The 57,671-nt window shown below is 33.6% G+C and carries 54 protein-coding genes and 1 other RNA gene (1 of these 55 running past the window's edge); 35 read left to right on the top strand and 20 right to left on the bottom strand.

Going from position 1 to position 57,671, the window contains the following annotated elements; all coding sequences use genetic code 11:
• Positions 1–1,480: the 5' portion of a T9SS type A sorting domain-containing protein gene (locus V7719_RS13965; RefSeq protein WP_335730543.1), read on the bottom strand. Its footprint begins 386 nt before the window's first position; 1,480 of the gene's 1,866 nt are visible here — the first part of the coding sequence; its start codon is at positions 1,478–1,480; its stop codon lies beyond the left edge, outside the window.
• 113 nt (positions 1,481–1,593) lie between these two features.
• Here V7719_RS13965 and V7719_RS13960 point away from each other — a divergent pair, with 113 nt between their 5' ends.
• A complete protein-coding gene (locus V7719_RS13960; protein ID WP_335730542.1) occupies positions 1,594–1,785 on the top strand; it encodes a hypothetical protein in 192 nt (63 codons plus the stop codon).
• A complete protein-coding gene (locus V7719_RS13955) occupies positions 1,785–2,336 on the top strand; it encodes a Smr/MutS family protein (protein ID WP_335730541.1) in 552 nt (183 codons plus the stop codon). The genes V7719_RS13960 and V7719_RS13955 overlap by 1 nt, the downstream gene beginning before the upstream one ends.
• A gap of 5 nt (positions 2,337–2,341) precedes the next feature.
• Here the strand turns inward: V7719_RS13955 and V7719_RS13950 are convergent, their stop codons facing one another.
• Positions 2,342–3,268, bottom strand: coding sequence for a hypothetical protein (locus V7719_RS13950; RefSeq protein WP_335730540.1), 927 nt, complete (start codon positions 3,266–3,268; stop codon positions 2,342–2,344).
• A 135-nt stretch (positions 3,269–3,403) separates the two neighbouring features.
• On the opposite strand from V7719_RS13950, the gene V7719_RS13945 reads away from it, so the two are divergent.
• Positions 3,404–4,546, top strand: a complete 1,143-nt coding sequence (locus tag V7719_RS13945; protein WP_335730539.1) for a cysteine desulfurase family protein — start codon at positions 3,404–3,406, stop codon at positions 4,544–4,546.
• Positions 4,547–4,557: 11 nt separating this feature from the next.
• On the opposite strand, the gene V7719_RS13940 is transcribed toward V7719_RS13945, so the two are convergent.
• From V7719_RS13940 to V7719_RS13930, 3 genes are read right to left on the bottom strand one after another with little or no spacing between them, the layout of a single operon-like run.
• Positions 4,558–5,214, bottom strand: coding sequence for a hypothetical protein (locus tag V7719_RS13940; RefSeq protein ID WP_335730538.1), 657 nt, complete (start codon positions 5,212–5,214; stop codon positions 4,558–4,560).
• Positions 5,215–7,692: a TonB-dependent receptor gene (locus V7719_RS13935; RefSeq protein ID WP_335730537.1), complete on the bottom strand. Its 2,478-nt coding sequence runs from the start codon at positions 7,690–7,692 to the stop codon at positions 5,215–5,217.
• A gap of 11 nt (positions 7,693–7,703) precedes the next feature.
• A complete protein-coding gene (locus V7719_RS13930) occupies positions 7,704–9,389 on the bottom strand; it encodes a M23 family metallopeptidase (protein ID WP_335730536.1) in 1,686 nt (561 codons plus the stop codon).
• A 282-nt stretch (positions 9,390–9,671) separates the two neighbouring features.
• On the opposite strand from V7719_RS13930, the gene V7719_RS13925 reads away from it, so the two are divergent.
• The 4 genes from V7719_RS13925 (at position 9,672) to rny (ending at position 12,105) form a co-directional block, all read left to right on the top strand.
• Positions 9,672–9,962, top strand: coding sequence for a hypothetical protein (locus V7719_RS13925; protein ID WP_335730535.1), 291 nt, complete (start codon positions 9,672–9,674; stop codon positions 9,960–9,962).
• A 15-nt stretch (positions 9,963–9,977) separates the two neighbouring features.
• The gene (locus tag V7719_RS13920) at positions 9,978–10,271 is read left to right on the top strand and encodes a cell division protein ZapA (RefSeq protein WP_335730534.1); all 294 of its coding nucleotides are present in this window, start codon (positions 9,978–9,980) and stop codon (positions 10,269–10,271) included.
• A gap of 56 nt (positions 10,272–10,327) precedes the next feature.
• Positions 10,328–10,473, top strand: a non-coding RNA gene (ssrS, locus tag V7719_RS13915) — 6S RNA.
• Between the two features lie 54 nt (positions 10,474–10,527).
• A complete protein-coding gene (rny, locus tag V7719_RS13910) occupies positions 10,528–12,105 on the top strand; it encodes a ribonuclease Y (protein WP_335730533.1) in 1,578 nt (525 codons plus the stop codon).
• A 33-nt stretch (positions 12,106–12,138) separates the two neighbouring features.
• On the opposite strand, the gene V7719_RS13905 is transcribed toward rny, so the two are convergent.
• Positions 12,139–13,317 carry a PAS domain-containing sensor histidine kinase gene (locus tag V7719_RS13905; protein ID WP_335730532.1) on the bottom strand — a complete coding sequence of 393 codons (1,179 nt, stop codon included), beginning with the start codon at positions 13,315–13,317 and terminating at the stop codon, positions 12,139–12,141.
• Positions 13,318–13,372: 55 nt separating this feature from the next.
• The gene (gene xerA / locus V7719_RS13900) at positions 13,373–14,281 is read right to left on the bottom strand and encodes a site-specific tyrosine recombinase/integron integrase (RefSeq protein WP_335730531.1); all 909 of its coding nucleotides are present in this window, start codon (positions 14,279–14,281) and stop codon (positions 13,373–13,375) included.
• A gap of 240 nt (positions 14,282–14,521) precedes the next feature.
• Here xerA and V7719_RS13895 point away from each other — a divergent pair, with 240 nt between their 5' ends.
• From V7719_RS13895 to V7719_RS13880, 4 genes are all read left to right on the top strand, one after another.
• Positions 14,522–15,004: an outer membrane beta-barrel protein gene (locus tag V7719_RS13895; protein ID WP_335730530.1), complete on the top strand. Its 483-nt coding sequence runs from the start codon at positions 14,522–14,524 to the stop codon at positions 15,002–15,004.
• 543 nt (positions 15,005–15,547) lie between these two features.
• A complete protein-coding gene (locus V7719_RS13890) occupies positions 15,548–16,162 on the top strand; it encodes an outer membrane beta-barrel protein (protein ID WP_335730529.1) in 615 nt (204 codons plus the stop codon).
• 77 nt (positions 16,163–16,239) lie between these two features.
• Complete coding sequence (gene aroQ, locus V7719_RS13885) at positions 16,240–16,659, top strand: type II 3-dehydroquinate dehydratase (RefSeq protein WP_335730528.1); 420 nt, start codon at positions 16,240–16,242, stop codon at positions 16,657–16,659.
• Between the two features lie 42 nt (positions 16,660–16,701).
• On the top strand, positions 16,702–17,184 hold the full coding sequence (locus tag V7719_RS13880; RefSeq protein WP_335730527.1) for an outer membrane beta-barrel protein: 483 nt from the start codon (positions 16,702–16,704) through the stop codon (positions 17,182–17,184).
• A 52-nt stretch (positions 17,185–17,236) separates the two neighbouring features.
• On the opposite strand, the gene lpdA is transcribed toward V7719_RS13880, so the two are convergent.
• Positions 17,237–18,613, bottom strand: a complete 1,377-nt coding sequence (gene lpdA / locus V7719_RS13875; protein WP_335730526.1) for a dihydrolipoyl dehydrogenase — start codon at positions 18,611–18,613, stop codon at positions 17,237–17,239.
• Positions 18,614–18,846: 233 nt separating this feature from the next.
• Between lpdA and V7719_RS13870 the strand changes: the two genes are divergently transcribed.
• Positions 18,847–19,773, top strand: coding sequence for a nuclear transport factor 2 family protein (locus tag V7719_RS13870; RefSeq protein WP_335730525.1), 927 nt, complete (start codon positions 18,847–18,849; stop codon positions 19,771–19,773).
• 65 nt (positions 19,774–19,838) lie between these two features.
• On the opposite strand, the gene V7719_RS13865 is transcribed toward V7719_RS13870, so the two are convergent.
• Positions 19,839–20,393 (bottom strand): DUF1572 family protein, encoded by a 555-nt coding sequence (locus V7719_RS13865; RefSeq protein ID WP_335730524.1) that lies wholly within the window; start codon positions 20,391–20,393, stop codon positions 19,839–19,841.
• Positions 20,394–20,495: 102 nt separating this feature from the next.
• Positions 20,496–20,978 carry a peptide-methionine (R)-S-oxide reductase MsrB gene (gene msrB, locus V7719_RS13860; RefSeq protein ID WP_335730523.1) on the bottom strand — a complete coding sequence of 161 codons (483 nt, stop codon included), beginning with the start codon at positions 20,976–20,978 and terminating at the stop codon, positions 20,496–20,498.
• A gap of 162 nt (positions 20,979–21,140) precedes the next feature.
• Between msrB and V7719_RS13855 the strand changes: the two genes are divergently transcribed.
• From V7719_RS13855 to V7719_RS13825, 7 genes are all read left to right on the top strand, one after another.
• Positions 21,141–23,078 (top strand): alpha-1,4-glucan--maltose-1-phosphate maltosyltransferase, encoded by a 1,938-nt coding sequence (locus V7719_RS13855; protein WP_335730522.1) that lies wholly within the window; start codon positions 21,141–21,143, stop codon positions 23,076–23,078.
• Between the two features lies 1 nt (position 23,079).
• Positions 23,080–24,711 carry a maltokinase N-terminal cap-like domain-containing protein gene (locus V7719_RS13850; RefSeq protein ID WP_335730521.1) on the top strand — a complete coding sequence of 544 codons (1,632 nt, stop codon included), beginning with the start codon at positions 23,080–23,082 and terminating at the stop codon, positions 24,709–24,711.
• Positions 24,712–24,714: 3 nt separating this feature from the next.
• A complete protein-coding gene (gene glgB / locus V7719_RS13845; RefSeq protein WP_335730520.1) occupies positions 24,715–26,622 on the top strand; it encodes a 1,4-alpha-glucan branching protein GlgB in 1,908 nt (635 codons plus the stop codon).
• Positions 26,623–26,775: 153 nt separating this feature from the next.
• Positions 26,776–29,184 carry a glycoside hydrolase family 31 protein gene (locus V7719_RS13840; RefSeq protein WP_335730519.1) on the top strand — a complete coding sequence of 803 codons (2,409 nt, stop codon included), beginning with the start codon at positions 26,776–26,778 and terminating at the stop codon, positions 29,182–29,184.
• A gap of 104 nt (positions 29,185–29,288) precedes the next feature.
• Positions 29,289–30,119 carry a M48 family metallopeptidase gene (locus tag V7719_RS13835; protein WP_335730518.1) on the top strand — a complete coding sequence of 277 codons (831 nt, stop codon included), beginning with the start codon at positions 29,289–29,291 and terminating at the stop codon, positions 30,117–30,119.
• A 67-nt stretch (positions 30,120–30,186) separates the two neighbouring features.
• Complete coding sequence (locus tag V7719_RS13830; protein ID WP_335730517.1) at positions 30,187–31,485, top strand: MFS transporter; 1,299 nt, start codon at positions 30,187–30,189, stop codon at positions 31,483–31,485.
• 36 nt (positions 31,486–31,521) lie between these two features.
• Positions 31,522–32,550 (top strand): hypothetical protein, encoded by a 1,029-nt coding sequence (locus V7719_RS13825; protein ID WP_335730516.1) that lies wholly within the window; start codon positions 31,522–31,524, stop codon positions 32,548–32,550.
• 35 nt (positions 32,551–32,585) lie between these two features.
• Here the strand turns inward: V7719_RS13825 and V7719_RS13820 are convergent, their stop codons facing one another.
• Positions 32,586–32,714 carry a hypothetical protein gene (locus tag V7719_RS13820; protein ID WP_335730515.1) on the bottom strand — a complete coding sequence of 43 codons (129 nt, stop codon included), beginning with the start codon at positions 32,712–32,714 and terminating at the stop codon, positions 32,586–32,588.
• A gap of 18 nt (positions 32,715–32,732) precedes the next feature.
• On the opposite strand from V7719_RS13820, the gene V7719_RS13815 reads away from it, so the two are divergent.
• The gene (locus V7719_RS13815) at positions 32,733–33,569 is read left to right on the top strand and encodes a hypothetical protein (protein ID WP_335730514.1); all 837 of its coding nucleotides are present in this window, start codon (positions 32,733–32,735) and stop codon (positions 33,567–33,569) included.
• A gap of 75 nt (positions 33,570–33,644) precedes the next feature.
• Here V7719_RS13815 and V7719_RS13810 read toward each other — a convergent pair whose 3' ends face one another.
• From V7719_RS13810 to V7719_RS13795, 4 genes are read right to left on the bottom strand one after another with little or no spacing between them, the layout of a single operon-like run.
• Entirely contained in the window at positions 33,645–34,367 is a 723-nt protein-coding gene (locus V7719_RS13810) for a head GIN domain-containing protein (RefSeq protein WP_335730513.1), read from the bottom strand.
• 47 nt (positions 34,368–34,414) lie between these two features.
• The gene (locus V7719_RS13805; RefSeq protein WP_335730512.1) at positions 34,415–35,503 is read right to left on the bottom strand and encodes a hypothetical protein; all 1,089 of its coding nucleotides are present in this window, start codon (positions 35,501–35,503) and stop codon (positions 34,415–34,417) included.
• Entirely contained in the window at positions 35,487–36,047 is a 561-nt protein-coding gene (locus V7719_RS13800; RefSeq protein WP_335730511.1) for a hypothetical protein, read from the bottom strand. Before V7719_RS13800 ends, V7719_RS13805 begins: the two co-directional genes overlap by 17 nt.
• Positions 36,048–36,060: 13 nt before the next feature.
• A complete protein-coding gene (locus V7719_RS13795) occupies positions 36,061–36,621 on the bottom strand; it encodes an RNA polymerase sigma factor (RefSeq protein ID WP_335730510.1) in 561 nt (186 codons plus the stop codon).
• 229 nt (positions 36,622–36,850) lie between these two features.
• On the opposite strand from V7719_RS13795, the gene lon reads away from it, so the two are divergent.
• From lon to cmk, 4 genes are all read left to right on the top strand, one after another.
• Positions 36,851–39,304 (top strand): endopeptidase La, encoded by a 2,454-nt coding sequence (gene lon, locus V7719_RS13790; RefSeq protein WP_335730509.1) that lies wholly within the window; start codon positions 36,851–36,853, stop codon positions 39,302–39,304.
• A complete protein-coding gene (locus tag V7719_RS13785) occupies positions 39,288–40,085 on the top strand; it encodes a lytic transglycosylase (RefSeq protein ID WP_335730508.1) in 798 nt (265 codons plus the stop codon). Before lon ends, V7719_RS13785 begins: the two co-directional genes overlap by 17 nt.
• Before the next feature lie 74 nt (positions 40,086–40,159).
• Positions 40,160–41,182 (top strand): type IX secretion system protein PorQ, encoded by a 1,023-nt coding sequence (gene porQ / locus V7719_RS13780; protein WP_335730507.1) that lies wholly within the window; start codon positions 40,160–40,162, stop codon positions 41,180–41,182.
• The gene (gene cmk, locus V7719_RS13775) at positions 41,179–41,874 is read left to right on the top strand and encodes a (d)CMP kinase (RefSeq protein ID WP_335730506.1); all 696 of its coding nucleotides are present in this window, start codon (positions 41,179–41,181) and stop codon (positions 41,872–41,874) included. Before porQ ends, cmk begins: the two co-directional genes overlap by 4 nt.
• Positions 41,875–41,920: 46 nt before the next feature.
• Here the strand turns inward: cmk and V7719_RS13770 are convergent, their stop codons facing one another.
• Positions 41,921–42,298 (bottom strand): LysM peptidoglycan-binding domain-containing protein, encoded by a 378-nt coding sequence (locus tag V7719_RS13770; protein ID WP_335730505.1) that lies wholly within the window; start codon positions 42,296–42,298, stop codon positions 41,921–41,923.
• 283 nt (positions 42,299–42,581) lie between these two features.
• On the opposite strand from V7719_RS13770, the gene rpsA reads away from it, so the two are divergent.
• From rpsA to V7719_RS13745, 5 genes are all read left to right on the top strand, one after another.
• Positions 42,582–44,432 (top strand): 30S ribosomal protein S1, encoded by a 1,851-nt coding sequence (rpsA, locus tag V7719_RS13765; protein ID WP_335730504.1) that lies wholly within the window; start codon positions 42,582–42,584, stop codon positions 44,430–44,432.
• 126 nt (positions 44,433–44,558) lie between these two features.
• Positions 44,559–45,098: a bifunctional pyr operon transcriptional regulator/uracil phosphoribosyltransferase PyrR gene (gene pyrR, locus V7719_RS13760; protein WP_335730503.1), complete on the top strand. Its 540-nt coding sequence runs from the start codon at positions 44,559–44,561 to the stop codon at positions 45,096–45,098.
• A 65-nt stretch (positions 45,099–45,163) separates the two neighbouring features.
• Positions 45,164–46,093 carry an aspartate carbamoyltransferase catalytic subunit gene (locus V7719_RS13755; RefSeq protein WP_335730502.1) on the top strand — a complete coding sequence of 310 codons (930 nt, stop codon included), beginning with the start codon at positions 45,164–45,166 and terminating at the stop codon, positions 46,091–46,093.
• Between the two features lie 4 nt (positions 46,094–46,097).
• Positions 46,098–46,430, top strand: coding sequence for a ribonuclease Z (locus V7719_RS13750; RefSeq protein ID WP_335730501.1), 333 nt, complete (start codon positions 46,098–46,100; stop codon positions 46,428–46,430).
• Between the two features lie 6 nt (positions 46,431–46,436).
• A complete protein-coding gene (locus V7719_RS13745) occupies positions 46,437–47,345 on the top strand; it encodes a ribonuclease Z (protein ID WP_335730500.1) in 909 nt (302 codons plus the stop codon).
• Here V7719_RS13745 and V7719_RS13740 read toward each other — a convergent pair.
• The gene (locus V7719_RS13740; RefSeq protein ID WP_335730499.1) at positions 47,338–47,763 is read right to left on the bottom strand and encodes a hypothetical protein; all 426 of its coding nucleotides are present in this window, start codon (positions 47,761–47,763) and stop codon (positions 47,338–47,340) included. The genes V7719_RS13745 and V7719_RS13740 overlap by 8 nt on opposite strands.
• Before the next feature lie 82 nt (positions 47,764–47,845).
• On the opposite strand from V7719_RS13740, the gene pdxH reads away from it, so the two are divergent.
• The 6 genes from pdxH to V7719_RS13710 all read left to right on the top strand — a co-directional run bounded on the left by pdxH (position 47,846) and on the right by V7719_RS13710 (position 52,510).
• Complete coding sequence (gene pdxH / locus V7719_RS13735; protein WP_335730498.1) at positions 47,846–48,493, top strand: pyridoxamine 5'-phosphate oxidase; 648 nt, start codon at positions 47,846–47,848, stop codon at positions 48,491–48,493.
• A gap of 234 nt (positions 48,494–48,727) precedes the next feature.
• Positions 48,728–49,222, top strand: coding sequence for a CAP domain-containing protein (locus V7719_RS13730; RefSeq protein ID WP_335730497.1), 495 nt, complete (start codon positions 48,728–48,730; stop codon positions 49,220–49,222).
• A 492-nt stretch (positions 49,223–49,714) separates the two neighbouring features.
• Entirely contained in the window at positions 49,715–50,125 is a 411-nt protein-coding gene (locus V7719_RS13725) for a hypothetical protein (protein ID WP_335730496.1), read from the top strand.
• Between the two features lie 83 nt (positions 50,126–50,208).
• Positions 50,209–51,291: a hypothetical protein gene (locus V7719_RS13720; protein WP_335730495.1), complete on the top strand. Its 1,083-nt coding sequence runs from the start codon at positions 50,209–50,211 to the stop codon at positions 51,289–51,291.
• Between the two features lie 13 nt (positions 51,292–51,304).
• Positions 51,305–51,835 carry a DUF6705 family protein gene (locus tag V7719_RS13715; protein ID WP_335730494.1) on the top strand — a complete coding sequence of 177 codons (531 nt, stop codon included), beginning with the start codon at positions 51,305–51,307 and terminating at the stop codon, positions 51,833–51,835.
• A gap of 150 nt (positions 51,836–51,985) precedes the next feature.
• The gene (locus tag V7719_RS13710; protein ID WP_335730493.1) at positions 51,986–52,510 is read left to right on the top strand and encodes a DUF6705 family protein; all 525 of its coding nucleotides are present in this window, start codon (positions 51,986–51,988) and stop codon (positions 52,508–52,510) included.
• Between the two features lie 65 nt (positions 52,511–52,575).
• Here V7719_RS13710 and V7719_RS13705 read toward each other — a convergent pair whose 3' ends face one another.
• The 3 genes from V7719_RS13705 to V7719_RS13695 form a co-directional block, all read right to left on the bottom strand.
• A complete protein-coding gene (locus tag V7719_RS13705; RefSeq protein WP_335730492.1) occupies positions 52,576–54,510 on the bottom strand; it encodes an OmpA family protein in 1,935 nt (644 codons plus the stop codon).
• Between the two features lie 11 nt (positions 54,511–54,521).
• Positions 54,522–55,439: a PorP/SprF family type IX secretion system membrane protein gene (locus V7719_RS13700; RefSeq protein ID WP_335730491.1), complete on the bottom strand. Its 918-nt coding sequence runs from the start codon at positions 55,437–55,439 to the stop codon at positions 54,522–54,524.
• A 12-nt stretch (positions 55,440–55,451) separates the two neighbouring features.
• Positions 55,452–57,671, bottom strand: a 2,220-nt coding sequence (locus V7719_RS13695) for a gliding motility-associated C-terminal domain-containing protein (RefSeq protein WP_335730490.1), incomplete at its 5' end; no start/stop codon positions are given.

Genomic DNA, 57,671 nt, shown 5'->3' with positions numbered 1-57,671 from the left:
ATATAGGTTGTGATTCATCAAAATTTTGAACATCATTAATGCTAAATGTATTAAATTGTAGGTTTGCTATATTTATAATTAAAGGTATAGTTAATGTTTCATCATATTCAAAAGCTTGAATTGCATAAGGTTCACCATCTAAAGTCCAATTGGCATCAGATTCTAAGTCTCCTGCTCCTTTAGCTTCTAATCCATAATCAAAACCGTCTGTTGCAGTATGATGAAAATTCATTAATAACTGACGTGTGTATGATTCAATCCCATTATTATCAAAACCTACATTAATTCTAAAGCGTTTACAATCTTCAGGAACTATATTGTAACCTTCTTCTGTATAATCTGTTTCATTAAATGAACTTGAATTAGTTTCACTAAGCCTAAAAAAACTACTATTAGTTCCAGATTGCTTATAAAAAGATCTTTGTGAGTTATTGAATCTAATGCTGCTGGCAGTAGCTGAGCCTTCCATTATAAATCCTTGACCAACAGGAATATATCTGTAGGATATTTTTGGAAAAGAATTAGTAATTGGTGGTCCACCTGCAATAGTTCCATCTAATAAGTACATGTAAAAAACGGCAGGTGTAAAGGAATCCATAACAGTATCATCAGTTAAATCTGATGGAGTTCCATTAGTATTAGTAGCAAAATTTGTATATAGCGCGTAACCACCTACATAATTTGATAAAACATGCGATGTAGCACCTGGTTGTTGCTCCCAGAACTTTAGTACTCCAGTTGTATTTGATTGGTTTTGCGTATCATGTATAAAGTAATAAGCATCAAGAGCAGACGGATATGGGTTACCTATTAGAGTTTCTCTATTAGGGTTTATTGATACAGACATATTGCCATTATTTGGCCTGCCTCTAAAATCATATTGCTGAGCACCACTTGGGTTTCCTTTCATAGTCCAGCCGTAACCAGATGCTAGATTACTCGTTGATTCATCTATAACGACCCAATCTAGGTAATCATTAGGAGGTGGATTAATACCTATATAAGAGTAAAACCAAAAACTTGCAATCGTAGGCGGAGTACCCGCGATACCATCATAATTAGGTTCGGCTACATAAGTTGCAGCAAGACTGGTAATTGGTGCTAGGGTTTCGCCATAAATATTATTATTAGGTCTAAAACTTGTATTTCCTGCTACACCACTGTTCATTCCTACAGGAGAAGACCAGTAGTTGTACATATAAGTGTTGGAATTTCCTGTTTGATAGACGCTTAGTTGGCCAGTTCCTGAGTTACCAACATTATTCCCTTGTATTAGTTGCGCATCATTTCGTAAATAGATATTACCATTATTTGCTAGATTTACGTCATCAGTAACATATAAAGGTGCAACAGTTGGCCCACTAGTAAACGCAGTGCCATCGACATAAACATAACTACCAGAACCGACAAACAAATCTGATTGAGCGAAACTATATGTTGAAACAAAAATTGTAATAATGAGGGTGTACAAATTTTTCATAGTCAATAGATTAATCTATGAATATAATAATAATCTAGCTAAGATACTTTAGTTTTTTGTTTTTTATCAGTATTTTCGATGATTCATAAACTATTCTCGTTAACATTCTATATATGTCTAGAAAAATCAGTTATATTTTAATTCTAATTGGCGGAATCATAGCCATTTATGCTCAAGCTAGAGAAGATCAAAACCAGTATATTTTAATCACTGGAATTGTAATTTTAATGCTTGGTATTTATAGTATATCGAGAAATATTCCGAGTAAAAAGGATATGGATGATGACAACCAAAATGATTTGTAATGTTGTTTAAAATTGGAGATAAAGTTTCTGTTTTGGATGAGGACATCTCAGGTATTATTACTAAAATTTCAGGTGACGCTATTACTATAGAAACGGAAGACGGTTTCGATATGGACTTTTCAATTTCCGAAGTCATAAAAGAACAACCACTTTCTTCAAAGCTTTTTGCTGGTACTGATTTAACGTCTGTAATTAACGAAAAAGAAAAATCGTATAAACATAAGTCGGTTAAGGTAAAACCAAAAGAGCGCAGTCTCCCTGCAATGGAAGTGGATTTGCATATCCATCAAATCACGACTTCAAACAAGCATATGAGTAATTATGATATGCTCAATCTACAGTTGGATACAGCTAGATATAAGCTAGAGTTTGCGATTAAAAAACGGATTCAAAAAGTCGTGTTTATCCATGGTGTAGGCGAAGGTATTTTGAAGGCAGAACTCGATTTTCTTTTTAGTCGCTATGAGAATGTCAAATTTTATGAGGCTGACTACCAAAAATATGGCTCGGGTGCAACCGAAGTCTATATTTTCCAGAATACTAAATCTTAGTTTTATTAATCGACTAAAGGCAATGTAATTGGTGCAACAGTATAGGTGCCTAAAAATATTTCAGTAGCATTTAGGATGTCGATATTAGCATTTAAAATGGTTACGCTTACTACAACACTTCTAGTATAAGTTGTTACAATAGACATATCCTGAGCAAATTCATCAATGGCAATTTCATCTAAATAACGTGGTGTCGTATTAACGCCGTTTGATTCATCAAAATCGTCTAATAGAGATAAATTGTCATTCTCATCTTCATTTCGGGTTAAAACACCATCATTGTCATCGTCATCATCAAGATAATCTGCAATCCCATCATCATCAGTGTCTTGAGCGTTTGCAAGACCGTCGATAGCATCATAATTTGGATCCTCTACTGAGGTAAGTACATTATCATTGTCATCGTCTTCATCTATATAATTAGCCAAACCATCTCCATCCGTATCAATAGCATCAGGATACGAGCCATCTTCAGCTTGAGTGCCTCTACCTTCAAATTCTGAAGGAATACCATCGCCATCATCATCTTCGTAAGTGGATATAAATACGACATCAGCTCCAGATTCGGCTGCATAGTCATTCGTAATTGTAGTTCCTGGGATGGGAATATCTTGGCAGATTAAATTTTCAGGAGCTCCATTGTAAGTTCTATAATTAAATGCTATTGAGGTTCCATTAATCTCTAATGGAAATGGTGTTCCACTATTATCTAGAGGGTTAAAAATAGCTCGTGAATTATCATTTACTGGAAATACTAAGGTTAAAGACTCACTAGGGTCTGTTTTGGTGTCATAGAGTACATAATTGTCGCTATTGTCATCACCACAACGCTCTAATACTTCATCAAAGTCTAATGATACTTCAAAGACATCTCCATCGTCACAAGAAAAGATTAAGAGCCCGAATAAACATGTATATAGAAAATATCGCATTGTCATAGATTTTGAAACAAAAATAAAAGATTTGATTGTTTAATAAGTTCCTTTAACAAATAATTTTGACAGTATCCAATAGTAGTTTTGAAAACCCTTAGAAAGTTGCATCTTTGCACCACAATTTTGAATGCTATGAAAACCGTTTATTTTGATAATGCAGCAACAACACCAATACGTGAAGAGGTTGTTAATCGTATGAGTGAAGTTATGAGATTAAATTTCGGAAACCCTTCATCAACACATAGTTATGGAAGGCAATCTAAATCTTTAATTGAGTCTTCCAGAAAACGTATTGCTTCACATTTCAATGTGTTAGCTTCTGAAATCGTATTTACTTCTGGAGGTACAGAAGCCGATAATTTGGTATTGAGAAGTGCTGTTAGAGATTTGGGTGTTACCGAAATCATTTCGTCTAAAATTGAGCATCATGCCATTTTACATACCATTGATGAACTTGTTAAAGACTACAATGTTTCGATAAAATATGTAGACATCGACACTAATGGAGCGATTAATATGTCTCATTTAGAGACTTTACTGGAATCGGAAAATAAACAATTGGTCTCTTTAATGCATGTTAATAATGAAATTGGAAACAAGCTCGAATTAAAATCTGTAGCGTTATTGTGTAAGAAACATAATGCCTTGTTTCACAGTGATACTGTACAATCTGTTGGGCATTATAAGTTGGATTTACAAGATATTCCTATTGATTATCTCGCAGCAAGTGCGCACAAATTTCATGGTCCGAAAGGCGTTGGATTTGTCTTTCTTCGGAAGAATAGCGGACTGAGAGCTTCTATCTTTGGAGGTGAGCAGGAGCGAGGTTTACGAGCAGGAACCGAATCGATTCATAATATTGTTGGTTTGGATGAAGCCTTAAACTTGTCCTATCAAAATCTAGAAACTGAAAGTGCTTATATCAAAGATTTAAAATCTTATTTTATCTCAGAATTGAAAACGTTGTCTTCAAAAATCACATGTAATGGTCAGTCTGGAGATCTAGATAATAGTACGTATACCTTGGTTAATGTGTGTTTGCCAATAGCTCCTGAAAAGGCTGGGCTATTACAATTTCAATTGGATTTGAAAGGCATCGCTTGTTCTAAAGGAAGTGCTTGTCAAAGTGGAAGTTCGCAAAACTCCCATGTACTTACTGAAATTCTTGAAGACGATCATTTAAATAGACCTTCAGTGCGTTTTTCGTTTAGTTGTTTTAATACTAAAGAAGAGATAGATTATGTTGTCGAGGTATTGAAGGGGTTTATTGATTAACAATCAACTATTTAAAAGCCTCTGATTTCCTTAGCAATTTTAACTACTGTATTTCCGCCAGATTCTCCAAAAATAGAAATGTAATTTCCAGTTGAATTGTTAATAATCAAAAAGCTGTTACATAGATAATGGTATTCAAAAAAAAGTTTTTCTATAAATTGATTTTTGTCTTGTTGCCAATTGATATAACTAACTCTATTAAATTTTATACTTTCATCTTTTTTGTGAACCCAGAATATTTTGTAATCAAAATAAGTCTTTAATTTTCTTAAATAGCCTTTGCCATATATGTTATTTTTAATTCCGTTAGATCTAAAATGACCATTATTGCAAGTATCTCTTCCTGGGTGGTATAAGATAATGCTGAATTTTTCTTCAGGTGTTTTTGTGTTAGTATTCAAATTTGAAAATAGCTTGGCACGTTGCGATTTATTTAACCTACCGTAATTCTTTCGCTTTACCAACTGTCTGAGGTAGCATGTATCATTCTCAAATGTGATGGAAAAATAGCTTTCGTTTATATGAGCGTTTCTGGATGATTTCTTAATAAATACGTCTTTTGGTATACTATATCCATTAACATCTAAGTAATATACGGGCTTTTCAATAGTTTGACTTAAACATGAAAAGCTTAATAGTAATGAAATGGTAAACAATAACCCTTTCATCTAAAACTTAGCACTTAATCTCACATTAAACACACGTGGTGTCAAGAAATTAGGGACTGCAAATTGACGCTTGCTATATACATCTCTTATCCAAGTATTGGTAATGGAGTTTTGCGCGTTGAACATATTAAAGATTTCAATACCAATAGACAGTTCTTTTAAACCTTGTTTCCATTTCGATGTGTATGTTTTATTTGGATCTACTAAGACATAAGAGATGCCTAAATCTGCACGTTTGTAGTCACGTAATCGTGTTTGGAAATCGTAAGGATCTGCAAAACTTGGCGAACCTCCTGGAACTCCCGTGTTGTACACCAAATTCAGATACATTTTTAGTTCTGGAATGTTTGGTACGTAATCTTGAAATAAGACACCAAACTTCAAGCGTTGGTCTGTTGGTCTTGCGATAAAACCGCGATCGTCAATATTTTCTTCGGTTTTTAAATACCCAAAACTAAACCAGCTTTCGGTTCCTGGAACAAATTCTCCGTTAAGACGTAAATCTAATCCGTAAGCATAAGCTTTCGCATTATTTTTGGCTCTGTAACGAATTCTTACATTCTCTAGAGTATACGGGTTAACATCACTAAGATTCTTGTAATACGCTTCGGAAACGAGCTTAAATGGGCGATCCCAAATTTTAAAACTATACTCGTTACCGATAACAATATGAAATGACTTTTGCGCTTTTACATCAGGTTGAACAACACCGGAAGAATCACGAAGTTCACGATAAAAAGGGGGTTGGTAATAGACACCTCCAGCAATACGGAACAACATATCTTTTTCCCAATCTGGCTTAATCGCAAACTGAGCTCTCGGACTAAAAACTGTTTGAGTGGAAGAGGATAGGCCATCTTGATTTGGTACATTACTATTTACGGTCCAATTATGAACTCTTACACCAGCATTATAGAACACTTCGTTTTTGCCTAACATTGAGCGTTTACTCCATTGCAAGTAAGCCTGTAGTCTGTCAATTTTCACAGCATTGGTTGCTCTTACATTTTGAAAAGCCACCAACGGACCTTCAAAAGGCTCGTAAGGTTGGTTGTTAGGGATTTCAAAAATTGGTGGTCTTACTGAAAACCCAGCACTATCGATTATTTCCCATTCTACTTGACGATCTCTAATGTCTTCATGTGTGTATTTTAGCGACCATTCAAGTGTGCTCTCTTCATCAAGCTTATAGTCACCTTTGTGCTCAACATTAAAAATAACAGCATCCAAATCGTTTCTGGCATGCGTTAATTGAGAACCAATACCTTCAGAAAATTCAACTTCTCCCAAATTCTCATCTCCAATATTACTGTTGACTTCTCCAAGTCTGTATTGCGCTAAAATATCGAAATACTCTTCTTCTGTGGTATGGTATGCCGAAGCAATGAACTTTAAGGTTAAATCTTCTGAAGCAAAGTAATTCGCTTTAAAAGCGCCAAATGTGGTTAGGTATTCATCTTCTTCCTGACCATCATAAAAAACGAGAAGTGCCACAGGTTCGTCTAGGGTTCCAAAATTAGTCTGTCTATTTTTAGGTCTGAAATTATATTTATTCAACGAGATATTTCCGAGAAAATTCAAATGGAATTTATCTGAAAATTTATAAGTCAGGTACGTTTGAGCATCTGCAAAAACAGGTCTTACGTTGGTTTCTGTTTCTAAAGAATTAATCAATAAACTATTATCTCTATAACGCAAACCTATAATACCCGAAAATTTAGAATCCTTGCTTACCGCTTCTGCAGCAACACTTCCGCCAAGTAAACTCGCATCTGCGCGAACGCTAAAACGATTTGGATTGCGATAGGTGATATCTAGAACTGATGATAGTTTATCACCATATTTGGCTTGAAAACCACCAGCAGAGAATTCCACATTTTGAACCAAATCGGTATTGACAAAACTCAAACCTTCCTGTTGCCCTGAGCGGATTAAAAACGGCCGATATACTTCAATTTCATTGACATAAACCAAATTCTCATCAAAGTTTCCGCCACGAACAGAGTATTGTGTACTTAATTCATTTGAGATATTTACACCTGGTAAAGTTTTTAGAATATTTTCAACGCCTGGCTGAGCACCTTTTATGGTTCTTAAAATTTCAGGAGTTATTGTGGTTACACCATCAACCGATTGTCTCGTATTTGTATTAATTACAACTGTAGCGATTTGTTCAACTTTAACACTCATTACAGGGTTAAACTGTATTTCTTGACCATTTTTTAAATTAAAAGTGGCTTCTACTTTTTTATGACCAAGGTGGGTGAAGACGAGCGTAATATCTCTGTTTGCTGGAACTTTAATGATATAGAACCCGTTTTCATTAGTAGTTGTTCCGTCATTACCAGCTATTATGTTAACACCAGTGATTGGTTGTTCAGCGTCGTCTAAAATGACACCTCTTATAGTAGCGTTTTGGGATATTCCGGATAAAGAAAAGCCAATTAAGGCAATGAGTAGTGTGATGTTTAGCTTCAAAAGGTCAATTTTTATTTTCTAAAAAAGGTTGATTCAAATGTAGTACTATTTCCAACATTATCGGTAACAATTATTTTAAGATTGTTTTCAGTATCAGTAATGATGTTATCATCAAAATTGTAAGTTAAGGTATCTTTTTTATAATCATACTCCATAAGAATCCATTTTCCGTTAATTGTTGCTCTATAATTACTAATACCAGATAACTCATCATCAATTTTTACTTTAAGATGATCTAGCTTACTCAACCATTTTCCTTTTTGAAAATTTACAGGCGTTATGATTGGGTTAATCGTATCTCTCGTTAATGCAAAGGTTCCTAGCGATTTAGTTCGAGCTGATAATTTATTACCAATACGTTTTGTGTTTATATAACTCGGTCTTTGGTAATAACCGTATAATTTGGCTATAAAAAATTTGCTTTTATCATCTTCACTAAAGTTGCTGATGTCATAGTTTATTGTAAAACTTTTTGTTAGAGCAACAACATCCCTGTGTAGTTTAAGGGTGTCATTTCTAACATTAAAATCTATATAAAAGTCCTCGTAAAATGAGTCTTTTGGAAAATAAACGGATACATTATCTTTTTCAAGTTCATTAACCTGATCTGCATAAATATAGGTGTTTGGTTTAATTTCAGGAGCTACAAGAATCTCCTTTGCAGGTTTGCCTTTTATAGGAATTGAAAGCCATGACTCGTTGCCTTTAAAATCTCTTAATCTAACCTTATAAACGGAACTTGTGCTATCTTCAACTTTGATATAACCATCAGAATTGATGTCCTTAAGCATGCTTAATGTATTTCCTGATTGGACAAATAACTTCTGAACTCTGGTCCTCTTTTCTTTGTATACCTCGAAGTCAATAAATCGATTGATATGTTTAGATTCGTTAAAACTGAAACGTTTAAAATCCATTTCAAAGTTCTTATTTCCGTTATAGAAGGCTTGAATATTACTAAGCCCATTTTTATTGTTTGCCAAATCCTGCTGATCGTAACTTACAATTCCAAAACCAATATCACCTAAAGCTTCAATAGGCTCTGTGTTGTAATCTCCATTCTTATTAGGAATTAATCTCAGTTCAGATCTCTTTTTTATGTCATTCACATGAGAGTTTCTGTCTTTTGGATAGACATAAACTCCAGAAAGAAATGGCCGTTTAGTGTCTTTAATATCTATACCAAAGAGCATAGGATTTATTGGTCGCTCTTCATTATCACGAATTTCAAAATGTAGATGCGGACCACCAGAGCTCCCTGAGTTTCCGGAGAAAGCCACAATCTCATCTGATGAAATAGGTAATTCATTAGATGAAGGAAATTCCTCTACTTCATAGCTTTCCTTTTCGTACTGACAGTCTTTTATGAACTTCTCGATTCTCGGTGAAAATTTACTTAGATGAGCATAAACGCTTACGTAGCCATTAGGATGTGTGATGTAAAGCGCTTTTCCGTAGCCAAAATGGGAGACTTTAATTCTACTTACATAACCTTCCGCAGCTGCATATATTTTTAATCCTGTACGTTGTTGGGTTTTAATATCCAAACCAGAGTGAAAATGGTTGGAACGTAACTCTGCAAAAGATCCTGATAAGATAAGTGTTACATCTAACGGGCTTCTAAAATAGTCTTGGGGATATGGGGATTGGCCGAAGCTAAATTGAGATATAAAAATTAAGACAAAAAGATATTTCATGTTGAGGGTGTATACGTTAAACTTCTTTAACGTAAAAATATTGATTTTAATTAAGTATAGAAAATATTCTACGTATACATTTTAGATTTATGTAGTGAATATCACCAAAAACGTAAAAATAGCAAACAAATACTTATAAAAAGGAATGGAATTAAATTTATAAATTGTTTAGCACGAGTGATTATGCCTATATATGTCATACTAATTTAAAATTAATAGAAAAACTGTTGCTATTTTTCAGTTAGTATGTTAACTTTGTTACATCAGTATTGAAATTTGTAAATGAGTAAAATTGAAGATGTTGTAGATTCTTTAGAGAATAAAATAAGTAAAGTTTTGCATAGACTTGAAGTTTTAAAGCAAACCAACGCAAAGATTTCTGAAGAATTAACAATACAACAACAGAAAAACCTTCAGCATCAAGATGAAATAAGTTCTTGGGTTGAAAAATATGAATCACTCAAAGTTGCAAATTCATTGCTGGGCAGTGACGAAAATAACAGAGAAACTAAGCTCAAAATAAACACATTAATTAGAGATATTGACCATTGTATTGCGCAATTATCTGAGTAATGTTAATCAAATTTAATGGCAGAACAGCTTAAAATAAAGCTATCTATAGCTAATAGAGTATATCCTTTAACTATTGCACCAAGTCAGGAAGAAGGATTGCGTAAAGCGGCTAAGAAAATTGAAGCCATGATAAGTCAGTTTGAGCAAAACTATTCAGTAAGAGATAAACAAGATGTGCTAGCCATGTGTGCTTTACAATTTGCTTCTCAAGTTGAACAGAAAACAATAGATAAAGCCAGTGTTAGTGAAGAAGTAGAGGAGAAGCTTAATGCTTTGGATCAATTACTTCAAAAACACATAAGTGCATAACGTTCTTTTAAATAAACAATAGGTTACTGCCTACATTAGTTATTATTTTTTGATAAACTCAACGTTAATTCTTTAAAAAGGGTGAGTTGAAGTTGTAAAACCGTGCTGCTAATATTGTATGTGCTGAACTTGTTTCAGTAACACAATATTTGGGCAGATTTTTGATCAGCTTGTTAGCCCTAAACTTGTTTTTAAGGAGTTTATACAAAATCCAAAACTGATGTAGGCTTTTTTTATATATAAACACTAACTAAACATGGATACGAACACAATTTTAATGATTGTTGGAGGCGTAGTACTAGGTATTGTACTAGGATATATTATTGCTAAGGCATTAGAAAAAAACAACTCATCAAAACTTATAAAAGGAGCAAAAAACGAAGCTAATTCGATTTTGAAAATAGCGAAGAGTGAAGGAGAATCTATCAAAAAAGATAAGATACTTCAGGCTAAAGAAAAGTTTATTGAGCTCAAGTCTGAACATGAAAAAGTCATTTTGTCGCGTGACAAGAAAATGGCCGAAGCAGAAAAACGAACTCGAGATAAAGAGTCTCAGATTTCTAACGAATTGGCTAAAAACAAAAAGTCAAATCAATCTTTAGATGATAAAGTCAAGGATTACGATTTCCGTTTAGAATTTTTAGAAAAAAAGAAAGACGAAGTCGAAAAAGCGCATAAGAGTCAAATTAAGCAGTTGGAAGTTATTTCTGGACTAGCTGCAGAAGACGCCAAGGCACAGTTAGTAGAATCACTTAAAGGTGAGGCTAAAACAGATGCGATGAGCTACATTCAAGATACTTTAGAAGAAGCAAAGTTAACGGCACAACAGGATGCTAAGAAGATTATCATTAATACGATTCAACGTATAGGTACTGAGGAAGCTATAGATAACTGTGTCTCTGTATTTAATATAGAATCAGATGACGTTAAGGGTAGAATAATTGGACGAGAAGGTCGAAATATTCGGGCCATTGAAGCTGCTACAGGTGTAGAGATTATTGTTGATGATACTCCAGAAGCTATTATTTTATCATGCTTTGATTCTGTGAGAAGAGAAATTGCTCGATTGTCATTACACAAATTAGTTACAGATGGAAGGATTCATCCAGCTCGTATTGAAGAAATCGTAAAGAAAACACAAAAGCAAATCGAACAAGAAATTGCCGAAGTGGGTAAACGGACTGTTATCGATTTAGGAATTCATGGGTTACATCCAGAGCTTATTAAAATGATTGGACGTATGAAATACCGTTCGTCTTACGGCCAAAACTTATTGCAGCATTCACGTGAAGTTGCTAAACTTTGTGGTGTTATGGCAGCCGAATTAGGTTTAAATCCTAAACTTGCAAAACGCGCAGGATTGTTACATGATATTGGAAAAGTGCCATCTTCTGAAGCTGATATGGAAACACCTCACGCTATTCTGGGTATGCAGTGGGCAGAAAAACATGGCGAAAAGGCTGAAGTTTGTAATGCTATAGGTGCTCACCATGATGAAATAGAAATGACCACATTATTGGCACCTATTGTTCAAGTGTGTGATGCCATTTCAGGAGCAAGACCAGGAGCAAGACGTCAAGTTTTAGATTCTTACATTCAACGTCTTAAAGACCTTGAGGAAGTGGCTTTCGGATTTAGTGGTGTTAATAAAGCTTATGCGATTCAAGCCGGACGTGAATTACGTGTTATGGTAGAAAGTGAAAAGGTTTCAGATGAACAAGCTGCAAACTTATCGTTTGAAATTTCTCAAAAAATTCAAACAGATATGACCTATCCAGGACAAGTTAAAGTGACTGTAATTAGAGAAACGAGAGCAGTTAATATTGCGAAGTAATTTTCGATGAAATACTATATAAAAGCACTCTAACTAGAGTGCTTTTTGCTTTTTAAATGTGAGTATAAACGTAGTACCTTCATTGAGATTACTCTCCACATCAATAGTCCCTCCAAGCGCTTCAACTTGAGTTTTTGTAATATATAATCCAATACCTCTAGAATCTTCTCTATCGGTACCATGAAAGGTTTGATACATTTCAAATAGTTGATGTTTAAACTTATCGATGTCTATCCCAATCCCATTATCGGAAACTAAAATTTTAAGTTCCTTACTTGTATGAATCGATTGCAAAATCACTTTAGAATTGCGTTCGTTAGATTTATACTTTATGCCGTTAGAAATTAAATTATGCAAAATACTCTCTATATAAGATCTATTTGCCACTAAAAAATCATCTTTTCTTATCGAGTTGTATAGGGCAATTTCATTATTTGCAATGTCAATTTCAAGACTATCGATGATTTTTTCTGCACAATCAAAAATATTTACACGTTCATTAAGCTCTTGAGTATTAGATTTTGACTTTATACTGATAATGTCATCTAAATCAACAATTGTAGTTGTTAATGCTTCGGAAATCGTATTTAAGTGCTCTATAAGCTCTACTTTTTCCTCTTCCGAATTTGTGTCATCATAAAACTCTAGTATATTTTTGAAATTACCAATATGAGTTTTTAAATTATGTGAAACTATGTGCGTAAAATTATGAAGCCTTTGGTTCTGGCTTGTAATTAACTGAAGGTACTTTTCCGATTGTTCATCTTTCTTTTTTCTGTAAGTGACGTCCGTATGAGTTCCAATAATTCTTGTTGGCTTACCATTTTTATCTCTCTCTACAACTTTTCCTTTATCTAGAACCCATTTATAGTTTCCATCTTTGCATAATACGCGATGTTCATTTCTGTAAGTGTCTAAATGTCCGTTTAGGTGTGCATTGAAATCTTTAAAATAGGTTTCTAAATCTTCTGGGTGAACTCTTTGATTCCATTCCATTGCCGAATTAGTTAGTTCATGGTCTTGGTATCCGAGTATTTCTTTGGATACCTTAGAATAAAATACCTGATCTGTTCTCGAGTTGTAATCCCAAAGGCCAACTTCAGAGTTTTCTAAAGCAATTTCCCATTTAAATTCGTCAAGTGATTTTTCGTTTTTTGATGTATTGTGCGAATTCGATGTAAAGCCTAAAATTTTTTTCCACCACAATTTCATAAAGAGTATTTACAATTAAGACCCCCTTTATTTTAAAATGTCACGAAAAATGCAACTATTTTCTGGGATGATGTTTTAGAAGTACTTCTTTAAGGTGGGAGCGATCTACATGCATGTAAATTTCTGTTGTTGTAATGCTTTCATGGCCAAGCATAAGCTGAATGGCTCTCAAATCTGCTCCGTTTTCCAAAAGATGTGTAGCAAACGAGTGTCTAAAGGTGTGGGGAGAAATAACCTTGTTAAGGTTAATGGCTTTTGCCAAATTTTTAATAATGGTAAAAATCATGGCTCTGGTTAATTGTTTCCCTCTGTTGTTTAAAAACAAGGTGTCTTTATATTCTGGATGAATGTTGATTTTTACTCTTTCTTCTTTCCAGAAATTGATATATTCCTGAGTGTTGGGTCCAATAGGGACAAAACGTTGTTTGTTTCCTTTTCCTGTAACTTTTAGAAAACCTTCATCAAAAAACAGATCTGATAGTTTTAAATTAATAAGTTCACTTACTCGAAGTCCACAACTATAAAGTGTTTCTAGAATAGCCCTGTTGCGTTCACCAATTCGTATAGCATTAAACTCTTTGCCTAAATCTATGGCCGAAATAAGTGAATCTATCTCATCTATAGAAAGTGTATCTGGCAACTTTCTACCAATTTTAGGAGATTCTATATGATCTAAAGGATTTGTCTTTCTATAATCCTCAAATACCAGATACGCGAAAAAACTTCGTAAACCAGAGATGAGACGTGATTGAGACCTAGGATTTAACTGTTTTGAAGCATCATATATAAACGACTGAACGGTTTCATAATCAATTTGAATAGGGGAAATGGATATGTTGTTGGCTTCTAGATAATTGATAAGCTTTTCAACATCCAATTCATAATTCGTTATAGAGTTGGCAGACAAACCTCGTTCAATTTTAAGGTAGTATTTGTAATCATTTAGCGCATTTTGCCATTTCATAGCCAGAAGTTGGTACTTAATAAGTAAAAATACTATAAATATTTGGCTTAAAACCTATTTATATCCTACGACATGTGTCCTGTTCTTTTATATAATTGTTAATAACTATAGTTTGTATAATACTTATTTATAAAGACTTATAGATTAATGTTTATAAAATTGTTAATAACATCATAGATAATATTCACAATGATAAAAAAAAGTTTTTAATTTCAAGTAATCAATTTTAAAACTTTTATTATGAAAAAATTAATGTTATTTGCTGCAATTGCAGTTTTTGGATTAACAAGTGTGACTGCACAAGGTCAATTTAGAGCTGGTATTTCTGGCGGTCTTCCAATTGGTGATGCCGGCGATTTAGCTACTTTTTCCATTGCTATAGATTTAGGGTATTTATTTGAAATATCTGATGATTTAGAAGCAGGACCAGTAACTGGTTATTCACATTCAGTTGGCGACAGTGATGTAATTGATGAAGATTTTGGATGGATTCCTGTTGGAGGAGGCATTCGTTTTCATGCATCTGAAGATTTTACATTAGGAGCCGATGTAGGTTATGCCATTGGCGTAAGTCCTAGTGAAATTGAGAGTGGCTTTTATTATGCACCTAGAGTTCAATATGGTGTAAGTGATAAAATAGATATTGTGCTCTCTTTTAGAGGCATTAGCTTAGATGGCATTACATGGAATACAGTAAACTTAGGAGTTGATATCGGATTATAATATTTAACAAACTCTATATATTAAAGGAAGTCTTTATGGCTTCCTTTTTTTGTTTCCTGTTTTTTTAATGACAGATTCATAATTTTAAAATAGCCTTTAATAGGGATGTTCTCTTTTTTTAATATACTGTCATCGTTCTCTTTATAACATTTATATCCCTCAAATATTGCTGCCTTTTTGTTCTCGTTCAAATTTATAATCTGATTACGATATTTTACACACTTAATTGTAAGTAAAATCTTATTATCGCCTACTAAATTTAGCTTAATAAATTATTTGTAATTATTGCTGTACCAGTATTTGGAGTTTTTAATCTCAATACAAAGTTTGGTTTTATATTCAATAATTTATAAAAGAATCAACACTCAACTAGATATGACTATTACGTTATCGTCACTTTTTTTTTAAATAATCAGCTTAAATGTAATTTTATTCGATGAATTACATTAATTTATATGAAATTTCTTATTTTAAATAAAAAAATAGATTTATGTTTGCCGACCAATTTAAAATTATAAATCAATTTATTTAAATTTTATTATTATGAAAAAATTATTACTTATGGCTGCAGTTGCAGTTTTTGGATTATCAAATGTAAATGCGCAAGATGAAAAAACCACCGGAGGTTTTACCAAAGGAGATGTTTACGTATCAGGTACAGTTGGATACAACAATACTAAATTTGGTGACATTAAAACAGATCAACTTACTTTTGCTCCAACTGCGGGATTCTTTATCACTGAAAATATTTCTCTAGAGGCAACTTTACTTGTTGGATCTGGTGAAGCTACTATAGACCTTGATGGAGATTCAGTTGGTGTTGATAATTCTACTTTCGGTGGAGGATTAGGTGCGACTTATTTTTTTACGCCTGCTAGTCAATTTTCTTTCATTGTAGGTGCTGGTGTATCTTATACTAACAGTAAAATAGAATTTAATGCTGGTGATTCTGCAGAATTAAAAACCAACACTTTTGTTGTTGCTGTTGCTCCAGGTCTTAACTATTTCGTATCTGCTTGTTTCGCATTAAGAGCTTCTGTTGGAGCTTTATCTTATACTAGTGCTAAATTAGATGTTGACGGTGCTGAATCGATTAATTCTTTTGGATTAAACCTAAACTTATCTGATGTCAACTTTGGTGTGACTTATAAATTCTAATTTTATATTTATAATATATTAAAAACCGAAGCCAAGTGCTTCGGTTTTTTTATGCCAAATTTTAATATCTTTACTTCATGAAAAAGCTCATCATTATCAATGGACCTAACATCAACTTATTGGGTAAGCGTGAAACTAGTATCTACGGAACTATAACATTCTCAGATTTTTTTGAGACGCTAGTCCATAAGCATCCTAATGTAACGTTAGAACAGTATCAATCTAATATTGAGGGCGAGCTTATAGATAAAATTCAAGAGGTAGGGTATAGTTATGATGGGATTATTCTTAATGCTGCAGCTTATACACATACATCGGTAGGAATTGGAGATGCCATAAAAGCCATTGAAACACCAGTCATAGAAGTTCATATTTCAAACACGTTTTCAAGAGAAGAGTTTAGACACCAGTCTTACATTTCTCCTAATGCAAAAGGAGTTATATTGGGCTTCGGATTGAAAAGCTACGAGTTGGCTTTACAGAGTTTCTTGGATTGATACCAAATTTAAAACACGTCTTTTTGACATCATTTTTATATCATGAAAACAACGCTATATAGTATTGCTTTTTCTTTGTTTTTAAGTTTCAACTTAAATGCACAATCTCATGTTGATTTCGGAATTAAAGGCGGCGTAAACCTTACTTTTTTTAAGATTGTCGAAGCCAATTTTGGTCCGAATGTGGAAACAGAAGTCGGTTATTATGGTGGCGTATTTGTCGATTTTTATGTTGATGAATCGTTTTCTTTCCAACCAGAAGTACTTTATATCGATCTTGGGGATTTTAAATTTTTAAATGCACCTCTTTATGCCAAGTATCAGATGGCCAATAATTTTGATATTATGCTTGGTCCTAGTTTGAACTACTTTTTTGATTTTTTTAATAATAAGTTCAAAGTTAGAGGAGATGTAAGTATGGCATACCATATTACTAATGCCCTTGATGCACACATAAAATATACCTTAGGTTTTCAGGAGATTTCACCTAACGGGCTCTTTTTTGGTATAGGCTATAGGTTATAAAAAAAGACGATTCATTTCTGAATCGCCTCTGATTTATATGTTCAATTGTTTTTTATAAATGAATCACTTCATCGTAAGCATCTGCCACAGCTTCCATAACGGCTTCACTCATTGTTGGATGCGGATGGATTGCTTTTAAGACTTCATGACCAGTGGTTTCAAGCTTACGACCTAAAACGGCTTCAGCAATCATATCAGTTACTCCAGCACCAATCATATGGCAACCTAACCATTCGCCATATTTAGCGCCAAAGATCACTTTTACGAACCCGTCTTTATTTCCACTAGCACTTGCTTTTCCAGAAGCTGAGAATGGGAATTTTCCAACTTTAATATCGATACCTTGATCCTTAGCTTGCTTTTCGGTTAAACCAACACTTGCAATTTCAGGAGAACAATAAGTACAACCAGGAACATTTCCGTAGTCTAACGCTTCAACATGTTGTCCAGCAATTTTCTCTACACATAAAATACCTTCAGCAGAGGCAACGTGAGCCAAAGCTTGTCCAGGAGTGACATCTCCAATAGCATAATATCCAGGAATATTAGTTTGATAGTAATCATTGACTAATATTTTATCTCGATCTACAGCAATACCAACATCTTCTAATCCAATGTTTTCAATATTAGATTTAATTCCAACAGCAGATAACACCAAATCAGCTTCTAAAACCACTTCACCTTTTTTAGTTTTTACAGTAGCTTTCACGCCTTTTCCAGACGTATCAACATGAGTCACTTCCGAAGAAGTCATAATTTTAATGCCACTTTTCTTAAACGAACGTTCTAATTGTTTAGACACATCTTCATCTTCAACAGGAACAATAGTTGGTAAATATTCTACGATTGTAACTTCAGTACCCATAGAGTTATAGAAATAAGCAAACTCAACACCAATGGCTCCAGAACCTACAACTATCAATTTCTTTGGTTGCTTTTCTAAAGTCATGGCTTCTCTATAACCAATCACTTTTTTACCATCTTGAGGTAAACTAGGTAACTCGCGAGAACGCGCTCCAGTCGCAATAATGATATGATCTGCGCTATATTCTTTTCCGTCTACTTCAACTTTCTTTCCAGTTTTAAGTGTTCCGAAACCATTAATAACATCAATTTTATTCTTCTTCATCAAAAACTGAACTCCTTTACTCATGCCATCAGCAACACCACGACTACGTTTTACAACAGCATCAAAATCATGACCTGCGTCTTTTACGGTCAGTCCGTAATCTTCTGCATGTTTTAAATATTCAAAAACTTGAGCAGATTTAAGTAATGCTTTAGTTGGGATACAACCCCAATTTAGGCAAACGCCACCTAAGCTTTCTCTTTCTACAATAGCAGTTTTTAAACCTAATTGAGAGGCTCTAATTGCTGTTACGTAGCCTCCAGGACCACTACCAAGTACTATAATATCGTATTTACTCATTGTATATTTTTTTGACATTTTTTGAAGTCACAAATTTACGAAACCAAATTTGAATAATGAATTTACAATCTTAAAAAATTAAGTTGGGTTAGTTTTGATAATAATTGTAAAAAAACCCACAGTAATTATAGGAGCTAGAAGATAATTCATCGCTAAAAATCATTCGTAAAGTGCTGTTTATCAAATAATTTATGTTAAATTAAAGGACTATTAACCAACTAATTCTATTAAAAATGAAAACAAAACTAATTATTGTCACGTTGCTTTTGACAAGCATTATGTATTCCCAAACAAAAAAAAATGGGACTGTTTACAGTGAGCATCCAGCTATTGATGCCGTAGAATCTATGATGAAGGCCTTTTATGCTGGAGACGCAGATAAAGTAGCAACTTATTTAGCCGATGATTTTAAATCTTATCAAGGTACAAGTATCAATAAAAATGCTGAAGGAAGAGATAGAGAATGGTTTTTAGGTGGTCCAAAATGGATAAATGAAAATTGGTCTTATATAAGCCATACAAGATCTCCTAATGCGTATCCAGATGCTATTGAGTATAAGCAGGATGATGAATTGTGGGTGCAAACTTGGGATCACTTCAAGGCTATTGACAATAAAACTGGTGTAAAATATGATATGCCAATACATCGTCTTTATAAAATGACAAGTGATAACAAAATTGAAACTATGCTAATTTATGATAACGATTTACCATGGGCAGAAAGAAGAAGAAGTTTTGTTCCAAGAACAAATGGTACCATCTATAAAAATCATGATTATATTAACACAGTACGATTAATGATGGGAGCTTTAGAGCATAGTGATGTAGATAAAGCGTTTAGCTATTTTACTGAAGATGCGACCTTTACGGATTTAGATATGAAGCGTGACGAATCTCGTACTCTAGCAGAAGAAAAGGAGATGTTTAAAGGTTTGACTACAGGTTGGACTATTAATAGTATTGATGTAAGAGGGTATCCCGATTATTTGGAATATGAGGTAGGTAATAGCAAAGTTGTTCAATCGTGGTGGGATATAAGGATGACCAGAAAATCGGATAATAAAAAAGTGATTTTACCACTTCTATTGATTCACGATTTTAACGATGAAGGGAAAATAACCCAAGAAACGGGTTATTATACGACAAAATCAATGGAATAAAATTGTAAGACTAATTTATGATAAAATGCCTATAATTTTTTATGGGCATTTTTTTATAAGAAAGGTTATAGATCATCCGTAAAATGTCTACGACCTTTTTCTTTATTGAATTTTTCTTGATTATAAGTCACTGATTTTCCTTTGGGAACAGATAAAGATACCCAACCATTTCCTTTTATAAGTTTACCTAAAAATACCAGTTGTCCAATGTGATAGCCGTAGTGTGCGATTTGTCGATTTATAGCTTCAGTTACTGTGTGACCCTGATTTCTAATATAAATGATGCGCTCTAAATCTTCCGAAGTTAATGGTCTAATAGCCTCAAATAAACAGTCCCAACCTTTATCCCAATACTGTTGTATGCCTTCTTTATTATGAAATGTATCTTCAAATTCACTATCGCGATGTCGCCATTCTTTTTCACCATCTTCAGTTAAAAAATTGGTCCACCGACTTAACATATTACCAACAATATGCTTTATAATAATAGCAATAGAGTTGGAGTCTTCCGAAAATTCTTTTTGCAATTCTTTTATAGTTAATTGACTGATGGTTTTATCACCAAGTGATTTGTAGTATTCAAATTGTTTGATGACACTAGGTAAATATGAGTTCTCCATTGTACTTGATTTAGTCAACTAAAAATAGCGATACAAAACCTCAAATACTATGATTTGCCATAGTTAGATTTTATATCGCTATTTGTCTAATTTTATCGTTTATTATTTTTCAGGAACAAACGTTAAAGCAACACCATTAATACAATGACGCTTACCTGTCGTTTGTCGCGGTCCATCATTAAAAACATGTCCAAGATGACCACCACAGGTTGCGCAATGTTCTTCGTCTCTGCTATAACCTAGCTTATTATCTGATCCAAAAGCGACATTACCTTCAATTTCTCTATCAAAACTTGGCCATCCTGTACCCGAATCAAATTTATGCTCGCTTTTAAATAAAGCGGTGTTGCAACCTGCACAATGAAATGTGCCTTTTCTGGATTCTTTATTTAACGAACTCGTAAAGGAGCGTTCTGTTCCAGCTTCTCGCAAAACGTAAAATTGTTCGGCAGTTAATTGTTTCTTCCATTCAGTTTGGGTTTTAGTCACCGGATATACTTTTTTTACTTCAGCTTCTTTTTTTTGTGCTGAAGAATTGCAACTAAAAAATAAAGCAATTGTAAGTATTGTTATGATCTTTTTCATACTATAAAAATAAGGTTTATTTCTGTTTTTTATGTCGGAATAGAAATCTATAACTTACGCAAACGATGTAAATTCACTTATCAGTGTATATTCTTATTATATTAATGAAATTGGCATCTAATTTTATTAATTTCACAATCTAATATACAATTTGCTAACAAAATGCAGAATCAAAACCGTGTAGTTATTGATGCAGTTTCACCTCAAATTAACTGTGGAGAATTTTTTATTAAACGTATTGTAAACGAAATTGTAAATATTGATGCTCATGTACTTGTAGATGGTCACGATGTGATAGCAGCTTCGGTTTTATTTAAGCATGAGAAAGAGCTTAAATGGAGTGAAGCTAGAATGCATCTTGTTGAAAATGATGAATGGAAAGCATCTTTTACTGTTGAAAAACAAGGATTCTATTCTTATAAAGTTCAAGGTTGGGTAGATTATGCATTAAACTGGCAACATGGTATTGAGCGTAAAATTGATGATAACCAACATGTGAAATCAGAGCTTTTGGAGGGCGTCTCGCTCTTAAAACCTTTGCTAAATAAAGCAACTAAAGAAGAAAAGGCATTTCTAGAGAATTGTATGGATAGGTTTAAAGATGAATCAAAATATGATGCTGCCGTTAGTGATGCAAAGAGTGAAGAACTACATCATATTTTTGTCAAATATCCTGAAAAGCATTTAGCCAACGAAACGAAAGAATTTCAGGTTTATGTAGATAGAAAGGAAGCTAGGTTTAGTACCTGGTATGAATTCTTTCCTCGTTCTGCTTCCGAAGTTGAAGGGCAACATGGAACATTCAAAGACTGTGAGCGCTTATTGCCTAGAGTTGCTCAAATGGGATTTGACACCTTATATTTCCCGCCTATTCATCCCATTGGAGAAGTGAACCGAAAAGGAAAAAATAATACAACTGAAGCTAAAGATGGCGATGTTGGTTCGGCTTGGGGAATTGGTTCTAAACATGGAGGACATAAAGATATACATCCAGAATTGGGTTCATTGAAAGACTTCAAAAATCTTATTAAAAAAGCAAAAGATCTCAATATTGAAATCGCAATGGATTATGCATTGCAAGCGGCTCCTGATCATCCTTGGGTAACGTCAAATCCAGATTGGTTTAAATGGCGACCAGACGGAACTGTTCAGTATGCTGAAAACCCACCAAAAAAATACCAAGATATTCTACCAATTTATTGGGAAAGCAAAGACTATAAAAACCTTTGGCAAGAATGCTTAGAGGCTATGTTATTTTGGATAGACTGTGGAGTTCATGTATTTCGAGTAGATAATCCGCATACAAAACCCTACTATTTCTGGAATTGGCTCATTTCCGAAGTGAAACAAAAACATCCTGATGTGCTGTTTTTGGCAGAAGCTTTTACAAAACCGAAAGTGATGCAACGTTTAGCAAAAGAAGGATATACCCAATCTTATACCTACTTTACGTGGAGAGACAATAAGCACGAACTCATAGAATATATGAACGAGTTGACGCAAACCGAGATGCGTGAATATATGCAACCTAATTTCTGGCCTAATACACCAGATATTAATCCGTTTCATCTTCAAGGTGCAAACGAATCTAAGTATCTTCAAAGGTATGCACTAGCTGCAACTTTGAGTTCTAGTATTGGAATCTACGGACCAGTATTCGAGCAAATGATGAGCGATGCTATTCCTGGTAAGGAAGAATATTATATGTCTGAGAAGTTTCAGTTAAAACATTACGATTGGTTTAAGGAGAATAAATTAACCTTGCTAATTTCAAAAATAAATGCGCTTCGTCATCAAAATGAAGCGTTGCAGCAAACCAATAATATTAAGTTTTGCTATGTTGAAAATGATAATTTGTTGGCATTCTATAAATGGAATGAAGACCGAACAAATGAGTTGCTAATTATTATCAGCCTTGATCAATATTATGCGCAACAAGGTAATGTGCAATTACCACTAGAAAATATGGGTATTCATCATGGACAACAATTTAGCGTTGAGGATTTAATTACAGGAAGTAGTTATAATTGGAATAGTGAATGGAATTTTGTGGAGTTGCATCCAACGCTTCCTTTTCATATATTTAAGATAAATAAGTAAAATGGCTAAAAAAAACACCAAACCAACAACATTGCAGCCGCCCTATAATTTTAATAATTCGTGGGAAGAGCTTCTTGAAAACAAAGAGTTCATCAAGGTGTTCTTATCAGATGTATTAGAAGATTATATTCTTAAACAGCGTTGGTATGGTGGAAAAGCGAGTAAACTTAAGTACATCGAACTTGCTGAGTATTTTAGAATCCAACAGCATGGAGAAGTATATTACGGATTAATTCTCGAAGTTAATTTTACCGAAGCTTTTTATCAACATTATTTTTTACCTATCGCTTTTGTTTCTGATGAAAATTTTGCTCAAGACGATAGAATTTTACCAATAAGTATTCAAAATCAAGAAGGCTTTATTATAGATGCAATAAACCTTGAAGCTTTTAGAAAAGTTGTTTTTGAACGGATTCTTACCGCTTTACCAAAAGATAAAACACGCGTACGCTATCACAAAAGTGAACTCTTTAAGGATTGTCAATACGAGTCGTCTCGATATATGGGAATGGAGCAAAGCAATACATCAATTGTTTACAATGAAAAGTATGTGTTGAAATTTTTCAGACGTATCTATGCCGATCGCAATCCTGATTATGAAATGAGTCGTTTCTTATCTGAAAAAAAAGACTTCAAAAACACACCAGCTTATTTAGGAAGTATTCAAATTAAAGATCACGATAACACCAATATTACTATTGGTTTAATGCAGCAAATGGTCGAAAATCAAGGTGATGCCTGGGCGTATATGCTCACCGAGTTTCATAAGGTATTTTCTAATCTTGAATATAAGAAGATAAACATATCTAATCTTCCTAGAACTGAAGAATTTGGCCGTTTACAAATCACCGATGTACCACCAGAAATTATTGATTGGGTTGGCCTCAATGTATTTACCAAGATTCAAAAATTGGCTCAGCGTACAGCTGAAATGCATATTGCTTTAGGAAGTGAGTTTGAAGACACAGCATTTACACCAACACATTTTAATGGCGATTATACGGTTTGGCTCAAAAACAGATTGCTTTATCAATTTCAAAATAGATTAAATACGATTGAAAATAGCTTGCATAAGTTAGACGGATTGGCTTTAGAATTAGCCAATGAATTCCTTGATAAAAAGAACGTTATTAGAAAACGCTTTGTCGATTTTGATTGGACCAAATTAAAAGGGGAACGCATTCGTGTTCATGGCGATTATCATTTGGGTCAAGTATTAGTTAAAGATGATGACTTTTACATTTTAGATTTTGAAGGGGAGCCAGAAAGCACGATTCGTGACCGAAAAGTAAAACAACCACCTTTGAAAGATGTTGCAGGATTATTTAGATCATTCCACTATGCCATTTATGCAACGATTTTCAATAATATTGAGTCGTATAAGCATGAGCAACATGAGCTTTTCGAAGCTGGGGAAGTTTTATATCAATATCTAAAAGGGGTCTTTTTAGGCACTTATATAGTTGAAATACAAGACGCAAATTTAAATATAGGATATCATCAAGAGCGTATTTTTTTACTGAAATACGCCATGCTAGAAAAAGCAGTCTACGAATTAGGCTACGAACTAAATTCTCGTCCAAAATGGGCAGTGATTCCGTTAAAAGGAATTTCAAATATTATTAATAATTAATTTATGGCAGAAGTAATTGCACACAGTCTTTTTACGGATTTTGATATTGACCTTTTTAAATCTGGAAAGCATTATAAGCTTTATGAAAAAATGGGTTCTCATATCATGACCTTAGATGGTGTAGAAGGAACATATTTTGCTGTTTGGGCGCCAAGTGCAAAAACGGTTTCAGTGATTGGTGAATTTAATTACTGGATTGAAGGAGAGCACAAACTTAGTGTGCGTTGGGACGAAAGTGGAATCTGGGAAGGTTTTATTCCTGGAGTGGCTAAAGGCAGTACCTATAAGTACAAAATACAGAGTCATAATAATGATATAAAAACGGAAAAAGCAGATCCATATGCGCGTCGTTGCGAGCATCCACCAAAGACAGCATCCATTGTTTGGGATGAACCTTACAAATGGAACGACAGTAAATGGATGAAAAAGCGTAAAAAACATAATGCTTTAAATGCTCCATATTCGGTGTATGAAGTACATTTAGGGTCTTGGAAACGTAAACTCAAAGACAATCGTTTTTTAACATATGAAGAATTAGCTACAGATTTAGTTAATTATGTAAAAGACATGAACTTTACACACGTAGAGCTCATGCCAATCATGGAGTTTCCATACGATCCAAGTTGGGGTTATCAGCTCACAGGTTATTTTGCACCAACATCTCGATTTGGAAATCCGGAAGAATTTAAATTATTAGTAGATAAGCTACATCAAAATGATATCGGACTTATCTTAGATTGGGTTCCGTCTCATTTTCCAGAAGATGCTCACGGACTTGGATTCTTTGATGGCTCAAGTTTATATGAACATCCAGACAAGCGAAAAGGCTATCATCCAGATTGGAAGAGTCTTATTTTTAACTACGGAAGGAATGAAGTCAAGTCTTTCTTAATTAGTAATGCTATTTTCTGGTTAGAGCAATATCATGCAGACGGATTGCGCGTTGATGCTGTTGCGTCGATGTTGTTTTTAGATTACAGTAGAGACGAAGGTGAATGGGAACCAAATATGTTTGGCGGACGAGAAAACCTAGAAGCGATGTCCTTTCTTAGAGAAATGAATGAGGCTGTTTACAGTATGTTCCCAGATGTACAAACAATAGCCGAAGAATCTACATCATTTCCAATGGTATCTAAACCAACATTTTTAGGTGGCTTAGGTTTTGGTATGAAATGGATGATGGGTTGGATGCATGATACCTTACAGTATTTTGCTAAAGAACCCATTTATAGAAAACACCATCAAAACGATTTGACGTTTTCAATGACTTATGCCTTTACTGAGAATTTCATGTTGCCATTAAGTCATGACGAAGTCGTCTATGGTAAACATTCTATTTTAGGTAGAATGCCAGGGGATGAGTGGCAACGTTTTGCAAACTTACGTTTGCTATATAGCTATATGTTTACGCATCCTGGAACCAATTTCTTGTTTCAAGGTTGTGAGTTTGGTCAAAGTGAAGAATGGAATTTTCAGCAAAGTCTAGATTGGCATTTATTAGAAAATGATACACATAAAGGTGTTCAACAACTACTGAAAGATTTAAACCAATTATACAAAACTGAACCAGCGTTGCATGAAAAACAATTTTCTGCAGAAGGTTTTGAGTGGATAGATTATAACGATTCTGAAAATTCTGTGCTGGTTTATATCAGAAAAGGTGAGAAGCCTAAAGATGATTTAGTCATTGCGTGTAATATGACTCCAGTTCCTAAGGAAAATTACCGTATTGGACTTCCGAAGGACGGGAAATTGAAAGAAGTATTTAATAGTAACAAGAAAAAATATTTTGGAAGTGGTGATTTTAAAAACAAGCCATTAACTTCAAAGAAAAAAGCTTGGCAATTTAGAGATGATTCTGTAGAAATTACGGTTCCGCCTTTAGGAATGGTTGCTTTTAAATATATATAAAGTCTTAAAAAATCTAATTCTTTTTTTCGATATTTGAAATATTAATTCCCGAAATCGTTGTAGTTGATAATTCGTTATAATTACTAATTACATTACTTTTTTACGTCCTCTTTTTTCCGTTTTTTTACGTGCATACTACAAATAATTAGTTTTATGATTGTAAATACAGAATTAGAAAATAAAGGGAATGTTTTCCCATCCAAAATAGTAGACTTTAAAAAGGATGTCGATACACTTTATTTTACTACCGATAATGAGGTGATTTTACAGTTAACTGTTGTAAGAGATAGTGTCTTGCGCTTTAGATATACCACAACTGGAAAGTTTGATAACGATTTTTCTTATGCCATTACCAAATACGCAAGTAGAGGTTATAATAAATTAGAGATCGAAGATTTAAAGACGCATTATATAATCACAACGTCAAAGCTTATTTGTCATATTTCAAGAGAGAACTTAGGGGTGAAAATCTATGATGCTATTGATAATGTTTTAATTAGCGAAGATGAAAGTGGTTTTCACTGGGAAGAAAGTTATCAGTATGGCGGAAACATCGTTAAAATGAGTAAAATCTCTAACGATGGAGAAAGTTACTACGGTCTTGGAGACAAACCTAGCCACTTGAACTTGAAAGGTAAACGATTTGAAAATTGGGTGACCGATTCTTATGCCTACGGAAAAGATACAGATCCTATCTATAAGTCTATACCATTTTATACAGGAATACATCACAAAAAGGCATATGGCGTTTTCTTTGACAACTCTTTTCGCTCATTCTTTGATTTTGCACATGAACGTCGTAATGTAACGAGTTTTTGGGCTCAAGGAGGAGAGATGAATTACTACTTTATTTATGGTCCCAAAATGACCGAAGTTGTAGAAAGTTATACAGACTTGACTGGAAAGCCACATGTATTACCACCACTTTGGGCTTTAGGGTTTCACCAATGTAAATGGAGTTATTATCCTGAGAAAAAAGTTAAAGAAATCACCTCAAAATTTAGAGATTTAAAAATACCATGTGATGCTATCTATTTGGATATCGACTATATGGAAGGGTTTAGATGTTTTACTTGGAATAAAGAGTATTTTCCCGATCCTAAGCGAATGGTTAAAGAATTGGCGGACGATGGTTTTAAAACGGTTGCCATCATTGATCCAGGAATTAAAATAGATAAAGACTATTCGGTTTTTAAAGAAGCACTAGAAAAAGACTATTTCTGCAAGAGAGCAGATGGTCCATATATGAAAGGAAAAGTTTGGCCTGGTGAATGTTATTTCCCAGATTATACAAATCCAGAAGTTAGGGATTGGTGGTCAGGATTATTCAAAGAATTGATTGAAGATATTGGTGTTAAGGGGGTTTGGAATGATATGAACGAACCCGCAGTAATGGAAGTGCCTAATAAAACATTTCCAGATGATGTACGTCATGATTATGATGGTAATCCTTGTAGTCATAGAAAAGCGCATAATGTCTACGGAATGCAAATGGCAAGAGCTACCTACCAAGGCCTTAAAAAGTTTGCTTATCCGAAACGACCATTTGTAATTACGAGATCTGCATATTCAGGTACACAACGTTATTCATCTACATGGACAGGTGATAATGTTGCTACATGGGAGCATTTATGGATTGCTAACGTCCAAGCACAACGGATGGCTATGTCAGGATTTAGTTTTGCAGGAAGTGATATTGGCGGATTTGCAGAACAACCGCAAGGCGAACTATTTACACGTTGGATTCAATTAGGAATCTTTCATCCGTTTTTTAGAGTACATTCTTCTGGAGATCATGGAGACCAAGAGCCGTGGGCATTTGGGAAAGATATTACAGATATCGTAAGAAAGTTTATTGAAATTAGATATCAACTATTGCCTTATTTGTATACCGCCTTTTGGAGGTATGTGGAAGATGGAACACCATTATTAAAATCTCTTGTCCTTTACGATCAAGAGGATGTACAAACACATTATAGAACAGATGAATTTGTCTTTGGTAATCAAATCCTAGCGTGTCCAATCCTAGAACAGAATGCTAAAGGAAGACGTATGTATATTCCTAAAGGAAACTGGTATGGTTTCTGGTCAGATGAAATTGTAAAAGGTGGACGAGAATTGTGGGTAGATGCAGATTTAGACAGTATGCCAATCTTTATAAAAGAAGGCGCAATCATTCCTAAATATCCAATACAGCAATATGTAGGCGAGAAAAAAATAGAGACTGTTGTTCTAGATGTCTATTATAAAAAAGGAAAAGAAAAATCTGAATTGTTTGATGATGCTCATGATGGTTACGATTACACCAAAGGACGTTACAGTTTAAGAACATTTAAACTAACTGGTAAATCTAACGAACTAATCATTCAGCAACATAAAGAAGGAAAGTTCAATGCAGAGTATGATACATTTGAATTGAGAATTCATGGATTACCTTTTACTATTTCTGAAATCCAAGTAGATAACGTTATTATTCCATTAGAGCATATTGAAACCAATGGTATTTCTACAATGACAATCAATAAAGAATTTTCAGAATTGCATTTAATAGGAACAGTGTAACTGGAATTAATTTTGTTATATATGTGACATAATTAGAATAGATTGTGTCAAAGTTAAAAGAATCATTTTGTAAATTTAGCTTACACAATTTAAAACCATTGATTATGAATATTAAAAATAAAATAGTAGCCATTGGTGCTCTTGCACTTTTTTTATCATGTGCTACAAATCCCTTTACAGGAAAGAAGACTTTGGCATTAGTGTCAAACTCACAATTATTTCCTACTGCATTTGCTCAATATGACCAGTTTTTAACTGAAAATAATGTCATTACAGGTACTGCAGATTCAGAAATGATCAAACGAGTAGGACAGCGTATTGCTGTAGCTGCTGAACGTTGGTTGGATGCTAATGGTCACCAAGGATACTTGAAAGATTATAAGTGGGAATACAATTTGGTTAATGATAAAACAGTTAATGCTTGGTGTATGCCTGGAGGTAAGATTGTTTTTTACACAGGAATTTTACCAATTGCTCAAAACGAAACAGGTGTCGCAGCAATTATGGGACACGAAGTTGCACACGCCTTGGCTAATCATGGTCAGCAACGTATGAGTGCTGGTATGCTGCAACAAATAGGAGCAGTTGCAGGAAATGTAGCTATTAAAGATGAGCAAACACGAGGGATTTTTAATCAAGCATACGGAATTGGAAGTAATGTAGGTGTTATGCTACCTTTTAGCAGAAGTCATGAAACACAGTCGGATGAGATTGGTCTTTATTTGATGGCTATTGCTGGCTATAACCCTGACGAGGCTTCAGAATTATGGAAACGTATGAAAGCGAATAGTGGAGGAGAAGCACCACCAGAATTCTTAAGTACACATCCTTCTAACGATACCAGAATTAATAATTTACAACAATGGGCTCCTAAAGCAAAAGCTGAAGCCAATAAGTTTGGTGTTGATTCATTTAGACCTTTAGGTAACTTTTAATTGTAAAGATTAAAAATTATAGTACTTTAGACGCTGCCCAATCAAGGGCAGCTTTTTTTTTAAAACTATGGCACACCTAGAAAAAGGTAGTAAAAAACTCATCAATGCTTGGGCATTTTATGATTGGGCGAATTCTGTTTACACCTTGACGATTGCATCTTCAATATTTCCTATATTTTATTCTGCGCTGTTTATTGACCAATTAGAAAGAACAGTTCCTGCCTTCGGAATGGTCTTTAAAAGCACAGCTTTAATTACATATGTTACAGCATTCACATTTTTAGTGGTTTCATTTACATCGCCAATCCTCTCAGGTATTGCAGATTATGTTGGAAACAAAAAGAATTTTATGAAATTCTTTTGCTATATAGGTGGAGCTGGTTGTATTGGTTTGTACTGGTTTAGTCTTGATAATATACATCTTAGTCTTCTGTTTTATTTTATGGGCTTGATTGGCTATTGGGGAAGTTTGGTATTCTATAATTCATATTTGCCAGATATTGCGTTTCCAGAACAGCAAGATAGTATAAGTGCTAAAGGGTTTTCAATGGGTTATATTGGTAGTGTTTTATTACTATTATTAAACCTCTTTATGGTGATGAGCCAAGAAACAGGCGAAGAGAAACTACAAATGATGCGTTATTCATTTGTGACTGTTGGTATTTGGTGGATTGTATTTAGTCAATATACATTTTATGTGCTTCCTAAGGGAGTTTCTAACGGACACAAAGTCACTAAAGCTGTTGTCTTTAATGGATTGAAAGAGTTAAAATTGGTATGGCATCAATTGAAACAGAATTTACGACTAAAACGTTACCTCACGGCATTTTTTGTGTTTAGTATGGCAGTCCAAACGATTATGCTGGTAGCCGTTTATTTTGGTGAAGAAGAAATAAGTTGGAGTGATGATGATGCAAAAACTCAAGGGTTAATAGTAAGTATTTTAGTGATTCAACTGGTTGCAATATTAGGAGCGGTATTAACGTCTCGTGCATCTTCTAAATTTGGAAATATTAAAACACTCATTGTCGTTAACTTTATATGGATGTTGCTTTGTGTTTATGCCTATTTCATGAAAACACCAATTCAATTCTATATTGCTGCAACATGTGTAGGATTGGTAATGGGAGGAATTCAGTCATTAGCTAGATCTACCTATTCTAAGTTTTTGCCAGATACAGAAGACACCACATCTTACTTTAGCTTTTTTGATGTTGCTGAAAAAATCGGAATTGTTATAGGCATGGTCATTTTTGCTACTATAGATCAAATTACCGGCAGTATGAGAAATGCAATATTGTTTCTTTTTATTTTCTTTTTGGTTGGCATCGTTTTATTATATCGAGTTCCTAAGGAAAATAAATAAATTAGTATGTTTGTACAAACCCAATATCAATTTATTATGAAAAAAATATTTACACTTTTAATGTGTACTGCCGTTTTAACTTTTGTGTCATGTGAAGATGAACCTTTAGAAGGTGATTTTTTAACAGGAGGAACCACTTGTGAAGAAGCTATATTAAATACAACACAAGCTGCCTTGAGTTTTTTAGGCGTTAATGACGATAATTACACACAATTATGTACCGCATATCGAAATGCATTAGAAGCACAAATACAAGCATGTGGTGATGAAGATGGAACTTTACAGGCAGCTGTAACTGCATTAGGAGATTGTAGTAACAATGTTGCAAATGATTGTGATACTGCTACCGAAGCAGTTGAAGTAGCTCAAGCAGCTTTTGCTGATGCTACTGCTGATAATTATACAATTTTATGTAATGCTTACAAAACAACACTTGAAAATCAAATCCTACAATGTGGTGATGATGATGGAAGTATTCAATCGACTATTGATGATTTAGGTGATTGTGTATTTGTGAATACACCACTTTATGAAATAGGAGATATTGGTCCAGCTGGAGGGTTTGTATTCTATGTAGCTCCAAATGGAGGAGGAATGGAAGTAGCACCGATTTCAACTCAATTTCAAACCCAATGGGGTTGTTATAGCACAGATATTAATGGAACTCAAAGTGCATTTGGAACAGGGATTAATAATTCTGAATTAATTTTGCAATATCATATGGATATTGATTTTTATAATAACCCAGAGCAATGTCAAGCTGTAGATCCTATATCAGGAATTCTTGTACAAAGTACTGGAGATGTAGCTGCTAAGCATTGTGACGATTTTGTGTTTAATGGATTCAATGATTGGTATCTTCCTTCAGTTGATGAATTGCACCTTGCATATACAAATTTATTTGCAGCAGGATTAGGAGATTTCGATACTGTATTTTTAGCGAGTTCTACACAAGAACCTGAAGATCATTGGAAATTTTTAATTGTAGATTTCGATGATAATGGTGCTATTTGGGGAGATCCTAAAAGTGATTTGGTATACTACAGAGCAATTAGATCATTTTAATAAGTACATTTTATTTTGATTGATAAAATTACGTTTTAGTTTTCTATACTTTCAGATCCTGTTACTCTTGCTTTAAATGTTCCGTTGCAAACAACTTCAGCATCTCCCGAACCCGTTACAGATACATCTGTATTTGGCGATTTTAAATTAGTATGTTTGTACAAACCCAATTCCAATTTGTTATGAAAAAAATATTTACACTTTTAATGTGTACAGTAGTCTTAGCCTTTGTCTCATGTGATGATGAACCTTTAGAGGGTGATTTCGTTACAGGCGGAACGACTTGTGAAGAAGCTACAATAAATACGGCACAAGCTGCCTTGAATTTTTTAGGCGTTAATGATGATAATTTCGGACAAATATGTGCTGCATACCGAAATGCTTTAGAAGCGCAAATACAAGCATGTGGTGATGAAGATGGTACTTTGCAAGCTGCTGTTGATGCGCTTGGAGATTGTAGTAATAATGTGCTTGATGATTGTGATTCAGCTACTGAAGCTGTTAATATTGCTCAAACAGCTTTTGAAAATGCTTCTGCAGATGATTACACAAATTTATGTAATGCTTACAAAGCAACTCTTGAAAACCAAATACTACAATGTGGAGATGACGATGGAAGTATTCAATCTGCTATAGATGATTTGGGTGATTGTACTCAAGCGACTCCAGAAGTTGAAATTAGTTTAACTGCTGGGACTTTGCCAATAGAATTTGATATTGTTGAGGTTGTTGTCAATGGTGATTTATTAGTAGTGACTGGACAAACTTCAGCTGCTAATGATTATATGATTTATTTTGAGATTGACCAAGGTCAAACAGGCGTTGATGTGATTAATAGCTCGTATGCGCTTACACTTACGTCAGTATTTTTTCCTTCAACCCAAGGTTTTGATGACTTCACTTCTAATATAACAGTGAACACAGATGGAACTTTAACAGGAACATTTGGAGGTGTTGTAACTAATGCTGATGGAGGCGATTTAAATTTGTCTGGTGGTTCGATTAATATTACCTATTAGAAGAAATAAAATATAATAGAAAAGCCACTAACAAATAGTTAGTGGCTTTTTTTATTTTGATCGATGAAATTACCTTTAGTTTTCTATACTTCCAGAGCCTGATACTTTAGTATCTTTTTTTTCTGGATTCCCTCTATATTCTATATCTCCAGAACCTGTAACTCTAGCTTTTAAATCTCCTGTACAAAGGACTTCAGCATCACCTGATCCCGTAATAGATACATCTGTATTTGTTGATTTTAAATCAAATCCGTGGAAATCTCCCGAACCAGTAACTCCAGCTCTTAAATTGCTTGTAGATCCTTTCAAAGTTAAATCTCCAGATCCTGTTACTTTACCAGATACATTTTTGGTTTGAACATCTAAGATAATATCACCAGAACCAGATAAAGAGACTTCTAGGTCGTTAGATGTGATTCTATCTTTGTTCCATAAGTCACCAGATCCAGCTAAAGCAACTTTATCAATGTCTTTAAATGGAATAGTCACTTTTATGGTTTTATTATGACTAGGATCTAAATTTTTACCTTTTTCAGTTTTAATAATTAGTTTTCCGTTTTTTACTTCGGTAACAACATGTTGTAATAGGTTTGATTCACCTTCTAATGTGATTTTACCTTCAGTTCCTGCTACAAGAACGTAGTCAAAACTTCCTGCACAGCTAATAGCATCATAATCTGAAGTTGTTCTAGATTCTGTTGTCATTTTTCCATTACCTTTTACTTTCTTTTTTTCCCATTGTGCTTGAGAGAATGTGAAACTTAGTAAAGCTGCGATTAATAGTATTGTATTTTTCATTTTTTTAGTTTTATAATTTTGGTTTGTTGTTTTATTATTTTGTTGTTTTAGTTTCTTTTAAATGTGACGCTACCATATTCTGATTTTATTTTAATTAGGTTTCCGCTGTTAGAATTCCCATGGTAACCTTGATAATACTTATCTGTTGATTCGACGCGTTTTTTTGTGAATTCAAACTCATCGGCATTACGTAAAGACGCATATTCTAAATCGATATCAAAATTGAAGTTATAGCTAGGATCGTAACCTATAGTGATGCCGTTGTAGTCAGATTCAATTTCTATATTGCCAGCATTTGCTGCCATTTTTTCAATTTTAATTGATCCATAATCAGCTTTTACACTAACATTTTTATAGATGGTTCCCAATCTTAAAGTCAAATTATCACCATTACCCGTCACATTGTTTGCGTTGTTTATTTTTAGTGATCCGTAATCACAATTGTAGTTAATGTCTTCGGTAATTTCAATTTCAGATTTTGTATAATCTGCATTAATATCTAGGGTTTTTGCTTTTCCAATGGTGTATCCACTATAATCAGCGTTTATTTTTCCGCTTTTTATGTATTCAAAGTAACAGTTATTACTGTAATCAAATGAAAGTGAGTTATTATCAGCCATCAACTCTTTAGTTGTTATTTGTCCGTAATCACAATTAATCTTTGCACGTCCTTCTAATTTATCTAAATCAATACTTCCGTAGTTATTATTTAAATCGACATTATTGGTAATTGGTATTTTAATAATGTAAAGGATTTCCATATTTACATTATTTTTTTTTCCCCAACTCCACCAAGATTTGGATTTGTTTTTATTGAAAAGGGTCTTTGCAGAAACCATAGAAGACGATGCATTAAATTCTACGCTGATATCATCTAGTTTTTTCTGAACTTTTTCAAGGTCATCTCCACTAGTTTTAATCTTTATTTCGAATGTAATGGTAGAACCTTCATAAGTAGTAATATTGATTTCTCCATAGCTGTTGTCAACTTTTAAAGTCGCATCAGCACTCACACTAAACTCTTTCTTAATGGTTTTTTCTTTAGTGTGTTTTCCGTTCCATTTGTCATTTGTATTTGCCAAGGATATTGCAGGGATTAATACAAAAGCAAATAATAGTTTATATAATGTTTTCATTTTGGTTTAGTTTAAAATTTTTGACTTCTTCAATATGTTCTAAAACGGTTTTTAGTACGTCAATTCGGTTTTGAAAGTTGGTAATCATAGCGTAGATAACACGCTTATCATTTCCGCTTTCGTTTAAATCTATTTTTAATGTTTCGTATTCTTTTTCTAAAACTGATAATTGCCGCATAGCATGGTATATCATGTCTTCAGTTTCTGGAGTACGTTCTGTTTCAAGAGTTGCTAATTCTTGTTCAATTGCCGTTGTAAAAAAGGATTGTGTTTGAGATAATTCTGGAGATACACTCGCTAAATCCATTAATTCTGGCTCTTGTTGTTGCATTATAGTAAATACACTAAAGCATAATACAATTGATGCAGCTACCGCTAAAAACGGTTTCCAATAATTGGTTTTTTTAGGTTGACTGTTAACAACAGGATGATTTTGTTGTTTAAGTTTTTCTAAAAATCTATTCTTATGCCCAAGATTTGGCATTTCGGTATCGAAATCACCTTCTAAGGTTTTGAATAAGTTGTCTATAGTATTTTTATTCATAATACTTGTTTATTTAATATTCTGCTAATGGCTGTAGTTTTTGTCTCAAACTATCTTTAGCGCGAGAGATCATGGTTCTACAATTTCCTGATGAAATATTCATAATCTCACAAATTTCATCATAATCATAACCGTCAATTAGATGGAGTGTTAATCCCATTCTGTAATTATCTTTAAGCGACTTCATAGTCTCCAGAACTTGTTTCGCTTTAAGATTATTAAACTCGTAATCTTCGGTTATTCCAGAGCTGTCTTCAACTTTATACATCACATCATCTAAAGGTACATCTTGATATTTACTGCTTTTTTTGTAATGATGTATGCTGTTATTTATGACAATTCGTTTTAACCATGAACCAAATGTTTTAATCTCTTTAAGACTATCCAACTTTGTGAAAGCGGTTAAAAATGAATCTTGCAGGATGTCTTCAGCCTCAAAACTGTCTTTTACAATTCTGTGTGCTATGTTATACATCGCTTTGTAATATCTATTGTAGACTTCCATTTGCGCTTGCTGGTTGCCTGATTTACAAAGCCGCAATAACTGCTCTATATTTTGGTTGGTTAGTGTCAAAAAACAAATGCTTTATTATAGAGATGACGTGTATTTCTATTTGTTACACTTTTAGTAAAAAAAAATTTCATTCTGAAGAAGGGTAATGGCATAACTATTGAATTTAGATAAAGATATATAATTGCTTTAACATTGTAAGTTGTTGATTTTCAGAATTAAAAGCAATTATTCAAATTAATATAAATCTATAGTTTTGTCATTTTAATGACAGAATGACCAAAAAAATAATATGGCGAAGTCTAAATTTTTAAAGCTTGACAGTTTGTCATTTCAGGATTTTGATGAAAATTCAGAATTAATTCCTTTAATGACTCCTGAAGATGAAGCAGAAATAAATAACGAAGTGTTACCAGAATCCCTGCCAATTTTACCCTTGCGTAATACGGTATTGTTTCCAGGTGTTGTCATTCCGATTACTGCAGGACGTGATAAATCGATTAAACTTATCAAAGATGCAAATAACGGAAGCAAAGTTATTGGAGTCGTGTCTCAAAAGGATGAGCAAGTTGAAGATCCTACAGCGAAAGATATTTTCATGAAGGGAACTGTAGCACGTATTTTAAAAGTGCTCAAAATGCCTGATGGCAATACAACAATTATTATTCAAGGTAAGAAACGTTTTGAAATTCAAGATGTAGTTTCTGAAGAGCCTTATTTAACCGCTACGGTCAAGGATGTTCCTGAAGCTAAACCAGCAAATGATAATGAAGAGTTTTCCGCAATTATTGAATCAATTAAGGATTTATCTTTACAGATTATAAAGGATAGTCCAAGCATTCCAACCGAAGCATCTTTCGCTATAAAAAACATTGAAAGTAATTCGTTCTTGGTGAATTTTGTGTCTTCTAATATGAATCTTTCCGTAAGAGAAAAACAAGACTTACTAGAGATTAATGATTTAAAAGATCGTGCGCTTGCTACTTTAAAATTGATGAATGTCGAACTTCAGAAATTAGAGTTGAAGAATGATATTCAGTCTAAAGTGCAAAGTGACATGAATCAGCAACAGCGTGAGTATTTCTTGCACCAACAAATGAAAACCATCCAGGAAGAACTTGGAGGCGGTGTTTCTTCTGGTGAAGAGATTGAAGAAATGCGACTACGTTCGAAGTCTAAAAAATGGAATGAAACCGTAGCTGAACATTTTCATAAGGAATTATCAAAAATGCAACGAATGAATCCACAAGTTGCTGAGTATTCGATACAACGTAATTATTTAGACTTGTTTCTAGATTTACCTTGGGATGAGTTTAGTAAAGATAAATTTGATTTAAAGCGTGCGATGAAAATTTTAGATCGGGATCACTATGGATTAGACGATGTAAAAAAACGTATCATTGAATACCTTGCAGTTTTAAAAATACGTAACGATATGAAATCGCCAATTCTTTGTTTGTATGGACCTCCAGGTGTTGGTAAAACATCATTAGGTAAGTCGATAGCAGAAGCGTTGGGTAGAGAATATGTACGTATGTCCTTAGGTGGTTTACGAGATGAAGCTGAAATTCGCGGACATCGTAAAACCTACATTGGAGCCATGCCTGGACGTATTATTCAAAGTTTGAAAAAGGCAGGAACTTCCAATCCTGTATTTGTACTTGATGAAATTGATAAATTATCAAATTCAAATCAAGGGGATCCATCTTCAGCATTATTGGAAGTATTAGATCCAGAACAGAATAGCGAGTTTCATGATAACTTCTTAGAAATGGGATTTGATTTATCCAAAGTGATGTTTATTGCCACTTCTAATAGTTTAAATACCATTCAGCCAGCATTGTTAGATCGTATGGAACTTATAAATGTGACTGGTTACACAATCGAAGAGAAGGTTGAGATTGGTAAGCGTCATTTATTGCCTAAGCAATTAAAAGAGCATGGATTAACTGATAAACATCTTAAAATAGCGAAACCACAACTTGAGAAAATTGTTGAAGGTTACACTAGAGAATCTGGTGTACGTGGTTTAGAAAAGCAAATCGCAAAAATGGTACGTCATGCAGCCAAAAACATTGCGATGGAAGAGACGTATAATCTTAAAGTGACTAACGAAGATGTCATAGAGGTTTTAGGAGCTCCAAGATTAGAACGCGATAAATACGAAAATAATAATGTCGCAGGTGTTGTAACAGGTTTAGCTTGGACGAGAGTAGGAGGTGATATTTTATTTATCGAATCTATATTATCTAAAGGAAAAGGAAACTTATCCATAACAGGGAACTTGGGTAAAGTAATGAAAGAATCTGCTACAATCGCTATGGAATATATCAAAGCTAATGCAGATGAATTTGGAATTGACCCAGACGTTTTTGGTAAATATAACGTTCATATTCACGTACCAGAAGGTGCTACTCCAAAAGATGGACCAAGTGCAGGTGTGACTATGTTAACTTCTTTAGTATCTTTGTTTACACAACGTAAGGTCAAAAATAGTTTGGCTATGACTGGGGAGATTACTTTAAGAGGTAAAGTATTACCAGTTGGAGGAATAAAAGAAAAGATACTTGCAGCTAAACGAGCGAGAATTAAAGAGATTTTACTTTGTGAAGATAATAGACGAGACATCGATGAAATAAAACCGGAGTATTTAAAAGGGTTGACGTTTCATTATGTGAAAGACATGAGTGATGTCTTAAAACTTGCGTTAACGAATCAGAAAGTAAAAAATGCTAAAAAACTTTAAATTAATAGCTACAGTTTTGGTGTTAACAGCTTTAAGTTATGAAGCTGTTGCACAAACTGAAAAAGATGTTGTTTTAGACGGAAAACCAGCAAAACTGAATGTAAAAACAGGAGAAGTTAAATTAGTCGAACTCAAAACTATTAAAGGGAAAAAAATAGAAAAAGATACGGCTAAAGCAAAAACAATAATACAGGCTAGTCTTTTAGCTAATAGCTATAAGACTAGTAAAGGTGATAGCACAAAAATAATTGTTACTAATAGACCTGATACACTTAGCAGGAATTATAGAAAAGTAATAGATACTTCAGATCACGTTAAGATTGCCAAGTTATTAGTGACTTCAGATAATATGACTGCTATTGATTCAACAGAAGAAAAAAAGGCTGTAGAACTAGTGAAAATGACAACTTCAGACAAAGTCGAAAAAGCGACTACATTTGTCTATGATACGTCTTCAGCCGCAGTGGAAGAGGAAAACAGTACAGATTATCACAAGGTAGAAAAAGGAGAAACTTTATATTACCTGTCTAAGCTATACAATGTTACTTTGACTGATTTAAAAAAAGCTAATAATTTAGAAACTACACTTATCAAAATTGGTCAATATTTATATATTAGAAATTTTGACAAGTTAGATACTACAGATGTTTGGATTGTTTCAAAAGGGGATACTCTATATAGTATTGCAAAACGAAATAATACCACAGTAGCGACTATCAAATCATTAAATGGTTTGCATAGCAATTTGATTAAACCAGGTCAAAAACTTCAATTAAAATAGAATTCAGACATTTCAAAAAAATAAAATAGACATACATTCGTTTTAAGATAGATTTAGTTAATTTGCAAACTTATATGCTAAAGAAAATTACCACGATATTTTGTCTATTTATGACAAGCACTTTTTTTGCCCAAGTAGGAGGTGAATCGACATACCAATTTCTAAATTTAGTAGCATCACCTCGTCAAGCAGCACTTGGTGGCAAAGTAATTACCAATTACGATTATGACGTTACAGGTGGCCTATTTAATCCTGCGACGATTAACCCGGAAATGGATAACCAATTGTCATTAAACTATTCTAGTTATTTAGGAGGAATTAGCTACGGAACAGCAGCTTATGCTTATACTTGGGACAGACATGTTCAAACCTTGCATATTGGAATGACTTACATCAACTACGGAACATTTGATGGTTACGATCTTAATGGTGTATCTACTGGAACATTTACAGGAAATGAAGCAGCTTTGTCTGCTGGATATGCGTATCAAATTCCGTTTTCTGATTTTTATGTTGGTGCTAACTTGAAATTAATTACCTCAAAATTGGAGCAATACAACTCAATTGGAGTTGCTGCAGATTTTGGTGCCATGTATATTAATGAACGGTTAGATTTTCATGCTGCATTAACGGTTAGAAATATAGGAACACAAATCACAACTTATGCTGGTTTAAATGAAAAACTACCTTTAGATGTTACTTTAGGATTGTCACAAACTTTAGAAAATATGCCTTTGCGCTGGCATTTAACTTTTGAGAATTTACAAGCTTGGCCAATTGGGTTTTCAAATCCATCTCGAGCTACCACAGATTTAGATGGGAATCAAACTCAAGAAAAAGTAGGTTTTTTAAACGAAGTCTTGCGTCATACAATTATAGGTGCAGAATTATTTCCAGAAAGAGGTTTCAATATTAGGATGGCTTATAACTTTAGAAGAGCAGAAGAATTGCGTATTTTAGATCAACGAAATTTTTCTGGATTATCATTTGGTTTAGGCGTTAAGCTTAATAAAATGAGATTCAGTTATACGCACGCAAGATTTACGGGAGCAGGTAATGCTAATTTCTTTGGTGTACAAATAGATTTAAGAAAATGACAAAAATTACGATAGCCATTGACGGATTTTCTTCTACAGGAAAAAGTACTGTTGCCAAACAGTTGGCAAGAGCTTTAGGCTACGTCTATGTCGATTCTGGAGCAATGTATCGCGCAGTGACGTTGTATACGATGCGAAACGGATTTATAGAAACCGATTGTTTTGATGCTGAAGCGCTTATTTCTCAATTAGACGATATTAAAATCAGTTTTAAGTTTAATGAAGACTTAGGTTTTGCTGAAGTCTATCTCAATGGAGAAAATATTGAAAGAGATATTCGAACTCTACAAGTATCGCAATTTGTGAGTCAGGTAGCAACTATTTCTAAAGTTAGAGAGCAGTTAGTAAAGCAACAGAAAAACTTCGGAAAAGATAAAGGTGTGGTCATGGATGGACGCGATATTGGAACTGTTGTTTTTCCCGATGCCGAATTAAAGTTGTTTATGACAGCCTCCGCAGAAAAGAGAGCAAAACGACGATATGAGGAACTCATTGAAAGAGGAGATGATGTGTCTTATGAAGACGTTTTGAAAAATGTTCAAACCAGAGACCATATCGATTCTACAAGAGAAGACTCCCCTTTGAAAATGGCAGAAGATGCGATTAAAGTTGATAATTCTAATATGACATTAGATGAACAATTTGAATTTATTTTTAAGCTTTCCGAAGAGAAAATCAAAAACACTCCATAAAAAAAGCGACACTAGGTCGCTTTTTAGTTTTTATAATCTTGTCAATTTATAAGTTTGGTATAATTAATTCTTGATTAGGATGAATAATGTCTGGATTTTTTAAGATATCAGAATTCGCTGCAAAAATAGCTTGATATTTCGAAGCGTTGCCGTAATATTGCTTAGCTATTTTTCCTAAAGTTTCTCCGCTTTTTACTGTATGTCTGTGATAAACAGATTCATCTGCCACTTTAATATTGGCCATAATATCTGCTGGGTTATCACCACCTGCTGCTTTAATGCTGTCCCATATTAAATCTTTTTCGTATTGAGTTTTTGCAGTTCCTGTTACTTTTAATACGCCATTTTCTTCTTTTACATCACCATTTTCGATGTTCAATGATTGTCCTAAGTCTAATACGCTTTGGTATTTTGATCTCACCATAATATTTGTTTTTAATTAGTATTAATACTATTGTAAATATACCAAATTATGTGCCAAAAATTAAAACAGAACATAGTGATTTTTTTACATATTTAAATTCTGAAATTCAATAGGTTAGACAATACCGTTTTTATTTTGTTTTATAGTATATAAAGTGTATTTTTGCACTCCTTTTAGCGAGATATAGAAAGATGAGAGGAACAAATTATAACAATCAATAACACTTCTGTGTGTTATCGCTTAATTCTTTCAAACGTACAGAATACAAATTTTAATTCAGAACATGTCTGAAAAAGAAACAAAAAAAGCCGAAGTAGAAACTACCGAAGCTGTAATTGAAACAACAGAAACTACAGTTGTTGAAACTCCGAAAGTGGAGGAAGTAAATCCAGAACAATTCTTAAAAGATTTCAATTGGCACAATTACGAAGAAGGAATTGATCCTGTCGATGAAAAACAATTAGAAGAGTTTGAAAAATTAGTATCTGAAAATTTTGTAGATACCTTAGATGACGAAGTTGTAGAAGGTACAGTTATTCATTTATCAGATCGTGATGTTATTATTGACATTAATGCTAAGTCTGAAGGTGTAATCTCTCTTAATGAGTTCCGTTACAATCCAGATTTAAAAGTTGGTGATAAAGTAGAAGTATTAATTGATGTTCGTGAAGACGCAACTGGTCAATTGGTATTATCTCACAGAAAAGCTCGTGTAATCAAAGCATGGGATCGTGTAAACAGCGCACATGACACTGGTGAAATCGTAAACGGTTTTGTAAAATGCAGAACTAAAGGAGGTATGATCGTTGATGTATTTGGTATTGAAGCATTCTTACCAGGTTCTCAAATCGATGTGAAGCCAATTAGAGATTATGATCAGTATGTAAATAAAACAATGGAATTCAAAGTTGTGAAAATCAACCACGAATTTAAAAACATTGTAGTTTCTCATAAAGCGCTTATTGAAGCAGATATTGAGGAGCAGAAAAAAGAAATCATTAGTCAATTAGAAAAAGGTCAAGTATTAGAAGGTATCGTTAAGAACATTACTTCTTACGGTGTGTTTATTGATCTTGGTGGCGTTGACGGATTAGTTCATATCACAGATTTATCTTGGTCAAGAATTAATCATCCAAATGAAATCGTAGAATTAGACCAGAAATTAAACGTGGTAATCTTAGACTTTGATGAAGATAAGTCTAGAATCCAATTAGGTCTTAAGCAATTGAGTAAACATCCTTGGGAAGCTTTAGGTGAAACTGTAAAAGTTGGTGATAAAGTAAAAGGAAAAGTTGTTGTTATTGCTGATTACGGTGCATTCGTAGAAGTAGAAGAAGGTGTAGAAGGGTTAGTTCACGTAAGTGAAATGTCTTGGTCAACACATTTACGTTCTGCTCAAGATTTTGTAAAAGTTGGAGATGAAATCGATGCTGTGATTTTAACACTTGATAGAGAAGATCGTAAAATGTCTCTTGGTATTAAGCAATTAACACCAGATCCATGGACAGATATTACTACTAAGTATCCTGTAGGTTCTAAACATTCAGGTATCGTACGTAACTTTACAAACTTTGGTGTTTTTGTTGAATTAGAAGAAGGTATCGACGGATTAATTTATATCTCTGATTTATCTTGGACTAAGAAAATCAAACATCCTAGTGAGTTTACTAACGTAGGTGATACATTAGAGGTTGTTGTATTAGAATTAGATGTTGAAGGACGTAAATTATCTTTAGGTCATAAACAAACAACGGTTAACCCTTGGGATAAGTATGAAACTGAGTTCGCTTTAGGAACAGTACATACTGCAGAGATTGCTGAAATCGTAGACAAAGGTGCTACAATAGACTTTAACGAAGATATCGTTGCTTTTGTACCATCACGTCACTTAGAAAAAGAAGACGGAAACAAGCTTAAGAAAGGTGAATCTACTGAGTTTAAAATCATTGAATTTAACAAAGAATTTAAACGTGTAGTCGCTTCTCATACTGCAATCTTCAAAGAAGAAGAAATGGCAAATGTAAAAGCAGCTGTTAAGAAGCAAACTGCTCAAGCAGCAGAAGCAAAACCAACCTTAGGTGATGCTAACGAAGCTTTACAAGCGCTTAAAGATAAATTAGACGGGAAGAAATAATTCCTTGAAATTTTGAATATTAAAAAGCCTCTCAGAAATGAGAGGCTTTTTTTATTGATTTATAAAACCATTGCAAACCCTAATTTTTTAGCTTAACTTTGTTCACCAAACACGTTTGGAACCCATATGAGTCAAAAAGTTTTACTTAATGCTAAAGAGGTAAACATCATTCTTCATCGATTGGCTTGTCAACTTATTGAAAATCACAACGACTTTTCTAATACTGTTATTATCGGATTGCAACCTAGAGGTAAATTCCTAGCTAATCGTTTGGCAACAATGCTTAAAGACGATTACAAGATTAAGAATATTCAGTTAGGTCATCTCGATATTACATTCTTTAGAGACGATTTTAGAAGAGGCGAGAAGATTCTAGAAGCGAATACCACAGAAATTGATTTTATAGTAGAAAATAAAAACATTGTTTTTGTAGATGATGTCCTATATACAGGACGAAGTATTAGAGCGGCATTAACAGCTATACAATCGTTTGGCAGACCAAATGAAATAGAATTACTAACGTTAATTGATCGACGTTTTAGTAGACATTTACCAATTCAGCCTAATTATAGAGGTCGACAGGTAGATGCCATAAATGAAGAAAAAGTAAAAGTAAATTGGTTAGAAAACGAAGGCGAAGACTCAGTTTATCTAGTGAATAGTTAAAAGTGAATAATTAAAAATTGCATCTGAGTAGTGAATACTGAGACCGCAAATTGAATACTAAAAAAATGAGCGAATTAAGTGTTAATCACTTATTAGGAATTAAATATCTAAACAAAAAGGATATTCAATTAATTTTTGAAACTGCAGATCATTTCAAAGAAGTGATTAATAGACCTATAAAAAAAGTGCCATCGCTTAGAGATATTACTATTGCTAACTTATTTTTCGAAAACTCAACACGTACAAAATTATCTTTTGAATTGGCAGAAAAACGTCTCTCTGCAGATGTCATCAACTTTTCAGCATCTCAATCTTCTGTAAAAAAGGGAGAAACACTAATAGATACAGTGAACAATATCCTATCTATGAAAGTTGATATGGTGGTGATGCGTCATCCAAACCCTGGGGCTGGTGTGTTTTTATCACGGCATGTAGATGCAAGTATTATCAATGCAGGTGATGGTGCTCATGAGCATCCTACACAAGCTTTATTAGATAGTTACTCCATTAGAGAACGCTTAGGAGAAGTTAAAGGGAAAAACGTAGTTATTGTTGGAGATGTGTTGCATAGTAGAGTAGCGTTGTCTAATATATATGCACTACAGTTACAAGGTGCTAATGTGATGGTTTGCGGACCAAAAACATTACTTCCGAAGTATATAAAAGATTTAGGTGTAAAAGTTGAAACTGATTTACGTAAAGCGCTTAACTGGTGTGATGTAGCGAATATGTTGCGCGTACAAAATGAACGTATGGATATAAGTTATTTTCCATCTACACGAGAATACACACAACAATATGGAGTCAATAAATTGCTTTTAAATTCTTTAGATAAGGAAATTACCATTATGCATCCTGGACCTATCAATCGCGGTGTAGAAATCACAAGTGATGTTGCCGATTCTGATCAGGCCATTATTTTAGATCAGGTTCAAAATGGCGTGGCTATAAGAATGGCAGTAATTTACTTATTGGCATCCAAAATAAAACATTAAGATTATGATTTTTGATAAAGACGGAAATACATCTATTATAACCCAAGAGAAAGTATCAATTATAGAATTAGTAAAAAAAATTGATGTTTTATACGAGCGATTTAGAAATGATAATATTATGGTATGCCTAACGACTCTTGATAAAGTCACTTTACCACATATCGTTGAGTTTTTACAATTGTCTAATAAACATAGAAGAGCAAAACATTCGTTTGTCATCGTAACAGATAAAACTAACCTTGATGAAACTCCAGATGAAATTGTTGTCGTACCTACCATGCAAGAAGCTTACGATATTATTGAGATGGAGGAGATAGAACGTGATTTAGGGTTTTAATTGACTATGAAGTTAACTATTCTAGGCTGTTACAGCGCAACACCACAAGTACATACAAATCCAACGGCTCAAATTCTTGAGATAAATAACCATACGTTTTTAATCGATTGTGGAGAAGGTACCCAAGTTGAGTTACGTAGAAATAAAGTGAAGTTTAGTAGAATAAAACACATCTTTATTTCTCATTTACATGGTGATCATTGTTTTGGTTTAGCAGGATTAATTTCGACATTTCGATTGCTAACTCGTGAAGCCGATTTACACATTTATGCACCTAAAGGCTTAAAAGAAGTGATTACACTTCAAATGAAATTATCAGCATCTTGGACAAATTATAAATTGATTTTTCATGAGCTAACAGCTTCAACTTCGGAAATGATATATGAAGATGATAAAGTAGAAGTTTATACGATTCCTTTAGATCATCGAATTTATACGAACGGATTTCTTTTCAAGGAAAAATCAGGAGATCGTAAATTGGATATGAATGCTGTCCTGAATGCTGATATTGATGTCGCCTATTATCGAAAGTTAAAACAAGGTGCTGATGTTCCTGATAATAACGGAGGAATTGTCAAAAATGAATCAGTGACTCGAAATCCAAAACCACCAAAAAGCTACGCGTTTTGTAGTGATACAGCATATAACGAAGCGATTATACCAATCATTAAGAATGTAGATGCACTATACCATGAGTCGACATTTATTGAAAAAAATAAAGCATTGGCTTTGCATTCAAAACACTCTACAGCCAAACAAGCTGCTACTATTGCAAAAAAAGCTAATGTAGGTCAGTTAATTCTTGGACATTATTCGACGAGATACGATGATTTAAGTGCTTTTAAAACTGAAGCACAGGCCATATTTTCGAATGTCGAACTGGCTCAAGATGGGAAAGAATTTAATTTCAATTAGTTTCCTTTTTAAACTCTTCTAACGCTATCATCCATTCAATAGCTTCTTCTAAACTACGACATCTTTTGAGGCTCTTTTTAAAGAAATGTTTTTCTAATGAAGAATTGAGATAACCGAAATCGCTATAAGTCACAACAGCACTTGCAACTAAAAAGTCATATTCATTATTAAAATCAAGCCATAATTGAGGTTCGAAAGAGTAGGAGTTGATTCGATTTGCAATATAACCTATTCTGATATCGTTACTTATTTCTTCAGAAAATTTGTTAATCAATTCACTAACCATGGTAAAATCAACATGAATACCTTCGTTTAATTCTGAGATAGCAAAATGTTTAGTGATGTATAAGTTTCCGAAGGTGAAACCGACTTTTTTATATTCTAAAAGTTTAGAATATTTACTGTTTTCAAATTTCATTAGAAGGGATTATTCCTTAAATTTATAAGAAATAAATGAAGCTAAGAAAGAAAAGTAATAATAAATCCTTTAAATAGTTATAATGAATACAGACTTAGGTGATTATAGAGAGTCATATGAAAAGCAAGAATTACTCGAAAATAATGTGAGTGATAACCCGATGGAGGTATTCCAAAAATGGTTTCTTGAAGTCGATGAGAATTTTGATGTTGGAGAAACCAATGCTATGACATTGAGTACTTTGGGATTAGATGGTTTTCCAAAAGGTAGAGTAGTGCTATTAAAAAAATATACTTACGAAGGTTTTATTTTTTATACCAACTATGAAAGCGAAAAGGGTAGAGCCATTGCTAATAACCCAAATGTATGCCTTTCCTTTTTTTGGCCTGCAGCCGAACGTCAAATCATTATAAAGGGAAAAGTTGAAAAGATTGCTGAGAATTTAAGTGATGGTTATTTTGAATCTAGACCAAGAGGAAGCCAACTTGGAGCATTGGTGTCTCATCAAAGTGAACCTATAGAAAATCGAGATGTTATTGAACAACGCCTGGAAAGCTTAGAAAAAGAATTTGAGGGAAAGGAAATTCCTCGACCAGAATTTTGGGGCGGATTTATAGTCAAGCCTGTAGAAATTGAATTTTGGCAAGGTCGTCCTAACCGATTACACGATAGATTACGTTATCAATTGGATGAGGAATTCAATTGGAATTTAGATCGTTTATCACCTTAAACTCCTTTAATCTTATTTCTTCAAGTCTTAAAAACTTATAATTTGTACGAATATTCTTAATTTATATTGTATTTAATCGATAACATGCATGTTTTATCGTTTAAATAACCAATAATGTATATATTTACGATGTAATACACAATTGTTTAATACTGCCCTGTTTTAAACAATTGATTTTATAAAAAATGATTTAGAACCCCAATTCTGAATTACCAAATCTAAATAACCTACATTATGAAACCTACCAAGTTATTGCCTATTATGGCTTTAGTTGCTTTATTAACGTTTTCTTGTTCTACTGAAAACTTTCCAGATGAGACAATTGATAGTATGTCATTACCTGTCCCTCCAGCAGCAAAAACAATCGAAATAGAAATTTTAGAGTTGATTAACGCTCATAGAATTAATGAAGGTTTAACGCCTTTAAATAACCATAACATTATTAAATCTGTAGCTTATACGCACACCGATTATATGGTAGAAGTTAATAATGTATCTCACGATAATTTTTTCCAACGTAAAAACAGTCTAATAGACAATGCAGATGCAACTAAAGTTTCAGAAAATGTAGCTTATGCGTTTAATTCTGCTGAATCTGTTGTTAATGCCTGGATAAATAGTGATGGACACAGACAAAATATTGAAGGTGATTATACCGACTTTGATATCTCTGCAGAACAAAATGAAGAAGGAAAATGGTATTATACAAACATCTTTATAAAAAGATAAACGTTTAAAAATTGATTAATAGCAAATCGTTATTTTTAGAGCCACAGTTTTACTGTGGCTTTTTTCATGATTTATAATGGGTAAATAATGAAATGGGAACTTTTTTATGTACACTATACATTAATGACGTGATGAAGTTTTTAGTTTTTCTCTGATATGATCTTAATTGAAATCTCTTGCCTTCGCATAGCATCAGCACGGTCATAATTTTAATTCTCATAAAACGCAAAAACCTTTTTGAATTCCATAAAATATAATCAAAAATTGATGCAATTGGCTATAAACCAATGTGGACTATAATAAGCAAAATATTCAATTACGTAGCACAATAATTAAATACTCAAAAAGCAAGAAAATTACTTTGTTAAAGTAGTATTATTCTTATATTTGAATATTCTATTTTAATTTTTTTAAAGACTAATTCGCATGCTGTTATCCTTCTATATTATAGTTGGTGTAATCCGTTTTAATCTTAAATTAATTAAATAAAGAATGAAGAAAAATTTCAAAAGATTCCCAAAACTTCTAATCCTATTCCTAGTCATTTGTTTTAGTGGATGTCAAAAAGATGATGTCATCGAACCCAGTAAAGTTCCTATACTAAATGAATTGTCAGTTTTTAAAATTGAAAAATCAATAAACCCAGACATTATAAAAAACAAAGGGCTTTCAGCGAAGTTAGTAACCTTAACTTCTAATATCAATTCAAACGACTCTGTTCTTAATAGATCGGTGTCATTTTCTGAATACGGCTTTACTGTAGATACTGAAGTGGCCAATTACATTGAGTTTGGCAATTACCATTCCTATACTTTTCCCTTAGAAAGAGATATTGATAATGGTCTTATGGAAAATTTATTATTAAGTTTAGAAGATGACGGGAGTTATGAAGCTTTTTTGTAAGCTATGACATTAGCGTTGAAGAAAAACAGCGAATTCAAAACAATGAAGAAGTAGACTTAAGCGATAAAGTTAGTTATACAATTTTGGAGGACAATGATTTGGGAAATAGTCTCCTTTCAAGAATAGGAGGAGTTGGTGATGGCGGTTGTTACGATTTTGTAGATGTTGTTCCAAGGTGTCGGTATTTAGGGAGACATACGGCTGAAGATATAGAAACAGGGTCTAATGGAGGATTTGATTGTGCCCAAAAATATGAAGGTATACCAGAACCATATAGAGTACTATATCTCACAGAATGTGGTCAAGGCGGTTTTGGAATAACACCAAATAACGATCCTAGTCCCTATGATGATTACGGAAATCCTATAGGTCAAGGTGGTGGTGGAAACACTATTCCTATTCTTGTAGATAATCCTGTTACAATACCAATTGTTCCTAGAGCCATACTTAGTCCAGCAGATATAATAGAATGTACGAAGGTAACAGATTTTATAAATGATCCAGCAAACGATGATTTTAAACAAGAGCTTATAGATCTGGCAAGCGAAGCAAATTTGAGCTTAGATTTTGAAAAAGGGATTGCAAAATACGAAAACACAGTAGGTGTCTCAAATTTTCAAGGAACCAATGCTAGTCCAAAAGTTGAGATTACGATTGGAGTTAATAAGTTCAAAGCAATGGGACATAATCATCCAGATACATCTATACCAAGTCTCCCCACTTTTTCTCCTGGCGATTTAATAGGAGTAGCTAAGGCAATAAGATTAAATAAATTAGACACAACATCTTTTGTTCTATTTGTGGCGACCAAACAAGGAACCCAATATGCTATCACAATTAATGACCCTGTTAAGTTTTTGGATTTCTTTTTTTTTGCAACATTTAATAGTGTAACTGATGTTGGTGATTTTGCTGAGTATCAAAGATATAATAACTCCAAAGATGTTTTTACACCTCTTTTTGATGAATATTTTAATCCAAAAGAGACTCCGAAAATAACACCAACAACACCTAATGAAGACGCAGTTAGGGAGTTTTTAAATTTCATGAACGCAGCAGATGCCGGTTTTACTTTATTTGAAACCGATGAAAGTTTTAACACATATACTAAAGTAGATTTAAATAATAATGGCGTAGTTGTTAGACTACCACCTTGTCAAAATTAAAACAAAAAATATTATGAAAACAACATTTTATACACTACTACTCATAGTCCTATTCTCTTGTAAATCACAACAAGTTTATGGTCAGCATGATTTAAATAATTTAACCCCATTTGTTGGTACTTGGGAAAATACAAATGGCAACCAAATTTTTAGGGTCACTTTTTATATTGATAATTTATATATAAAAGGAGACTATCAACTTGTAGAAGTTGATAATGGATCTGAAACGCTACTATATAGATCTAACTTTGACTTTGATATAAATGGTACAACTTATAATAACGGTTATGCCATTTTTGGCGGATCTGATAATGGTATATTAATGGGGGCACAAATAGAAGATAATACCATAGGCTATGAGAATGGTGAACGAAATAAAAAAGATGGTATATTAGGATTTACCATACAGCCAATACCGCCATTATGTCTAAACTGTATCATAACAGCAGAATGGAAAGTTAAAACACGAGGAGGTAATCTAATTGATGGGGATCCACTAATTTTTAATATCCCAACCGATATTATACTGACCAAAGTAAATTAGGAATACAGTGAGAATTATAAAAAAGCTTTGGGTAACATCAAAGCTTTTTTTTTGTTAAAACTCAGTTGCTATCTCAAATGTAGTGTTTACTCATTTTGGATTGTAATGCTATACTATTAGCTATAGTTTTGGCTAAAGAAATTAAACATAATGAAAACAACATTTTATACACTACTACTCATAGTCCTATTCTCTTGTAAATCACAACAAGTTTATGGTCAGCATGATTTAAATAATTTAACCCCTTTTGTAGGTACATGGGAAAATACAAATGGGAATCAAACTTTTAGAGTCACTTTTTATATTGATAATTTATATGTAAAAGGGGATTATCAACTTGTAGAAGTTAATAATGGATCAGAAACACTACTATATAAATCCAATTTTGATATACCAGGGACAACTTATAATAATGGTTATGCTATTTTTGGTGGATCTAAAAATGGTACAGTATTGGGAGCTCACATAGAAGACAATACCATAGGTTATGAAAATGGAGAACGAAAAAATAAATTTGGAGATTTAAGATTAACAATACTGCCAGTGCAGCCGCTGTGTTTAAACTGTACCATAACAGCAGAATGGAAAATTAAAAGATCTAATGGTGTTCGAATGAGTAACGAACCATTAAATTATAATATCCCAACAGATATGATATTGACCAAAGTAAATTGAGGGTGTATAAAAAAAGCAGACCTTAATTAGGTCTGCTTTAAACAAATTTAGTTTAGAGGGTAATATTATTCTTTTAAGATGTAGAAGTACGAACGTCTATTTAATTGGTGCTCTTTTGGGGTACATTTCACACCATTAGAACATTTATTAAGTAATTGGTATTCTCCAAATCCAATAGCGCTTTCTATACGTTCTCGAGCAATTCCTCTTGAAATAATATATTCCATTGTAGATTTTGCTCTTCTATCAGATAATTTCTCATTGTATTTATCGCGACCACGACTATCTGTATGCGATTCAATTTTAATCACCATTGTAGGATGCGCTCTCATAACATCTACGATATTCTCAAGTTCGTATTGTGCATCTGTTCTAATATTCGATTTATCAAAATCAAAGAAAATTGGGTTGATGACAATCTGATTATCATTAATTAATGACTCTAAGTATAGATCTGCCTCAGTAACTTTTTCATGTTCACTGTCTGTAACGACTTGTTTTTGATCGTCTTTATAGTCTTCTTTATTACCAATAACCGTATAGTTGTTTTTACAATCGGCTGTAAACAGATAGCTACCATCTGCGCCAGTTTCAACTTCGACAATAACTTTACCAACATCGTTTATCAACTTCACAGTAACACCAGCTAAAATTTCGTTGGTATTTTTATCTCTTGTAATTCCTTTTATCGTTTGAATACAAATTGAAGCATCAAAACTATAAATATCATCACTACCTTGACCATCTGGTCGGTTTGAAGAGAAATATCCAGTATGTTCATTTTCAGCTTTGGCAGTATTTTTGAAATATGCAAAATCGTCGTAACCACTATTATATGGAGCGCCTAGATTTTCTGGTTCTGAAGTCTCATCTTTTAGAATATTAGATTTAAATATATCTAAGAACCCTAAGTTAAGATGTCCATCAGAAGAAAAGTAAAACGTACTGTCTTTTGCGATAAACGGAAACATTTCGCGACCTTCAGTGTTCACTTTTTCACCTAAATTTCTAGGTTCAGAATAGTCGTTTTCTCCATTAATATCTACAACATAAATATCAGTATGTCCAATACCGCCTTCACGATCAGATACAAAATATAATTGTTTGTTGTCTGCACTCAAGGCTGGGTGACCAGTTGAGAACACTTCGTCATTAAATGGCAATTCTAAAATATTGTCCCATTGTTCACCAACTAATGTCGCTTTGTATAATTTAAGATGTGTTGTTCCTTTTTCATCATACTTCACTTTTTTAGTACTCTTACCAACATTATCTCTTGTGAAATACATGGTATTTCCATCAGTGGTAATCGCTACTGAAGCTTCGTGAAAATCGGTGTTTATTTTTTCCGCAGAAATAAAACCAGGTGCACCATAAGTAACGGTATCTTCTTTTTTCTCAACGTTTACCTGATAGATATCCAAGAAAGGTTCCTCGTTCCAACTATAGCGTTTCTTTTCGTCTGTATTTCTAGCCGATGCAAAATATAGCTGACCATCATGTATATAAGATCCAAAATCTGAATACTTAGAGTTAAATGGCAAATTCTGAAGTTTGACAATGCTATTCTTTTCTGAACTTGCTAGTTCATCGTACTTTGCAATATTTTCAGGATTATAACCTTTAATACGTGTATCGTTATTCTGGATTTCCATGAATTTTTTCATCCAAGACTCTGCGTCTTCATATTGTCCCAAACTACGTAACGACTGAATATGTTTGTATATATACTCAGGATTCATATCATCTTGACCATACTTTTCAAGTGCTTTTTTATACCAAAATGCAGCTTTATCGGATTTAGAATTGTTATAGTAACAATCACCAAGACGAGTTAATACATGCAGACTTGTGTCTCCTTTTTTGAGAACTTCTTCATAAAGTTCTGTGGCTTTTACATACCCGAAGTTGCTAAAAAACTTATCAGCAAGCTTTTCTTGGGCAATCATAATTGTGCTACTAAGCGCCAATATTAAGATTAAAAACTTTGATTTCATCATTGATTTGGTTTTTAGAAGTATCTAGGTGATTTAATACGCTTGCTTTTAAATATTTCGAACATTAATAGAACTTCATGAGTTCCACTAGTATAGGCTCTTAAGTCAGAAATAGGATACTCGTAAGCATACCCAACTCGTAACTGTTTCGATATTTGAAAATCGGCCAAACCACCAATGGCAGATGCACGTTCGTTAATTCTATAACTAGCACCTACCCAAAACTTTTCATAGAATAAAAAGTTCGCAGTAAGGTCAAAAGATAACGGTGCACCACTTGTCGCTTTTAAAAGCGCGGCAGGCTTTAGCTTTGTGTTTTCACTTAAGTCGAATACATAGCCACCAGTAAAGTAATAACTAATCCTTTCTAGCGATTGAAACTCTGCATCACCAGTGTAATCAGTATTTAATATTCTAGGAGCAGAAAGTCCTAAATACCATTTTTGACTATGCCAGTACACACCTGTACCTATGTTTGGTTTCCATCGGTCTTCAAAACCGAAAATTACTGGATCATGAGCTTGGGATTGCTGAAAATCTGCATCCAAACTATAACTTGTAAATCCAGCTTTTACACCGAAGGCTAACTTACTATTTTCACCTGTTGGAATCGTATATGAAAAATCTCCATATAGGTATGAAAAGTTTTGATATCCTAGTTCGTCGTTTATAAACGAGATACCAAGACCAACTCTTTCATTTCTCATTGGTGCATGTATAGATAGTGTTTGAGTTTGCGGACCTCCTTCGAGACCAACCCACTGACTTCTATGTAACCCTACAACACTTAATGTTTCTCTACTTCCTGCATAAGCTGGATTTATTGAAATCGTATTGTACATATACTGAGTAAACTGCGGAAGCTGCTGTGCAACACCCATCCAGCTACTGAATAGTATAAACGCTATTATGTTAAACTTGACTAATTTCATATAGGTTAAGATTTATTTTGTTGAAACATAGATTGGTCCTGTAATTGGTTTTAATTCTAATTCACCAGTACTATCTATTAGTTTAATTACGTAATAATAAGTTCCTGTTGGCACAAAGTTTGAATTTCCTATGGAAGCATTAGATGCTGTACCATTCCAATCATTTTGATAATTAGGATTGTCATAAATTTTTGCTCCCCAACGGTTAAAGATTTGTAATTCGAGAACAAAACCACAGTCTTCAACTCCACTAATTACAAAGAATTCATTAATCCCATCAAAGTTAACAGTTACAGCTTTAGAGATGATAACATCTTCTTGACCACAAGGTAATACCACACAATCATCATGAACTGTAATAGTTACTTCTGTTTCACTTGGACAATCACTATCTGTAAGTACATATCTTACGACATAGTCACCAAGATCAACTGTTGTTGGATCAAAGAAGCTTCCATTTAAGGTTACATCTCCTGAAACTACTTCCCAAGTTCCGGTTGCGTCATAATCACCAGTTAAAGAATCGAATAAATCGAATGTAGTATCATCAATACAAAGCGGAACATCAAATGCTACTATTGTATTCTCTGTAGAGACGTTAATAGTTTGAGTAAAAATATCCTCATTTCCACATTCGTCACTTACGATCCAATCTCTAATAATCATATAATCTGCTGAAGTTCCATCAGACGTAGAAGTTTCGTTAATTTCTACAATCATACTTGTAGAACAAGCATCTTCGAAAATTAATTCTGGGATTTCAGGAATATCTGAACATACGACACTTATATTTTCTTCTAATTCACCAACTAGAGTTGGAGCCGTGTTATCTTCAACAGAAATCGTTTGTATAAGTGAAGTTGCGTTTTCACATTCATCAGTTACTGTCCAAACTCTTGTAATAATAAATTCATTAGCACATTCACCTTCAGTAATTTCATCAGCAAACGTAGCTTCTAAACCAATAGAACAGTTATCAAATTCATCAGTCACATCACCAGTCAAAGTTAAATCGGTTGCATCTTGATTACATTCAATTGAAAGATCTCCAGGTACCGTAAATGTTGGTGCAGTGTTATCTTCAATTGAAATCGTTTGAACCAATGTCGTTGTATTTTCACAATCATCACTTAATGTCCATGTTCTCGTGATAACAAATTCGTTAGCACAACTTCCATCAGTAGTTTCATCAGTAAATGTTGCTTCAAGATCTGTAGAACAGTTATCAGCTTCATCCGTCACATCACCAGTTATAGTAACGTCTGTCATATCGACATCACATTCTAAAGTCATATCTGCAGGCACTGTAAATGTTGGTGCGGTGTTATCTTCAATTGAAATCGTTTGAACCAATGTCGTTGTATTTTCACAATCATCACTTAATGTCCATGTTCTCGTGATAACAAATTCGTTAGCACAACTTCCATCAGTAGTTTCATCAGTAAATGTTGCTTCAAGATCTGTAGAACAGTTATCAGCTTCATCCGTCACATCACCAGTTATAGTAACATCTGTCATATCGACATCACATTCTAAAGTCATATCTGCAGGCACTGTAAATGTTGGTGCGGTGTTATCTTCAATAGAAATCGTTTGAACTAAAGTCGTTGTATTATCACAGTCATCAGTTAATGTCCAAGTTCTAGTAATTATTGATTCGTTTGCACAAGTACCATCAGCTGTAGCATCAGTAAATGTTGCATCAAGATCTGTAGAACAGTTATCCGCTTCATCTGTTACATCACCAGTTAAGGTCATATCAGATGCATCTTGATCACATTCTAGAGTTACATCTGCCGGCACTGTAAATGTTGGTGCAGTGTTATCTTCAATTGAAATCGTTTGAACTAAAGTCGTTGTATTATCACAGTCATCAGTTAATGTCCAAGTTCTAGTAATTATTGATTCGTTTGCACAAGTACCATCAGCTGTAGCATCAGTAAATGTTGCATCAAGATCTGTAGAACAGTTATCCGCTTCATCTGTTACATCACCAGTTAAGGTCATATCAGATGCATCTTGATCACATTCTAGAGTTACATCTGCCGGCACTGTAAATGTTGGTGCAGTGTTATCTTCAATTGTAATCGTTTGAACTAAAGTCGTTGTATTATCACAGTCATCAGTTAATGTCCAAGTTCTAGTAATTATTGATTCGTTTGCACAAGTACCATCAGCTGTAGCATCAGTAAATGTTGCTTCAAGATCTGTAGAACAGTTATCCGCTTCATC

This window comes from Psychroserpens sp., from assembly GCF_036960315.1.
Taxonomy (GTDB): Bacteria; Bacteroidota; Bacteroidia; order Flavobacteriales; family Flavobacteriaceae; genus Psychroserpens.
The sequence above is the reverse complement of the archived record's forward strand: the minus strand, read 5'-3'. Positions and strand labels throughout refer to the sequence as shown.

Excerpts from the sequence above, each read along its gene's own strand:
- V7719_RS13785 (WP_335730508.1), top strand. The coding sequence starts at position 39,288 with ATGCTAAAAAACTTTAAATTAATAGCTACAGTTTTGGTGTTAACAGCT.
- V7719_RS13800 (WP_335730511.1), bottom strand. The coding sequence starts at position 36,047 with ATGAATAAAAATACTATAGACAACTTATTCAAAACCTTAGAAGGTGAT.
- V7719_RS13750 (WP_335730501.1), top strand. The coding sequence starts at position 46,098 with ATGATTTTTGATAAAGACGGAAATACATCTATTATAACCCAAGAGAAA.
- V7719_RS13925 (WP_335730535.1), top strand. The coding sequence starts at position 9,672 with ATGAGTAAAATTGAAGATGTTGTAGATTCTTTAGAGAATAAAATAAGT.
- porQ (WP_335730507.1), top strand. The coding sequence starts at position 40,160 with ATGCTAAAGAAAATTACCACGATATTTTGTCTATTTATGACAAGCACT.
- V7719_RS13825 (WP_335730516.1), top strand. The coding sequence starts at position 31,522 with ATGAAAAAAATATTTACACTTTTAATGTGTACTGCCGTTTTAACTTTT.
- V7719_RS13850 (WP_335730521.1), top strand. The coding sequence starts at position 23,080 with ATGGCTAAAAAAAACACCAAACCAACAACATTGCAGCCGCCCTATAAT.
- V7719_RS13880 (WP_335730527.1), top strand. The coding sequence starts at position 16,702 with ATGAAAACAACGCTATATAGTATTGCTTTTTCTTTGTTTTTAAGTTTC.
- msrB (WP_335730523.1), bottom strand. The coding sequence starts at position 20,978 with ATGAAAAAGATCATAACAATACTTACAATTGCTTTATTTTTTAGTTGC.
- V7719_RS13830 (WP_335730517.1), top strand. The coding sequence starts at position 30,187 with ATGGCACACCTAGAAAAAGGTAGTAAAAAACTCATCAATGCTTGGGCA.
- V7719_RS13700 (WP_335730491.1), bottom strand. The coding sequence starts at position 55,439 with ATGAAATTAGTCAAGTTTAACATAATAGCGTTTATACTATTCAGTAGC.
- V7719_RS13745 (WP_335730500.1), top strand. The coding sequence starts at position 46,437 with ATGAAGTTAACTATTCTAGGCTGTTACAGCGCAACACCACAAGTACAT.
- V7719_RS13955 (WP_335730541.1), top strand. The coding sequence starts at position 1,785 with ATGTTGTTTAAAATTGGAGATAAAGTTTCTGTTTTGGATGAGGACATC.
- V7719_RS13870 (WP_335730525.1), top strand. The coding sequence starts at position 18,847 with ATGAAAACAAAACTAATTATTGTCACGTTGCTTTTGACAAGCATTATG.
- lon (WP_335730509.1), top strand. The coding sequence starts at position 36,851 with ATGGCGAAGTCTAAATTTTTAAAGCTTGACAGTTTGTCATTTCAGGAT.
- rny (WP_335730533.1), top strand. The coding sequence starts at position 10,528 with ATGGATACGAACACAATTTTAATGATTGTTGGAGGCGTAGTACTAGGT.
- V7719_RS13705 (WP_335730492.1), bottom strand. The coding sequence starts at position 54,510 with ATGATGAAATCAAAGTTTTTAATCTTAATATTGGCGCTTAGTAGCACA.
- V7719_RS13905 (WP_335730532.1), bottom strand. The coding sequence starts at position 13,317 with ATGAAATTGTGGTGGAAAAAAATTTTAGGCTTTACATCGAATTCGCAC.
- V7719_RS13710 (WP_335730493.1), top strand. The coding sequence starts at position 51,986 with ATGAAAACAACATTTTATACACTACTACTCATAGTCCTATTCTCTTGT.
- V7719_RS13810 (WP_335730513.1), bottom strand. The coding sequence starts at position 34,367 with ATGAAAAATACAATACTATTAATCGCAGCTTTACTAAGTTTCACATTC.
- V7719_RS13855 (WP_335730522.1), top strand. The coding sequence starts at position 21,141 with ATGCAGAATCAAAACCGTGTAGTTATTGATGCAGTTTCACCTCAAATT.
- V7719_RS13740 (WP_335730499.1), bottom strand. The coding sequence starts at position 47,763 with ATGAAATTTGAAAACAGTAAATATTCTAAACTTTTAGAATATAAAAAA.
- V7719_RS13835 (WP_335730518.1), top strand. The coding sequence starts at position 29,289 with ATGAATATTAAAAATAAAATAGTAGCCATTGGTGCTCTTGCACTTTTT.
- V7719_RS13950 (WP_335730540.1), bottom strand. The coding sequence starts at position 3,268 with ATGCGATATTTTCTATATACATGTTTATTCGGGCTCTTAATCTTTTCT.
- V7719_RS13815 (WP_335730514.1), top strand. The coding sequence starts at position 32,733 with ATGAAAAAAATATTTACACTTTTAATGTGTACAGTAGTCTTAGCCTTT.
- V7719_RS13930 (WP_335730536.1), bottom strand. The coding sequence starts at position 9,389 with ATGAAATATCTTTTTGTCTTAATTTTTATATCTCAATTTAGCTTCGGC.
- xerA (WP_335730531.1), bottom strand. The coding sequence starts at position 14,281 with ATGAAATGGCAAAATGCGCTAAATGATTACAAATACTACCTTAAAATT.
- cmk (WP_335730506.1), top strand. The coding sequence starts at position 41,179 with ATGACAAAAATTACGATAGCCATTGACGGATTTTCTTCTACAGGAAAA.
- V7719_RS13895 (WP_335730530.1), top strand. The coding sequence starts at position 14,522 with ATGAAAAAATTAATGTTATTTGCTGCAATTGCAGTTTTTGGATTAACA.
- V7719_RS13890 (WP_335730529.1), top strand. The coding sequence starts at position 15,548 with ATGAAAAAATTATTACTTATGGCTGCAGTTGCAGTTTTTGGATTATCA.
- V7719_RS13840 (WP_335730519.1), top strand. The coding sequence starts at position 26,776 with ATGATTGTAAATACAGAATTAGAAAATAAAGGGAATGTTTTCCCATCC.
- V7719_RS13770 (WP_335730505.1), bottom strand. The coding sequence starts at position 42,298 with ATGGTGAGATCAAAATACCAAAGCGTATTAGACTTAGGACAATCATTG.
- V7719_RS13960 (WP_335730542.1), top strand. The coding sequence starts at position 1,594 with ATGTCTAGAAAAATCAGTTATATTTTAATTCTAATTGGCGGAATCATA.
- V7719_RS13715 (WP_335730494.1), top strand. The coding sequence starts at position 51,305 with ATGAAAACAACATTTTATACACTACTACTCATAGTCCTATTCTCTTGT.
- glgB (WP_335730520.1), top strand. The coding sequence starts at position 24,715 with ATGGCAGAAGTAATTGCACACAGTCTTTTTACGGATTTTGATATTGAC.
- lpdA (WP_335730526.1), bottom strand. The coding sequence starts at position 18,613 with ATGAGTAAATACGATATTATAGTACTTGGTAGTGGTCCTGGAGGCTAC.
- pdxH (WP_335730498.1), top strand. The coding sequence starts at position 47,846 with ATGAATACAGACTTAGGTGATTATAGAGAGTCATATGAAAAGCAAGAA.
- V7719_RS13805 (WP_335730512.1), bottom strand. The coding sequence starts at position 35,503 with ATGAAAACATTATATAAACTATTATTTGCTTTTGTATTAATCCCTGCA.
- pyrR (WP_335730503.1), top strand. The coding sequence starts at position 44,559 with ATGAGTCAAAAAGTTTTACTTAATGCTAAAGAGGTAAACATCATTCTT.
- V7719_RS13755 (WP_335730502.1), top strand. The coding sequence starts at position 45,164 with ATGAGCGAATTAAGTGTTAATCACTTATTAGGAATTAAATATCTAAAC.
- V7719_RS13730 (WP_335730497.1), top strand. The coding sequence starts at position 48,728 with ATGAAACCTACCAAGTTATTGCCTATTATGGCTTTAGTTGCTTTATTA.
- V7719_RS13945 (WP_335730539.1), top strand. The coding sequence starts at position 3,404 with ATGAAAACCGTTTATTTTGATAATGCAGCAACAACACCAATACGTGAA.
- rpsA (WP_335730504.1), top strand. The coding sequence starts at position 42,582 with ATGTCTGAAAAAGAAACAAAAAAAGCCGAAGTAGAAACTACCGAAGCT.
- V7719_RS13725 (WP_335730496.1), top strand. The coding sequence starts at position 49,715 with ATGAAGAAAAATTTCAAAAGATTCCCAAAACTTCTAATCCTATTCCTA.
- V7719_RS13865 (WP_335730524.1), bottom strand. The coding sequence starts at position 20,393 with ATGGAGAACTCATATTTACCTAGTGTCATCAAACAATTTGAATACTAC.
- V7719_RS13920 (WP_335730534.1), top strand. The coding sequence starts at position 9,978 with ATGGCAGAACAGCTTAAAATAAAGCTATCTATAGCTAATAGAGTATAT.
- V7719_RS13940 (WP_335730538.1), bottom strand. The coding sequence starts at position 5,214 with ATGAAAGGGTTATTGTTTACCATTTCATTACTATTAAGCTTTTCATGT.
- aroQ (WP_335730528.1), top strand. The coding sequence starts at position 16,240 with ATGAAAAAGCTCATCATTATCAATGGACCTAACATCAACTTATTGGGT.